42 protein-coding genes (1 of these 42 only partly in view) are annotated in these 57,671 nt (G+C 56.8%); 22 read left to right on the top strand and 20 right to left on the bottom strand.

The window, feature by feature from the left end:
* From NOR51B_RS06325 to NOR51B_RS06300, 5 genes are all read right to left on the bottom strand, one after another.
* Positions 1–190 carry the start of a hypothetical protein gene (locus tag NOR51B_RS06325; protein ID WP_040481869.1) on the bottom strand. Its footprint begins 200 nt before the window's first position, so the window shows 190 of its 390 coding nt (coding positions 1–190); the start codon lies at positions 188–190; the stop codon falls past the left edge of the window.
* Positions 191–200: 10 nt separating this feature from the next.
* The gene (locus NOR51B_RS06320) at positions 201–914 is read right to left on the bottom strand and encodes a hypothetical protein (protein WP_154647622.1); all 714 of its coding nucleotides are present in this window, start codon (positions 912–914) and stop codon (positions 201–203) included.
* A 709-nt stretch (positions 915–1,623) separates the two neighbouring features.
* Complete coding sequence (locus tag NOR51B_RS06310) at positions 1,624–2,205, bottom strand: beta-class carbonic anhydrase (protein WP_009019559.1); 582 nt, start codon at positions 2,203–2,205, stop codon at positions 1,624–1,626.
* 225 nt (positions 2,206–2,430) lie between these two features.
* On the bottom strand, positions 2,431–4,698 hold the full coding sequence (locus tag NOR51B_RS06305; RefSeq protein ID WP_154647621.1) for a fatty acid cis/trans isomerase: 2,268 nt from the start codon (positions 4,696–4,698) through the stop codon (positions 2,431–2,433).
* 130 nt (positions 4,699–4,828) lie between these two features.
* The gene (locus NOR51B_RS06300; protein ID WP_009020140.1) at positions 4,829–6,292 is read right to left on the bottom strand and encodes a helicase HerA-like domain-containing protein; all 1,464 of its coding nucleotides are present in this window, start codon (positions 6,290–6,292) and stop codon (positions 4,829–4,831) included.
* A 683-nt stretch (positions 6,293–6,975) separates the two neighbouring features.
* On the opposite strand from NOR51B_RS06300, the gene NOR51B_RS06295 reads away from it, so the two are divergent.
* The 3 genes from NOR51B_RS06295 to NOR51B_RS06285 all read left to right on the top strand — a co-directional run bounded on the left by NOR51B_RS06295 (position 6,976) and on the right by NOR51B_RS06285 (position 11,158).
* Complete coding sequence (locus tag NOR51B_RS06295) at positions 6,976–9,732, top strand: AAA family ATPase (protein WP_195891474.1); 2,757 nt, start codon at positions 6,976–6,978, stop codon at positions 9,730–9,732.
* Complete coding sequence (locus tag NOR51B_RS06290) at positions 9,725–10,540, top strand: mechanosensitive ion channel family protein (protein ID WP_009019257.1); 816 nt, start codon at positions 9,725–9,727, stop codon at positions 10,538–10,540. Before NOR51B_RS06295 ends, NOR51B_RS06290 begins: the two co-directional genes overlap by 8 nt.
* Positions 10,541–10,678: 138 nt before the next feature.
* Entirely contained in the window at positions 10,679–11,158 is a 480-nt protein-coding gene (locus NOR51B_RS06285) for a YybH family protein (protein ID WP_009021070.1), read from the top strand.
* Between the two features lie 77 nt (positions 11,159–11,235).
* On the opposite strand, the gene NOR51B_RS06280 is transcribed toward NOR51B_RS06285, so the two are convergent.
* Together NOR51B_RS06280 and NOR51B_RS06275 are read right to left on the bottom strand one after the other, a co-directional pair.
* Entirely contained in the window at positions 11,236–12,738 is a 1,503-nt protein-coding gene (locus NOR51B_RS06280) for a phospholipase D family protein (RefSeq protein WP_009020151.1), read from the bottom strand.
* A 156-nt stretch (positions 12,739–12,894) separates the two neighbouring features.
* Positions 12,895–13,719: a hypothetical protein gene (locus NOR51B_RS06275; protein WP_040481866.1), complete on the bottom strand. Its 825-nt coding sequence runs from the start codon at positions 13,717–13,719 to the stop codon at positions 12,895–12,897.
* A 360-nt stretch (positions 13,720–14,079) separates the two neighbouring features.
* Between NOR51B_RS06275 and NOR51B_RS14910 the strand changes: the two genes are divergently transcribed.
* From NOR51B_RS14910 to NOR51B_RS06255, 3 genes are all read left to right on the top strand, one after another.
* A complete protein-coding gene (locus NOR51B_RS14910; protein WP_009019430.1) occupies positions 14,080–14,622 on the top strand; it encodes a high-potential iron-sulfur protein in 543 nt (180 codons plus the stop codon).
* Positions 14,623–14,947: 325 nt separating this feature from the next.
* Positions 14,948–18,394: a pyruvate carboxylase gene (locus NOR51B_RS06260; RefSeq protein WP_009018908.1), complete on the top strand. Its 3,447-nt coding sequence runs from the start codon at positions 14,948–14,950 to the stop codon at positions 18,392–18,394.
* Complete coding sequence (locus NOR51B_RS06255) at positions 18,394–18,777, top strand: GFA family protein (RefSeq protein WP_009021658.1); 384 nt, start codon at positions 18,394–18,396, stop codon at positions 18,775–18,777. Before NOR51B_RS06260 ends, NOR51B_RS06255 begins: the two co-directional genes overlap by 1 nt.
* A 156-nt stretch (positions 18,778–18,933) precedes the next feature.
* Here NOR51B_RS06255 and NOR51B_RS15375 read toward each other — a convergent pair whose 3' ends face one another.
* Complete coding sequence (locus tag NOR51B_RS15375) at positions 18,934–19,278, bottom strand: hypothetical protein (protein ID WP_154647620.1); 345 nt, start codon at positions 19,276–19,278, stop codon at positions 18,934–18,936.
* Between the two features lie 55 nt (positions 19,279–19,333).
* Positions 19,334–21,208, bottom strand: a complete 1,875-nt coding sequence (locus NOR51B_RS06245; RefSeq protein WP_009019043.1) for a flavin monoamine oxidase family protein — start codon at positions 21,206–21,208, stop codon at positions 19,334–19,336.
* A 345-nt stretch (positions 21,209–21,553) separates the two neighbouring features.
* Between NOR51B_RS06245 and NOR51B_RS06240 the strand changes: the two genes are divergently transcribed.
* The gene (locus tag NOR51B_RS06240) at positions 21,554–22,504 is read left to right on the top strand and encodes an META domain-containing protein (RefSeq protein ID WP_009020924.1); all 951 of its coding nucleotides are present in this window, start codon (positions 21,554–21,556) and stop codon (positions 22,502–22,504) included.
* Between the two features lie 9 nt (positions 22,505–22,513).
* On the opposite strand, the gene NOR51B_RS06235 is transcribed toward NOR51B_RS06240, so the two are convergent.
* Positions 22,514–23,206 (bottom strand): hypothetical protein, encoded by a 693-nt coding sequence (locus tag NOR51B_RS06235; RefSeq protein ID WP_009021587.1) that lies wholly within the window; start codon positions 23,204–23,206, stop codon positions 22,514–22,516.
* A 71-nt stretch (positions 23,207–23,277) separates the two neighbouring features.
* Complete coding sequence (locus NOR51B_RS06230; protein ID WP_009021522.1) at positions 23,278–24,243, bottom strand: NADP-dependent oxidoreductase; 966 nt, start codon at positions 24,241–24,243, stop codon at positions 23,278–23,280.
* A gap of 645 nt (positions 24,244–24,888) precedes the next feature.
* On the opposite strand from NOR51B_RS06230, the gene NOR51B_RS06225 reads away from it, so the two are divergent.
* On the top strand, positions 24,889–25,590 hold the full coding sequence (locus tag NOR51B_RS06225; protein ID WP_040481865.1) for an SDR family NAD(P)-dependent oxidoreductase: 702 nt from the start codon (positions 24,889–24,891) through the stop codon (positions 25,588–25,590).
* Between the two features lie 27 nt (positions 25,591–25,617).
* On the opposite strand, the gene NOR51B_RS06220 is transcribed toward NOR51B_RS06225, so the two are convergent.
* Positions 25,618–25,896, bottom strand: a complete 279-nt coding sequence (locus NOR51B_RS06220) for a YciI family protein (RefSeq protein WP_040481864.1) — start codon at positions 25,894–25,896, stop codon at positions 25,618–25,620.
* Between the two features lie 278 nt (positions 25,897–26,174).
* On the opposite strand from NOR51B_RS06220, the gene NOR51B_RS06215 reads away from it, so the two are divergent.
* Both NOR51B_RS06215 and dinB read left to right on the top strand, forming a co-directional pair.
* On the top strand, positions 26,175–26,819 hold the full coding sequence (locus tag NOR51B_RS06215; protein WP_009019616.1) for a carbonic anhydrase: 645 nt from the start codon (positions 26,175–26,177) through the stop codon (positions 26,817–26,819).
* 137 nt (positions 26,820–26,956) lie between these two features.
* On the top strand, positions 26,957–28,072 hold the full coding sequence (gene dinB / locus NOR51B_RS06210) for a DNA polymerase IV (RefSeq protein ID WP_009021183.1): 1,116 nt from the start codon (positions 26,957–26,959) through the stop codon (positions 28,070–28,072).
* A 141-nt stretch (positions 28,073–28,213) separates the two neighbouring features.
* Here dinB and NOR51B_RS06205 read toward each other — a convergent pair whose 3' ends face one another.
* Together NOR51B_RS06205 and NOR51B_RS06200 are read right to left on the bottom strand one after the other, a co-directional pair.
* On the bottom strand, positions 28,214–29,410 hold the full coding sequence (locus NOR51B_RS06205) for an iron-containing alcohol dehydrogenase (RefSeq protein ID WP_009019344.1): 1,197 nt from the start codon (positions 29,408–29,410) through the stop codon (positions 28,214–28,216).
* A 125-nt stretch (positions 29,411–29,535) separates the two neighbouring features.
* Positions 29,536–30,090 (bottom strand): acyl-CoA thioesterase, encoded by a 555-nt coding sequence (locus NOR51B_RS06200; RefSeq protein ID WP_040481863.1) that lies wholly within the window; start codon positions 30,088–30,090, stop codon positions 29,536–29,538.
* Between the two features lie 114 nt (positions 30,091–30,204).
* Between NOR51B_RS06200 and NOR51B_RS06195 the strand changes: the two genes are divergently transcribed.
* A complete protein-coding gene (locus NOR51B_RS06195) occupies positions 30,205–30,735 on the top strand; it encodes a thermostable hemolysin (protein WP_009021542.1) in 531 nt (176 codons plus the stop codon).
* A 249-nt stretch (positions 30,736–30,984) separates the two neighbouring features.
* Here the strand turns inward: NOR51B_RS06195 and NOR51B_RS06190 are convergent, their stop codons facing one another.
* Together NOR51B_RS06190 and NOR51B_RS06185 are read right to left on the bottom strand one after the other, a co-directional pair.
* Complete coding sequence (locus tag NOR51B_RS06190; RefSeq protein WP_009019234.1) at positions 30,985–33,093, bottom strand: PQQ-dependent dehydrogenase, methanol/ethanol family; 2,109 nt, start codon at positions 33,091–33,093, stop codon at positions 30,985–30,987.
* A gap of 390 nt (positions 33,094–33,483) precedes the next feature.
* Positions 33,484–35,970: a TonB-dependent receptor gene (locus NOR51B_RS06185; RefSeq protein ID WP_009019958.1), complete on the bottom strand. Its 2,487-nt coding sequence runs from the start codon at positions 35,968–35,970 to the stop codon at positions 33,484–33,486.
* 133 nt (positions 35,971–36,103) lie between these two features.
* Here NOR51B_RS06185 and NOR51B_RS06180 point away from each other — a divergent pair, with 133 nt between their 5' ends.
* Entirely contained in the window at positions 36,104–37,669 is a 1,566-nt protein-coding gene (locus tag NOR51B_RS06180) for a tetratricopeptide repeat-containing sulfotransferase family protein (RefSeq protein WP_009020947.1), read from the top strand.
* A 9-nt stretch (positions 37,670–37,678) separates the two neighbouring features.
* Here the strand turns inward: NOR51B_RS06180 and NOR51B_RS06175 are convergent, their stop codons facing one another.
* Together NOR51B_RS06175 and NOR51B_RS06170 are read right to left on the bottom strand one after the other, a co-directional pair.
* Positions 37,679–38,158, bottom strand: coding sequence for a RidA family protein (locus NOR51B_RS06175; RefSeq protein ID WP_009021160.1), 480 nt, complete (start codon positions 38,156–38,158; stop codon positions 37,679–37,681).
* Positions 38,159–38,267: 109 nt separating this feature from the next.
* Entirely contained in the window at positions 38,268–39,278 is a 1,011-nt protein-coding gene (locus NOR51B_RS06170) for a zinc-dependent alcohol dehydrogenase family protein (RefSeq protein WP_230198417.1), read from the bottom strand.
* Positions 39,279–39,544: 266 nt separating this feature from the next.
* Here NOR51B_RS06170 and NOR51B_RS14905 point away from each other — a divergent pair, with 266 nt between their 5' ends.
* From NOR51B_RS14905 to NOR51B_RS06150, 4 genes are all read left to right on the top strand, one after another.
* The gene (locus NOR51B_RS14905; protein WP_009019513.1) at positions 39,545–40,333 is read left to right on the top strand and encodes an ATP-dependent zinc protease family protein; all 789 of its coding nucleotides are present in this window, start codon (positions 39,545–39,547) and stop codon (positions 40,331–40,333) included.
* Positions 40,326–41,846, top strand: coding sequence for an inactive transglutaminase family protein (locus tag NOR51B_RS06160; RefSeq protein WP_009021397.1), 1,521 nt, complete (start codon positions 40,326–40,328; stop codon positions 41,844–41,846). The genes NOR51B_RS14905 and NOR51B_RS06160 overlap by 8 nt, the downstream gene beginning before the upstream one ends.
* Positions 41,843–42,793 carry an alpha-L-glutamate ligase-like protein gene (locus tag NOR51B_RS06155; RefSeq protein WP_009018939.1) on the top strand — a complete coding sequence of 317 codons (951 nt, stop codon included), beginning with the start codon at positions 41,843–41,845 and terminating at the stop codon, positions 42,791–42,793. Before NOR51B_RS06160 ends, NOR51B_RS06155 begins: the two co-directional genes overlap by 4 nt.
* Before the next feature lie 174 nt (positions 42,794–42,967).
* Positions 42,968–43,756, top strand: coding sequence for a phytanoyl-CoA dioxygenase family protein (locus NOR51B_RS06150; RefSeq protein WP_009019613.1), 789 nt, complete (start codon positions 42,968–42,970; stop codon positions 43,754–43,756).
* A gap of 51 nt (positions 43,757–43,807) precedes the next feature.
* Here the strand turns inward: NOR51B_RS06150 and NOR51B_RS15195 are convergent, their stop codons facing one another.
* Positions 43,808–44,203 (bottom strand): GFA family protein, encoded by a 396-nt coding sequence (locus NOR51B_RS15195; protein WP_040481862.1) that lies wholly within the window; start codon positions 44,201–44,203, stop codon positions 43,808–43,810.
* Positions 44,204–44,378: 175 nt separating this feature from the next.
* Here NOR51B_RS15195 and NOR51B_RS06140 point away from each other — a divergent pair, with 175 nt between their 5' ends.
* Positions 44,379–45,872: an aldehyde dehydrogenase gene (locus NOR51B_RS06140; protein WP_009020719.1), complete on the top strand. Its 1,494-nt coding sequence runs from the start codon at positions 44,379–44,381 to the stop codon at positions 45,870–45,872.
* Positions 45,873–46,022: 150 nt separating this feature from the next.
* Here the strand turns inward: NOR51B_RS06140 and NOR51B_RS06135 are convergent, their stop codons facing one another.
* Complete coding sequence (locus NOR51B_RS06135) at positions 46,023–46,934, bottom strand: hypothetical protein (protein WP_230198416.1); 912 nt, start codon at positions 46,932–46,934, stop codon at positions 46,023–46,025.
* Between the two features lie 354 nt (positions 46,935–47,288).
* Between NOR51B_RS06135 and NOR51B_RS06130 the strand changes: the two genes are divergently transcribed.
* The 5 genes from NOR51B_RS06130 to NOR51B_RS06110 all read left to right on the top strand — a co-directional run bounded on the left by NOR51B_RS06130 (position 47,289) and on the right by NOR51B_RS06110 (position 57,298).
* Positions 47,289–48,830 (top strand): NADH-quinone oxidoreductase subunit L, encoded by a 1,542-nt coding sequence (locus tag NOR51B_RS06130; protein ID WP_009019878.1) that lies wholly within the window; start codon positions 47,289–47,291, stop codon positions 48,828–48,830.
* Positions 48,827–51,253 carry a YbcC family protein gene (locus NOR51B_RS06125; RefSeq protein ID WP_009019341.1) on the top strand — a complete coding sequence of 809 codons (2,427 nt, stop codon included), beginning with the start codon at positions 48,827–48,829 and terminating at the stop codon, positions 51,251–51,253. The genes NOR51B_RS06130 and NOR51B_RS06125 overlap by 4 nt, the downstream gene beginning before the upstream one ends.
* Positions 51,254–51,378: 125 nt before the next feature.
* Positions 51,379–53,229, top strand: a complete 1,851-nt coding sequence (locus tag NOR51B_RS06120) for an autotransporter assembly complex protein TamA (protein ID WP_009021176.1) — start codon at positions 51,379–51,381, stop codon at positions 53,227–53,229.
* On the top strand, positions 53,226–56,432 hold the full coding sequence (locus NOR51B_RS06115; protein ID WP_009020887.1) for a translocation/assembly module TamB domain-containing protein: 3,207 nt from the start codon (positions 53,226–53,228) through the stop codon (positions 56,430–56,432). Before NOR51B_RS06120 ends, NOR51B_RS06115 begins: the two co-directional genes overlap by 4 nt.
* Before the next feature lie 125 nt (positions 56,433–56,557).
* Positions 56,558–57,298 (top strand): glucosaminidase domain-containing protein, encoded by a 741-nt coding sequence (locus NOR51B_RS06110; protein ID WP_040481861.1) that lies wholly within the window; start codon positions 56,558–56,560, stop codon positions 57,296–57,298.
* Positions 57,299–57,671: the final 373 nt, after the last annotated feature.

Here is a 57,671-nt window from a genome sequence, read left to right as displayed (position 1 = left end):
CGAGTTCAGCGAGGTAGGCACTCAGCCCTCCTGACGCCTCCGCACGATCGAGCACGGCCAGGGCCTCTTCCTGTCGACAATCGATCGCAAGCGCGTTGGCATCCCGAATAGCGCCGGTGTCGCCCAAAGTGCCACACCCCGTCAGGACAAACGGCACAAGTAACAGGACAGATTTGCATCGCTTTATCATGGTTCGCTCCTCAGGGATAAAAGGCCAATCGACGGATAAACGCTGCTGCATGCCCGTCATTCTTTGAATCGGTGGTGTCCACCTCAATGCTGATACCACTGATTACCGGCACATACGGTATGTCGAAGCTGCGACTGAACTCTTCCTCGAGGTCAATGCGCGTGGTGACGGATTGTCCCTCTTCAGGATGCGCCATACAAATGTAACGCCCGGTTTTCTGATAATGGTGGCCTGCATAGGGCTCATCGACGTCGTCGGGCCCAGGGGGACACAGGTAAAACCCTATAAAGTACGGGCTGTCGGGCACGAACATCTCCCCGCTCGACTGGCGCTCGTGACCGAAGAAAACATAGACCATAATGGCCTCGTTATCGACGCCCTGCTCGTAGGAGGCGCCCTCCGGATAATCTGACACTCCCCAATCCAGGTCGAGATGTTTCGCGCCGGGTAAATCCAACTCATGGACCACCATACCGAAGGATGGTTTTTTCACGCGTACGTGGAGTGCCTCGTTGGCGTGATAGAGCTCTATTCTGTCTCGATTATCAGCATGTCGCTCGAGAGAGAACTCTCTCGCGGCCAGCCACTCGTAGGGTGCCTGGCCAGGCACTCCCGAAAAATCGAATTCATGGAGAAGACTCTCTTCAGCGCCCAGCGCGACGGTCGCGACCAAAGTGCTGGTTAGAAACTGTAAACCGATGACAAGTTGTCGAAAGTACATCATAACTTTTGCGCCCTTTGACTCTCCCACAAGCCCCAAAACATTGGGAAATGGCAGCTTACGCCAGTGACCGACTCCGGCCTCATTGAATGAACCAACCCCACCGTGCCATTTTAGGTGGCGGGAGAGGCTGACCGCTCATGATCGTCCACCAACCTATAGTCTGGCAAATAGAAGCCCCATAAACCAGTTGAATAAATATCACATCTCACAACGTCTTCTTTCCGTGCAGGAGTGAGCCGATGCGGAGTTTCGATCAATAGACACTCGACCCGGACGACTGGGCGGCAACACCCGCCATCGCCCATAGGGTAGTAAATGATGCAGTGGAACATCTCGAACGCGTGCGGGATCGTTCCATGTGGACGCCAATGCCAGACGACATTCGCGCCTCGTTCCAGGCATCACTGCCACTGAACACAACGATTATGTGGCGGCTGCAGTAGCGAGGGCTCGCCGTGCCTTCGGACACCAACGCACAGGGCGAAGACGGCCTGCGCTGCGCGTTCAATACTCACCGCACACGGCTCGCGGATACCGATGAATTTATTAAGCACGTCCTAAACATCGCCGGGGAGATCAATCAGGAATCGCAACAGCAAGACCTGTCTAAAAAGACAATGGCCTCAGCGACCGGTAGTGACGACAGGGGCTCCGCCCGCAAAGTGGCCCGCACCAATGGCACAAGCTACCCAAGGTGCGGACTACGGCCTTAAGCCGCCTTACCCGCTGTGGTCGCCTCGGGGACTTCGACCAGCGCGCCGGTCCTGCAGTCGTAAATATAGCCATAGACCGGAATGTCGTTCGGCACCAGCGGGTGCGCTTTGATTCGAGAGACATCCTCGACCACGCTCGCGGCGTTATCCTTGAAGGTCATCCAGTTGATGTAACGGCCCTCGGTGGAACCAGGACCCTCGCCGACATCCCGCCAGCCGTTTTCGTCGACGGTCGCGGTATCCAGCGACTGCGACAGCAGGTCACCCATGATTTCACTGGTAAACAGCTCCATCCCGCAATCGGTATGATGGATTACGAACCACTCGTTGGTGCCCAGTAATTTATGGGAGATCACCAGCGAGCGAATGGCATCGTCACTTGCGCGACCGCCAGCATTGCGAATCACGTGCGCATCACCCTCGGCAAGACCCGCAAATTTGGCGGGATCGAGACGGGCATCCATGCAGGTCAGGACGGCAAAGTGCCGGCTGGGAGGCAATGCCAGATCGCCTTTGTCGCCAAAATCGGCGACGTATTCCTGATTGGCGGCGAGAACATCGTTCAGTATCTGGCTCATAGTCGTTGCTCCATTAATCTTTTGGGGTTCCCGATTTTAATAAAATGCAAAGGAATTAAAATAGATTTTTTTATACCTTTTATAAATACATTCAGATCACCGACATCGGCGCAGAAGTGAAGTCAGCAAATCGGATTAAAGGCTGCACTCATCCTGAAAGCGTAGCGAACAAGCGAGGCCGCGCGTGCCAAGAACGCGAGTTGGTGAGCCAACGCTCACACGAACTCAACGATTTTCATACCGATTGAGATCAAAAAGACCCGCCTCAATCGGCTGGGCCCGACGATACTCCTCATAAAGATCGTCGCTCAGTTTCCAGAACCAGGGCACGGTGCGGCGCTCGCCGTAACGCTCCAAAAACCGCTGATAATCATCGTCACTATCGAGGTTTTGAATCGCCTGGGCGAATGCCTCCAATTGACCCTGCGTGATCTGGAAGAACATATTCGGGTAAGCGCCGATAAACCCACGGGCCACAGTCAGCGTATCCTCCTCAGGTAATCGTCGTTCCTCCTCGGCGAAGAGTTGCGCAATATTACTGTGGGCACTGTTTGTCAGCAGAGTATAGGTTTCGCGCGCGCCGTCTGGCTTTAGAACCTGAACAAAGGAGGTCTGCGGCAGATAGTGGAAGACTGAACTGGGACCCTCCATCAACGATAGCAACGACGATTCCGTGACGGCGTAGCGCGATGCATCAGCCGCCGGAATATGATTCTCGAATAACCCCATCAACTCCGCCTTGGTGTCATCGCTGCTAAAAGCGATATCGGACTCTCGCTCGAACTCGCCATGCCTGGGCGACAGGATATACGCCCGGGCTTCAGACTCCGCACCCCGATACCAGTAGTTCCGCAGGGCATCGCGATCGGCTTTGGGCAAAAGCATAAGAAAACCCTGCTCGCCCTCCATACGCAAAAAGTCCATGTAGAGGCGGCTTTCGAGTTGATGTCCGACCGCACCATAGACATCAAAATCCGCAACCAGAAGATAGTGTATGCGCTCGAGTAACGAATAATCGATCACCCACATGGTTTTCGGTTGCTGGCCAACAAACCCCTTTACCACCGACGCGCTGTCAAAGTGGCGAAACACTGTGAGTGCCGCGTTTTCGTTTTGCTCGGCGCCGCCGTTCCAGATCAGATCCATATCCAGCTTGATCTGATCAGCGTCGACCACCTTGGCAATCGCCTCTGCCCTCGCTTCCAAATAACGCCGCTGACTTTTGGCATAGCTTCGCCAGCGCAGCGCCGTCATAAGCAGGCTCTTCTTCGCCTGCGGCAGGCGCATACGATCAGCCTGGGATGCCAAAAACGACGCCTGTTGATCCGGATCACGTTGATCCGGCTGTACAAAGGCCACCCAGAAATGGTCATCAATCACGTTGAGCGCTACCTGCCCCCGACAAACCGGCCCTTTGATATAGGCCATGATGGTGAAGTGCGCCTCATCCAGCATGAAGCGATAACGGGTATCTACAGGCAGTTGCTGAAAGGTAATGAAAGGATTGGAGGTCGTTTTTTCCCCGTACCCCGGAAGGGTATCCACGCTGTAATCGGGCTCGAGGAATAGCGCGGTCCAGCGCGCCTGGCGCGCCGGATTCAGCGCATAGGGCATATGCCGCTTGGCCAGACGCGTCATATGCCGGAGCTGCAATCGATAATAAAAATGCTCCACGCCCGGATCATCATAGGGCCTTCGCGACGCGATCAGATCTACAGGCTCCCCGGGGGGGGTCCGCGAGCGCACCAGTTTGTACCAACCCGAGGGCTGCTCGAGCGTATCGAAATGCAAATCACCAATGAACAGATGCTCGTAAACATAGCGGCTCATGAGCCGGGTCTTATTGTCCGGCGCATTGAGAAATTGCTCCCAATTGCGAACAGTGGCGCGCTCTGAATCCGGCACCGCCGGCACGCTGACACCGGGTGCACCCGCCTTCAGCCAGCGAGTCAGTGTGTCGAGGCGCTCGTCATCCAGGCCAGGAAAACCAAATGGCATGCCCTGATAGGGCCGCTGCTCTCGATACCCGGAAAATTCATCGGGCTTTGGGCAGCTCTGATCACGGTCGAGACTGAAATCAAACGTATCGGGCAGTCGCCCTTTCCGGGGTAATGGAAAATCCTGCTTCAACTGCAGCATTTTGAACATCGTCCCCTGAGTCGGGTCATTGTCATCGAGCACGGGGTAGAACCCCTTGCTGCGCCATTCTTCAATGCTGTGGGCGTCTTCAAAAAGTCGTGTCAGTTCAGCAGGGCGCAGCCGGGTACCATCGTAGACTTTGCTCTTGCTGGCACCGCGCTCCAGACCCGGCCAGGCATCCAGCTTCAACTGGCAAGGGGCGTCATAACAACCGTGACACACCACACAACGCTGCTCGACGATGGGCTTTATCTCAGCCGGAAAACCCTGCACCGGGGAAAACTGTCCCCAGGCGTTAGCGGCAACAGTGAAAAGCCAACAGGTGGTCAGCATCGATGAGAGAATTATGCGCATCCGCTGCAAGCTCAATATTGAGAAGAAGGTGAAGTTATCCTAGCCCAGTTACCCGCCCAATCCATCGGTAGTTTTCAACACTGGGGGCCGCGGGCAAGCACTGATGATCCGGCAATCGATCGAGGGTTAGCTATTTGAGTAGGGACCCCATCAAACCGCGAAACAGTTTGCGCCCCAGACTGCTGCCGGCGGCGCGCGCGAGACTTTTGACGAATGCCTCACCCGCACTTTCGCGACCTCGACCCGGCGATTTCTTTTTACCCTGTGTTTTGGCAGCGCGCTCGGCAAGGGATGCCTCCTCCTGCGCCTTCAGCCTCGCCGCCATACGCTCAAGCAAGACCTCATGAGCCGACCGGGGGTCGATCGATTCACCGTAACGGCGCTGGTTGATATCACGATCCATCAGGGCCTTGCGCTCCTCCATGGTCGCCTTGCCCATACGTGAATGCGGCGGGCGAATCAGAACCCGCTCCACCACTGAAGGAATACCTTTATCTTGCAACATCGACACCAGGGCTTCGCCAACCGCCAGCTCAGTGATCGCGGTGACCGTATCGAGTTTGGGATTAGCCCGGAACGATTGCGCTGCGACCTTGACCGCCTTCTGTTCCTTTGGCGTGTAAGCACGAAGCGCATGCTGGACCCGGTTGCCCAACTGACCCAGAACAGCGTCGGGAATATCTGCCGGGCTCTGGGAGATGAAGTACACTCCCACGCCCTTTGACCGTATCAACCGGACTACCTGCTCAATTTTCTCGAGTAGGTGTTTTGGCGCATCCTTGAATAATAAATGGGCCTCATCAAAGAAAAACACGACAACGGGCTGCTCCGGATCTCCCAACTCGGGTAGATTTTCAAACAGCTCGGAAAGTAACCATAATAAAAATGTGGAATAAACGCGGGGGCTCATAATGAGCTGATCGGCCGCGAGTACATTGATGACACCGCGACCATCGCGGCTCACCTGCATGAAATCTTCAAGCTCCAGGGCAGGTTCACCGAAGAACTGTTTGCCCCCCTCGCGCTCGAGCATCAGCAGGCGCCGCAAAATCGCATTGATCGATGCCTTGGAAACGCCGTAACCAGAACCCAGCTCTTTGCTGTGTTCACCCAGATAGTCGAGTGTTGTGCGCAGGTCGGCGAGATCGACCAGCAGCATGCCCTCGTTGTCGGCGAACTCGAATACCAGATTAATCACACTTTCCTGGGTCTCGTTCAAATCGAGCAGCCGCGACAGTAACTGCGGCCCCATTTCCGAAATCGTCGAGCGCACAGGCGTGCCCTTCTTCCCAAAGACATCCCAAAAGGCAACCGGATAACCGCGCTGGCTATAACCTTCAATACCGATATTCTGCACCCGCTCATCAATCTTCTTGTGTGGCTTACCCGATTGACTGATTCCGGAAATATCGCCTTTCACGTCCGCCAGAAACACGGGGACGCCGAGATCGGAGAAGCCCTCCGCCAGACATTGCAGGGTCACCGTCTTTCCGGTGCCCGTGGCACCGGCGACCAGACCGTGCCGATTGGCATAACGCGGATTGAGAAAAACCTGCCCTGCATCCGAACCACCGATAAGAAGGCCTTTTTCCATTGGGGTACTCCAGTAATGATCTAACCGATGATGCGCGGACCCGCCGTTTGACCGCGACATGTTAATACTGCTCTCAATTACAATGCTCCCAGCTCTACCCATTATGCATGAGTCTTCCAAAGTTTCGCTGAGATAGCAGTCCTGCAATCCCAGAAATAAGATCCTGAATCGCTAACATTCGCCCCACCCAAGGCATTTCTGATTTATATCGGTGGCTACTGCGAGAACGTTATCGATAAAGCCGGTGGGCGCAAGGGTACATACGCGCACTTGGTAGTACACTGGAAACGTATCAACTTACTGGAAAAGACTCCGTAAACTCAATGAGATGACTAAAAATCTGCATCTGTCATTACTTGACCGTAACAGCCTCTACCGATGTTCGACGGTCGTCATCACCGCTGTTCTGCTGCCGAACGCGGTCTGAACCCAGCAACGTCCCGGGGACCTTGGAACTCTTATCGAAACAATCCATTGGGTTTATGCTTTGCGCTGATAAACTTTGTTGAAATCAGTAAATGATTCGGCTCGCGTGACTAGGTTTAGGGAGACTGGCATTTCTGCCTCTTATCATGGCATTACCTAACAGCAGCATCGCACACACAGGGGTGCTCCTTAACAATAGTCCGCACCCATTGAGACGATGGGGAGCGCTGCTCAGCTCGTTGGTTTTTGGAACCTGCTTGTTATTGACGATAAGCCAGAGCGCGTCTGCCCAGGAGTCCGCCGCCGCGGGAGGATTGTGTCAGGACGAGGCGGTTCTACTGTCAAAAGCGCAACGGCGCGCTGAAAAATTGGACACTACCCTCAACCAGATTAAGGCGGTTATGGCGGGTGAGCAGCATCGGGATTTCGCGTTGAGCGATGTCATCGATGTGCTGGATTCAGATCTTACGGCGGCTGAAGAGTCTATGCGCTCCTGGCCGGAAAGCCTTGCCTGCGGGGAACTAAGAGCCGACTACACCGCGGCCCGAGGGAATGTCGAAGCGAATCTGGTTGAACTCGAGGTGCTTCAGCAAAATTACTGGGTCGCGCTGCCCGAAGTGGCACGTCAGGGATTGCGCGATATCCTGGGAGCGTTCCAAACACTGCGCGAAAGCTTTTCGACCTCTTCGGCCATGAGCAGAGGAACACCGGCTGATGGCGCGTTGGAGAACTCATTAGCCGAGTTGGACAAGCTGCGCTCGGCCTATGCCACCTTGCTTCCAACATTGGATGCAGACATTTCCTCCGCCGAAATTCAAACCTGGCTCAACCGGTGGCGTGAGGCTGTTGCCCTGGTCGCTTCTTTGGAAGCAAGGGAAGATACCCTGGAGCAACTGAGCCCTCAGTCTCAATTCGATCTTCAGAATCACTTCAAGCTGCTTGCACTCACCGCAGGTAAAGTAGCGATCGTCTTCAATCGCATCCGAGCTCATTTGTGGACAGAGCATCGAAAAGATTTCTTGAAGGTCTTGCCGCGCCTTGAAGACCGAGCCCAAATGCTTGGCGATGAAGCACTGGCAATGAAAAATGGGGTTCACTGGCTTTACCTGAATACACTTGCCGGACAATTCAGCACACAGCATCGTGAAGACGCCCTGCTGTGGCGAATTCTTCTGGGTATCGAATACTTACTGGGCTTGGGTGCTTTCGCCGTTCTGGCGTTGGTTGCAAACCGCAGCCAGACTATGGGAGAGGCCTGGCAGCAACGATTTGCATTGCATTCCCGCGGCAATCGCAATCGAATCCAGATCGTACGCCTGACCAGCGGACTACCGCGGTGGCTGCCCTGGATCATCGGCTGGTTTGGGCTGGATCTGCTCGAACAAATACTGATAGACAACAAGCTGTTTCTGCTACTGCCCATTTTGCCGCTGGCAAAGCTCTTCGTGCTTTACGGTTTTTTGCGTCTCTGCGGCGTTTGGTTTTTGCAACGCATGACCGAACTGGCCGGGGTCTACTTACAGGACGAACAGCAAAAAGCCATATGGCGTGGCGCCTCCAATGCGACGCTCATCGTTTTGCTGCCCCTGTTTACAGAGGTCGTATACGATCTGATTATTGGCCCGTCCCTGACCCTGAGACTGCTCGACATCGTCAGCCTGGTAACGCTGTTGATCGCTTTTGGAGTGCTCCTGAAACCCTGGGAAACCGAGTTCGTGAAAGCATTGGAGTATTTCCTGCCAGAGAGGCTCAATGCCACTTGCGAACGTATATTCAGAGGTTTTCGCTTTCTGATACTGGCTCCGCTAAGCGCGCCATTACTGGTGCTGATGACGCTTCTTTCTTTCCTGCACAAGCTATTCGTTCACTTTGACTGGTACCGCCGCTTAATGGCTCGCAGCTTCCTGCTGCGTTCCACAGTACAGGAAGGCATCGCCGACAAGGTCTCTGATGAGAAGGCCTTTAACGACTATCAGCAATGGTTTCGCACCAGCGAAAACCGGGAAACTCCCTTTATTCGCAATGAACTGGCCGATCGACTTCAGAAGCATATCAGCGACTGGTTGGCCGAACGCTCCGAAGAAAATACCTTGTTGCTGTATGGCGAACGCGGTGCTGGCAAAACCAGCTCACTGCTGAGGGTTGCGAGCCAGGGCGCCGATGCGGATATTGCGCTGATACACGTTGATGTTCCAGCGAAGACCAATACAAAAGCACAGCTGGCAGCACTGCTCGAGCCTTTGCTTGGCGTATCGCTGGCAGATGGACCCTCCGAACTCGTTCGCTCAGATGAAGACAGACCGACAACGGTGGTGATGATCGACAACGCCCAGAATCTCTTTCTCCGTTCAGTGGGCGGACTTGCCGGGTGGGAATTCCTGCTCACGCTTACCCGATCGCGGCTGCGCAATGTCTTTTGGGTCGTATCGATCGATAGCCAAAGCTGGGCTTACCTGGCCAACGTATTCGGTCGCTACCATCAGTTCAATATTTTGCTGCAATGTCCTCGCTGGAGTCAGGGTGACATTCGCTCACTGATTCTCTCGCGCAACCAACTCAGTGGCTACAAAATCACCTATGATCAGATTTTACTGTCTACACGTGGACCCGAAGCTGGAAGTCTGCGTAACGCCGAACAACTCTACTTCAGCCTGCTCTGGGATGCCTGCAAGGGTTGTCCGGGGCTCGCACTTGAGCTCTGGCTGAGTTCGCTGGTAGTCCGGCCCGGGGCAGTCAACGTCGGGCTCCCGGAAGAGACCAATGCCGCCGCTCTTGAGCGACTGGGAGAGGATCGCTTCTTCGTCTACGCGGCACTCCTTATTCACGAAAACCTGAGTACTACTGAGTTGGTCGAGAGTACCGCCATTCCGGAAAGTCAGGTCCGCTCAGCACTGCGCAAAGGATTTGAGCTGGGATTCATTCGTCGCAGCGTAGACCGACGATATCGAATTGAGCCCATGTGGTATTACCCGATTACACGACTACTCGCACGGAAGAATCTGCTCCATGAATGAAGAGGCGTCAGCACTGATGGGCGAGCTTTCTATGGTTGCCGATATGCTGGAGGGCGGCAAGTTACTCGCGCTGTTCATCGGCATTCTTGGCATCTGGGCTGCAAACTGGATACTGCGGCAACTCGCTGAGGGCGTGATGAAGCGCTTGCCTTCTCGCCGTTTTATCATCCTTCAATTTGTCACTCTGACCTCTTTCATTCTTTACATCGGCGGTGTCATTGTGCTCATCGTCGCCGTACTACAGCCCCCGAGAGAATTTTTGCTTGCCATCGCCGGCTCCGCGGCGGTCGCGATTGGTTTTGCGTTAAAGGATATCGCGTCCTCTCTGGTCGCCGGTATTCTGTTGCTATTCGAACGGCCTTTTCAGGTGGGCGATCGGGTGACCTATGGTGAAACCTACGGCACCATTACCGCCATCACATTGCGATCGGTTCGTTTACAAACACTCGACGACAATACGGTCACAATTCCCAATTCCAGCTTTATTACCGATATCGTCTCGTCTGGAAACATGGGGGCGATGGACATGATGGTCACGGCGGACTTCCACCTCGCGCTCGATGCTGACGTCGATAAGGCTGAGGAGATCCTGCAGCAGGTGATCGTGACCAGTCGTTTCACCTACCTGAAGAAACCCATCAAATTTATTGTTGAAGAGGTAGAGATTGCCGAGCGAATCGCCATACGGCTGAGAGCAAGAGCCTACGTTCTCGATGTGGATTACGAGAAGCCGTTTCTCACGGACATTACACGTCGGGTTTCGAAGTTATTTATCGAAGCCGGGATTGAGCGACCCAGTCGATTATGATGGCCTTACCGTCAAGATTCACCAGCGCTCTTACGTCCTAAGCCCGATCACTGGCCCAAGCTGCCTCATTGATTTGCATTGCAATTTAGTACACACGCAGTTAGGTTTTAACACACACTCCATTTACAGGATTTCGTTATGAAGTTATTTGCATTCATCGGCAAAGCCGTGTCCTGTCTGTTCTTGGTCATGCTACCTTTTGCTGTCTGCGCCGAACACCACGGCGACGAGCACGCCGATCTGTATGCGGCCATTGCGGCCTTCGACGAGTCTTATTCTACCAATGACCCCGATACCTACTTCGGTCTCTACGCTGAAAACGCTACGGTTTATTTCTTCGGCGCGCGTCAGGATATGGCGGAGTATCAACAGTTCTGGAAAGAAATGATAGGCGCCGGCGGTGGCGTAGACAAAAATGAGGTATCCGATCTGGTGGTCCAGATCATGCCCAGCGGCGACGTCGCCGTTGCCACTTCGTTCATCGATAATCGCACACGCTACCCAGACGGCGAAATTTCGGAGGCCCGTGCGTTCGAAACCGATGTTTGGCAGAAAATTGACGGGGAATGGAAGATCATCAGCCTGCATTACAGTGAAATACCCGACGCTACCGACTGAAAAGCACTGCGGTATTCATTACGTCAAAGGCTAGCGTAGGAATTTCGCGTTTTAAACCGATGACAAATGCGCGTCCTCTAGAGCTCCGACTCCAGAGGCAGCGTAGAAAGAAACCAATCCTCGATCCGCTGCATAAAGGAATCCGCGGGAGGTTCGTTCAGTAAGGTTTCCCCAGAACGCCACATCAATTGGCCCTCCTCATTGCGCGCCACGTTCCAGGCATTACCGGCCGAGAAATCCACCGCCGTAGCCTGGCGCAATTGTGCGTTCAGCGGTGCACTCTCGATAAGCAGCCCCAGCTCGGTGTTGATCTTCAGCGAACGCGGATCCAGATTGGCACTGCCCAGAAAAACAAGGTCATGATCAATCAGTAACACTTTGGCATGGATCGCGAGCTCCTTTTGCGCAATTGGCTCTAGCATATACAAGTCACGCTCACTGGCATCAGCACGCACCTCGTAGAGCTCGACGCCCATATCGACGAGGGTCTCAATATGATTTCGGTACGCGCTGTGCGCTGAGAGATGGTTATTCGAGCGCAATGAATTGGTCAGCATGCGCACGCGGACATTGCGCTGGCGCGCGCGCGCAACAGCACTTTCAAGCTCTGCCGTGGGTATCAGGTAGGCGGACAGAATAATGACCTCTTCAGAGGCGCCGTCGAAAAGTTCGACGATAAAATCGGCGACCTGGACCGGCGCCTCCGATTCCAGCGCCGGGTTTTCCTGCGGAGGTCGGTCCGCAACAACAGTAGCGCCACCGCGACTGCTACGTTCGAACACTGAGCTCCAATACCGGGCAAGCCTGTCTGCCGGGTGCTCCTTATGCAGAGTCGGAGGATCAACCTGTTGCTCCCGAGTGTCGATCGATGGATCGGCAATCTCCTCAAGGGGAATCGACCATGGACCATTCCAATAATCATCAAAGGCGGCAGACAAGTCGCCGATCACGGGCCCCCGAAGCAGCACTTCAACATCACGGAAATTACCCTCAGGATGCAGCCCAAAGTATTCGTCAGCCAGATTGCGACCGCCGGCGACCGCAATTTGTCCGTCGACAATCATCGCCTTGTTGTGCATTCGATGATCGAGTCGCTGCAGTTCGAGCAGGTTCAACGCTTCCGCGCTGATGAAATCGATGCCCCGTTGCTTGTGCGGGTTATAGACTCGAAACGCGATGCGCTCGTGGTCAGCAAACTGCAAAAGAGTCCGGTCTCTCCCGGTCAGAAAGGTATCGTCAATCAGGATGCGCACCCTGACCCCGCGCTCAGCTGCCGCCAATAAATGACGGGTAACGGCCACCCCGGCAGTGTCAGAGCTCCAGAGAAAAGTCTGCAAATCGATCGAGGTTGCGGCGCTGTCAATCGCGCGCAACCGGACATCCAGTGCATTCATACCCCGATTCAGCAACACATGCTCGTCGTGATCGGGGCGAACACTCAGTGGCTCCCACACCCGATCGTTGCTAACGCCACTGGACAGCTCGGGCGCCTTGTTTTCTGGAGCCAGCGGTGAACAGCCTGCAATCCCCAACAGCACAATCCAACCGAAAAACAGCGTACGTGTTGAACACTGTGGCATAGCTAACTCCCGAGACTAACCCCAAGCTGGAATTCTATGGGGTACTTGTAACGTATGGCGTAAGCCCTTGTACAGGCCTGAACCGGGGAACACTCAGGAAGGGAAGACATCAGCGCCCATCCCGTCGGCACTGCATCGCGCCTAATGCAATGACGATTACAGGTCGAACTTCAGGTAGACAATGGCGCCAGAGTAGCCCCAGTCGAAATCGCCGTCGAAATTACCGCGCTCGATACCGATATTGAAATTAACGGCGTTGTAGCCCAGCCCTAGTGAAAAACGATCCGTTGCCCGGTAATCAATGCTCACGCGAGCATCCGAAAGCGAGCCTGTGTACTCCTCGTACTCGAGCGCAAAAATTTCCACGGCGCCGCGCAACGTCCAGCGATCGGATAGGTAATACGCGCCCCTCAGCCCACCCACCGGTAACGGAGCCGTCGCCCCTCCCCCGGCGGCGGCACCCTCCAATCCCCTGACGGCAACCCTGACACCAATATCGGCGATGTAAAGTCCTCCCGTTGCACCCAGAAAACCCCAGTCCCGTTTCATAAACAGCCAGGTGTAGGAGACTTTATAAATAGAGAGATCCACATCGGTGTCTAGCTGAGTATCGATCGTGTAGAGTTTGTCTTGCCACGTGAACTCTTTTTCTAACTCTTTGCTTCTTGAACGGGAAAGATCAAATACACTGACGTCTACCCGATGGTTCTCCGCAAATCGCCAATAGCCGTCGAAGCGAAACACGGTATCGGAGTTTTTAACACCGAGGTCCGCTTCCAGGTCGATTTCATCACCCGGATCCACATCACCGCTTATCCGCGTTTTACTATTCTGGTCGGTAAGAAATAAACCGACAGCGGCGCTGAACTCAGGCTCTATACGAGTATCGGCTGCAGAGGCGCCCAAGGGAAAAAGGATAATAACGAGGGCCGGGAGCAAAAGGGCACGAAGGGCCCTTACTGGTGTCAACGCGTCGTGCATATTCGGGCCCCATCTGAAGCGGAATGAAGGAAGGATTTCCAGAGCGATAAGTTTCCCACTATTTTCCGCTAATGTCAGTCGCTCCTCAGGACACAGGTGAGTCCGCACACAGACTTCATGTTCCTACGCAGTGTCCCCAACGAGTTGCGCCCACAGGGAAACAGCGGAGGGTAATGGCCGTCATTCACTGGGACACGGGGTCGTCCGGTCGATCACTTGATCAGGATCTGAAGCACCCATTCAATCTACGGGGTGCGCCGGGTCGCCAAGGCGGATAAGATCATACGCGTGATCGGCACTTCCACGTTGTGCGTAGGGCCTTTTATACGTCCGTTCAAAACACCAATCGGGAGAACACCCATGCAGTCTGACAAGACCAATTTCGAACAACGGCGCAAGTTGCTGGCGCTTTTGGGCACCGGAGCCGTGGCATTACCGGTACTGGGACTTACCGGCTGCGGTGGCGATGACAGTTCGCCCACCGCCGCTTCGCTGCAGGACTCAGCCAGCGACGCGGCTGCGGCAATGGAAGACACCGCGGAGAGCGCGATGGAAGAGGCGGCAACTGCCGCTGATACCGCCGGGGAAGCAATGACCGAAACCATGGAGGCCGCCGAAGACGTGGTTGAAGAAACCGCGGAAGGAGCCCAAACCATTGCCTCCGATGCCAGCAGCGCCATGGCGAAGGTCGACGAAAATGGTGCTCAGGCACAGGGCCTCGGATACCGTCATGATGCCACCACCATCGACACGTCGGCGCAGCCGCGCTACGCCGCCGGGCAACAGTGCAGTAACTGTGCATTGTGGCAGGGTGGCGACGCCGAATGGGGTGGCTGCCCACTGTTTGCCGGCCAACAGGTGAAAGCAACCGGCTGGTGCACGGCGTACAACAAAGCCGGCTAAGCCATAATAACGCACGAGCGCTGGTGTAAAAGGCCAGCACTCGTGCGTTGATGACTGGCCCCGTCCCTGCTGCTTTCGAGTCTGCGGGTATCAAGCAAGAGCCCATCTGGCTTTGAGAGACTATTCGATGAGGCGCGCCGAATAAGCGTCAGAGCGTCATTGCCTGCACCCCGGTCTTTCGCCCCAGCGTAGTGCCTGCTTGCACCCACGATACCGCCCTCACCCGGCGGAGCCGGCCTTTTTGAAGTCGATGAAAAAATTTCACCACACGCCTCGCTCACGGTAGGGTGTCGGTATCGACGGCAGAACCGTCTGGAGAGGTGTCATGAAGTCCTTTGAGAAAATCCTGGTCGCCAATCGATCGGAAATCGCGATCAGGGTGATGCGCGCCGCCAATGAGCTGGGCAAACGTACGGTTGGCGTTTACGCCGAGGAAGACAAGCTTAGCCTGCATCGATTCAAAGCCGATGAGGCCTATCAGATCGGGGAAGGCCTGGGCCCCGTGGGTGCGTATCTCTCGATTGATGAACTCATCCGCGTCGCCAGGGAGACCGGGGCCGATGCCCTGCATCCGGGCTATGGTTTGCTCAGCGAGAACCCCGATCTCGTCGATGCCTGTCGCGAGAACGGTATTGCCTTTATCGGCCCGACCGCGGAGACCATGCGCGCGCTCGGTGATAAAGCCTCGGCCCGCGCCATTGCCATTGAGGCCAATGTGCCGGTCATTCCGGCGACGGATCTTATCGAGGAATCCTTGAGCGGCATTGCCGAGCAGGCGGCTGAAATCGGTTACCCACTGATGCTGAAGGCGAGCTGGGGTGGTGGCGGTCGAGGCATGCGGCCCATTGCCGGACCCGATGAACTGGAGGAAAAAATTCGGGAAGGCCGCCGGGAAGCCGAGGCCGCGTTCGGCAACGGTGCGGGCTATCTTGAAAAAATGATCGAGCGCGCCCGCCACGTTGAGGTGCAGATCCTCGGTGACCAGCACGGCGCGATTTACCACCTCTGGGAGCGCGACTGCTCCATACAACGCCGCAACCAAAAGGTCGTGGAGCGCGCACCGGCACCGTACCTCAGCGACGAGCAGCGTACCGAAGTCTGCGAGCTGGGCCGACGTATCGCCGCCCACGTCGGTTATGAGTGTGCCGGCACCGTTGAGTTCCTCATGGATATGGATACCGAGAAGTTCTATTTCATTGAGGTGAATCCGCGGGTTCAGGTCGAGCATACGGTCACCGAAGAGGTCACCGGCATTGATATCGTCAGGGCGCAAATCCTGATTGCCGAGGGACACACGCTGGCTGAGGCCACGGGGGCTGCGGACCAGGACGCGGTCAAACTCGATGGCCACGCGATTCAGTGCCGTATCACCACCGAAGACCCCCTCAACGAGTTTATTCCCGATTACGGTCGGATCACCGCGTACCGCGGTGCCACCGGCATGGGGATTCGCCTCGATGGCGGCACCGCCTACTCCGGCGCCGTCATCACCCGTTATTACGATTCCCTATTGGAAAAAATTACCGCCTGGGCGAGGACCGAAGATCAGGCGATTGCGCGAATGGATCGCGCACTACGCGAGTTTCGTATTCGCGGCGTGAGTACCAATATCGCGTTCGTACAGAATCTGCTCAAACACCCGGTCTTTCTTGAGAAGAAATACACCACCCAGTTTATCGATACGACCGATGAACTCTTTGATTTCAGGATGCCCGCCGATCGCGGCTCCAAGCTGCTGAATTACATCGGTGAGATTATTGTCAACGGCCACCCGGAAACTGAGGGTCGGCCCAAGCCATCTGCCAAGGCGCGCACGCCGCGTCGACCGGCACTCACGGTTAAGTCCCCGCCCAATGGCTCTAAACAGATACTGGAGGAGCGCGGTGCACCAGGTTTAGTCGAGTGGCTGTGTGACCAAAAACAGGTTCTTATGACCGATACCAGCATGCGGGATGCCCACCAGTCGCTACTGGCGACGCGCATGCGCTCCATCGATATGGTCCGTGTAGCGCCCGCCTATGCCGCCAACCTGCCGCAACTGTTCTCACTGGAATGCTGGGGAGGCGCCACCTTTGACGTGGCCTACCGCTTCCTTCAGGAATGCCCTTGGCAGCGATTGCGTGATATTCGGGCGGCGGTACCCAATATCATGCTACAAATGCTGCTCCGCGGCGCCAACGGCGTGGGTTATACCAATTACCCCGACAACGTGGTGCGCCACTTTGTCGCTCAGGCGGCCGAGACCGGCGTCGATGTGTTTCGTGTCTTCGACAGCCTCAACTGGGTCGAGAATATGCGGGTTGCCATGGACGCCGTGATCGATGCCGGCAAAGTCTGTGAGGGTACCATTTGCTACACCGGCGATATTCTCGATCCCGATCGCGCCAAATACAGCCTGAACTATTACGTAGAAATGGGCAAAGCCCTGCGCGATGGCGGCGCACATATTCTTGGCGTCAAGGATATGGCTGGGCTGTTAAAGGCCTCCGCGGCGCGCCCGCTGTTCACCGCATTACGCGATGAAGTCGGCCTTCCCATCCATTTCCACACCCACGATACCAGCGGCGCGTCCGTTGCCACCTGTCTGGTCGCTGCAGAAGTCGGGGTCGACATTATTGACGGCGCCATGGATGCACTGTCAGGCAACACCTCACAACCGACACTCGGCTCCATCGTTGCGGCCCTCGAGGGAACCGATCGCGCGACAGGCCTCGACCCCGCCAAAATTAGGGAGATCTCCAATTACTGGGAGGCGGCGCGGGAACACTACGCAGCCTTTGAATCGGGTCTTCAGGCGCCCTCTTCCGAAGTGTATTTGCACGAGATGCCGGGCGGCCAGTTCACCAATCTCAAGTCCCAGGCACGGTCGCTGGGTTTAGAAGACCGTTGGCACGAAGTCGCGCAGGCCTACGCTGACGTGAATCAGCTCTTTGGCGATATTGTGAAAGTTACACCCAGTTCAAAGGTCGTCGGTGATACGGCCCTGATGATGATTTCCCAAGGGCTCAGTGCCAATGATCTGGCAAACCCCGAAGTGGACGTGTCCTTTCCGGACAGCGCTGTCGATATGATGCGCGGCGATCTGGGCCAACCGCCAGGTGGTTGGCCGGAGGCCATACAGCAACGGATTCTCGGCGACGAATCGCCGTACACCGAGCGACCCGGTTCACGATTGGAAGCCATCGACCTCGAAGCCACGCGTAAAGAACTCAGCGAGCAACTCGGTGGCATCGATATCGATGACGAAGATCTGAACGGGTACCTCATGTACCCCAAGGTCTTCACGGACTATATGCAACGGCATGCGATTTATGGCCCGGTACGGGTGCTGCCCACCAACGTGTATTTCTACGGCATGAACGACGGTGAAGAAATTTCGCTGGATATCGAACCGGGGAAGACACTGGAGATTCGCTGCCTGACCACCTCCGAGCCCAACGAGGAAGGGGTCGTCAAAGTATTCTTCGAGATTAATGGCCAACCTAGGGTGGTTCGCATCGAGGATCGTCGCATTGCGGCGACGCGAACCCGACAGCCTGTCGCCGAGGTGGGTAATCCACTGCATCTCGGTGCCCCCATGCCCGGCGCCGTGGTGTCCATTGCCGTGCAACCGGGGAACGAGGTCAAACAGGGTGACTTGCTGATGACCATTGAGGCGATGAAGATGGAATCATCAATCCGCTCCGATCGCGACGGCACCATCGGTCAGGTTCATGTCCAGCCCGGGGCGCAAATTGATGCCAAGGACCTGCTGGTGGAATTTGAGAACTGATGGCAATGAAAGCACCCGATGAGTGGCTGGAGGGTGGCTGCCACTGCGGCGCAGTGCGTTTTTCCATACGGGTACAGGAACAGCGTGCCATCGCCTGCAACTGCTCGATGTGCGCCAAAAAGGGCATGGTTAATGTGATAGTGGAGCCTCAGGATTTCAGATTGCTAACGGGAGACGAGGCCCTGACCGGCTACCGCTTCAATACACGCAAGGCCGAGCATTTGTTTTGCAGTCACTGCGGTATTCACCCCTTTAGCCGCCCGCGCTCACATCCGGGGGCCTATGATGTGAATGGTCGCTGTCTGGATGAGGGTGTGGACGACTGGGAGATTGCGGTATTCGACGGGCAAAACTGGGAAGCGAACGTGGGGAGTATCCAGTAGGGCGTGCCACATGGGTGTCACTACCCATCGTGCCGGTCGCTCCGATCGCGCCAAACGGTTTTAGCCCCGCTATGGTATTAGCCTGAGTGACCAGGGGAACCGGAAATTTGTGATTGCGCACCCCATCAATGTCAAATATTATTGACATTTATTACGTCAATAATTTAATACAAGGCTAACATCATGGACACAAACACGTTTTCCCGTAACGTACTGATAGTCGCGATGACCGGGGCCTTGTCGGCGGGTGGCCTGGCGCTCTCCATCACGGCGCAGGCCGCACACCACGAGTCCGATAAACATATGTCCGACCACGAGCATCATCACGGCGACGATGGGCATATGAGCGAACATGACCATCATCATGACTCGGATGGTCACGACAACGAGCATGATCACCATCACGACGACGATCACGGCGGTGATCATGAGCATCATCATGGGGACGATGGCCATAATGACGAACACGAGCACCATGATGTCGAGGGCGCTGGTGATCACGAGCATCATCACCAGAGCGAAAGCTAGCAGGTCCGGATAGGGGAAAGCGTAGGCACTACCGCTCGGTCATACCACTGACCGCCCGGTGCGCCTGTTCAATTGCCGCTTCGGTCATTGCATTTGACGCCGCATCGGTGCCCGCGATCGCGATATTGCCAATACTGCCTCTACCCTCCACCCAGGGTTTGCCCCCTTCCCAGTGCTCGGGGTACCAGGCCACCTCTCCGGTCTCAGGGTGGGTGGAATAGGCATAACCATGGGACCAGCGATTGACCGTAATACCCCCAATATCTCGATCGGGATCAAAGCCCGCAGGACCATACATGCGACCGCACTGCTCCCGAATATTGTCTTCAAAAGTTGAAAACGGCGTTTCCAGCAATCGCGCTCGACCGATTCGAAATTGATCGGCAGCCGGCTCGCCAGGTGCCAGCGGAATGTGCTGCATATGTAGAATCACCGGATCATCCGGCGTTTGTGCATAACGGTAATCACCGTAACTCACGGGATGCGTCAGCATCGCATACTGAAAAAAGCTGCCCGGGCAGTTCAACCGCCAGGCTTGCGACTCGGCGATGGCACGCCAGTTCTTGAGCAGCACGCTGACGTAGACCAACGGCGCTCGGACCGAGGTCGATAACAAAGCTGTTTGCTGCGGCGTCAAATCAGGGCAAACATAGGGGAGCATGGCGTGATAACCCGCCCAAATGACCTTGGTGGCAGCGACGGTTGTCGCTTTCCCGTTTTTGACGTACGTCACATCCACCGGTGCATTGAGATCACCTCCCCGGTGCGCCGTTCGCACCACCGTACTGTTCAATCGAATGCAGGTTGGATTGGCAGGTTGGTCCAGAACGCTGTAATCAAACACGGCCGTCACGACGTCGTCGACCGATCGCGCCGGTGTCGTTTCGGGAACGAGGCGAGTGACCAGCAGCCGTGCAATCGTCGCATTGCCATCGGGAAAGCGCACACGATCCGAATCGGAATGGCCGCCGGTACCGGCAATGGTTAACTCACCCAGATCAATGTCGCCGAATCCGGGGTAACCGGAATCCCAGGCGAGCCAGGCGGGGCAGGCATCTGCGCCGATGGCCCATACACCCTCGGGCCGCTTCTGAATGATGGCCAGCGCCTCCTCTCCCATACCCGCGTATTGCTTCAGATAGTCGCGGTAGCTCAAGGTCTCAAGAATCCACTTACGCTCCGCCGTCGTCTGGCTATCGAGGTAGGTTATTTTATCGGCAAACAAACGCCGGATGTCGGCCTTGGCACGGTCGGATAGCGGCATAGCCGCCAGTGCTTCAGGGACTGACAGATCATCAACAATAACCCGGTCAGCACCGAAGGTTTCCTTATCGAGAAAGTAACCCGACGTGAGGCCCATTTCACGAAACCGATCGAAGTGATTGAACGCCTCATCCGTGTCGTAAGTCACGCCGAGTTCCTGAATCAGATCCCGTGCCACCTGGGGGTAGCCCCGGGGGGATTCGACGAGCATGGTGCCCCCGAAACCGATCAGCGTCTCCCCGTCGAGGGAAAATTCGTTGCGCTTGGCGTGGCCGCCGAAATCGTCGTGATTATCAAGAATCAATATTCGAGCGTCGGGATCGACGTCGCGGCGGTAAAAATAGGCGGCGGATAAGCCGCTGATGCCCGCGCCCACAATGATGAGATCGAACTGCTCGTCGCTGCGCCCGCCCTCCCAGTGTTTACCCTTCACCACACCGTGTGCCACTTCGAAGGAGCCGGGGTGCGAGCCGCGCATACCGGTCAGAGCCGGCGGGTAATACGCACCAGCCCCGGCATAGGTCAAATCCGATCGACCCATTCCCAGCATCGATCCTCCGATCGCAATGCTGACGCCATTGAGAAAGTCTCTGCGTGAGATGCCGTTCCGTTTGTGCGATTTAGGCTGTTTTGGACTCACGCTTTCACCTCCGAAACTGTAAGTATTAGCTGATGCCAGACTCAATTCTTCATGCGCCGGGCCGCGTCTGTCCATCGCGCCTATAAGTCACTACTTTTGTCTGCGCGGATAGGCCTGGGGTGCCCGATCACTTTGCAGGGGAAACATACCCATCGCAGAAGATGCGCCTGGGAGCCTCTTTAATAATCCGAGCAAACACTCGATAGCACTCCCCGGATCACGAGGTACCCCGGTATCCTCGACAGTTATGGCGGACCCGAGCCTGAGCTAATGCGCTACCAGAGACGCCATCATCTGGCTTATCATTCGCTGCGACGACTAATGCGATCACATCGAGGGGAAAGCATGTTTTTACGGGCCGCAATAGGTTTGCTTGCACTGCTGTCTTCTTCCGCCGATTCGCAGACCACGCTCCCCGATCTTACAGGCACTGCCTGGGATCTGGTATCTATCCAATCGATGAATGACACCATCAGCCATCCCACCGCTGACGGTGATTATCGATTGATCTTCGGCGTGGATGGCTCGGTCTCGGTTACCGCGGGCTGCAATCGCGGCTCAGGGAGTCTCACCGACTGGCGCCCACCCCGATTGGAGTTTTCCCAGTTTGCATCCACCCGGGCACATTGCGGACCCTCCTCACTATCCGATCGTTTTCTGAGCGAACTGGGATGGGTGCGCAGTTTTGTCTACGACAATCATCGGCTGTATCTGGCAACTATGGCGGACGGCTCCATCCTCGAATTCAAACCAGTACCCGACGCCGTAGCGACTGCCACAGTTGAGGGCATCAGCATCATTACCACTGATCCCGACAGCCTGCGCAGCATTATCCTCACCCAATTACTGGATCGTTATGCGCTCGAAAACAATATCGTTGCCCGCGACGCCGACATTAATCGTTATATTGCCCAGAAAGATAAGCGCCTCAAAGAGATGTTGGGATCTGATTACGAGGATACTGCGAAACTGGACGAGGGCGAGCGCGAAGAAGTCGAGCGCATTCAGCGAAGCATGGCTGAATCAATGATTAAAAATTGGAAAACTAACAAAGCCCTCTACGAGCAGTACGGTGGGCGGGTGGTTTTTCAACAACTGGGGCCGGAACCGATGGATGCCTATCGTCTATTCCTGGCCGGGCAAGAGCAGCAAGGCCGGTTCAGCATCCATTCAACCGATCTGGCATCGGCATTCTGGGCATTTTTTGAGGACGACGAGCGGCATTCGTTTTACACGACGGAGAAACTGGATGAAGCCGGCGTCTTTGACAATCCGCCCTGGGTAACCAACGACTGAGTGGCGTAGTCAGCCCCCTTCAATGGCGGCCAGCGGGATTTCCCAACGATCACCATTATCGAATTCAAGCATCCAGATATCACCTTCGAGACGGGCAGATACCTCGCGGTTAGTGGCGTTCACGTAATCGGCCATAAAATTGATCGTGAATCGATCACCAGCAGGACTCAGTACGACAATCGACGCCTCACCACCGGCCATTCGAAGAATCCCCCCCGGACAGCTTCCATAATCGGCCTCTCCCGCCACCTTGCAGCGAAACAACGCGGTCGCATCATAGTCGTCGGTGGTAAATGGCTCGGTAGGGTTACCGGGGTCAGCGGCCTCCAACATCGATGTATTCCAGTAAACGTAGACGCTCTCCTCGGGGAATCGGAAAATCAGTCCCTGGTCACCCAAATCACTTTGGCGGTACACCGTGTCGCCACTCGCATCTGAATACGTTCCGTCCGTCTCGCCCACGGGCAGTAGATCGTGCTCGACACCGTCGGATCGGGTAATAACGACATGCCCCTGCGCCTGGTAAAAACGACAGGGGAGCGTTGCGGTGCTTTGATCAGAGTCCGCGGGATAAATCACGCAGGCGGCACCGGTAGAGTCGGCCAGAGAGAATGACGGAAGGACTAAAATCGCGATGAGTATTGTCAGTGTGGCGTTTCGCATAATATCGACCCGATGGTGGAAAAAGAGTGTTTCAATCATTGACGCTTCCTGGCAACTCGTCAACACCGGCTGCCGAGACCACACTTCGTACAGTGAGAGGGTCGTCGCTTTCAATCAAGGACTTTTACCTCCAGCACCAGCTTGCCCCGCGTCCGCCCACTCTCCGATCGTCGATGCGCCTCAGCAGCCTGATCGAGAGGCAGCACCTCAGTAACAGGAACCGGCAGCGTACCCGCCTCATAAAGAGCCGCCAGATAAGCGAGCATTTCACCATCGGGTCGATGGTGAATGAACTCGGCACGCACGCCTTTCTGCTTGATATCAGGCATCTCCGGCGGCTCGTTATTCATATAGGCCACAGCACCACCGGGTTTCGCCAGGCGAATCGCCGTTTTGGCAACGTCGTCATCGAGCAGCGTCTCCAGGACCAGGTCGAGTCCATCGGGCTCGGCCGCGTTGATCACCGCCTCGTAGGATTGCTCGCGGTAATCGATCACCACATCGGCACCCAGCGACTTCACATAATCCACATTCGCCGAACTGGTCGTGGTGTACACCTTGGCACCGAGAAATTTCGCCATGGGAATAGCGACACTGCCTACACCACCAGCACCCGCCTGTATCAAGACAGTCTTGCCTTCACTCAACTGTCCGAACTCATACAACGACTGCCACGCAGTAAGACTGACCAGAGGCAATCCCGCGGCCTCGGCAAAAGAAAACCGACTTGGTTTACGGGCAATGGCATCGGCGTTGATGGGCAGGAACTCGGCGTAACTGCCATGCTGGATCGACCAGGTAAAAGCCAGTCCGATCACATCATCACCCACCTCCCAGTCGCTGACCTCATCACCAACCGCAACGATGCGACCAGCCACATCCCAACCCGGGACCACGGGGAAGGTCCGGCTGATGTATTCCTGCAACTCACCGCCTCGAAGCCGGCGATCGATAGGGTTCACACCGGCAGCCGCCACCTCGACCAGCACCTGGTTCGGTGCGATTTCAGGCACGGGTAGGTCGCCGACTTCCAGTACGTCAGCCCCGCCATGTTCGTGGTAATACACTGCCCGCATCGTTACATCCTCTGATTGAATCCAGGATAAGCATGCCTGATCAGCCGCACGCCGCCATGACCACACACTTTAATCCAAGACTATACCGGTTGCCGGTGTCTTCGATAGTCATCGGAAGACTTCTCTTTGGCAGAATTCAGGCGGCGTTAAAGCGGTACATCGCGGGCTGGCAGCACAAAGGCCCACGCGATTCCTCAATCAGCGCGTTATACGATACTCGCTGACGACTACCCTTATGTCTTGAAGTCGCTGCGGCAGTCGGGAGTCCTTTGAACTCCTCCGATGCTCCAGCAAGGTCAGCACACTGCCAGAATCACTCGTCGACGCTCAAAGGACTGCCGCTCATCTCACTTCGCGCCAGTGCCACCTTCAGGAGTGTTTCGACCATACTTGCAGCGACTACTGGGGGTGGCTCGGTCCCGGCTTGCTCGAGCGTCGATGAGCTAGCCGTTTAGTAACAACTAGCCCATGGCGCAATGCGAAGAGACGATCTCTGAAATCCGCAATGAAACCGTAAAGAACCCTATGATACGTTCGACAGCCGCACCTTTGTGAGCGACGATAGTCGCCATCAATCGCCATTGTCAGTGATCCGCATTGATCACGCAGGTGTCAAAACCAATGACTGCCAAAGGATACGTATCCATGGGAAAAGTATGTGCCATCGTAGGCGTGGGACCGGGTAACGGTCGCGCATTTGCACAGCGTTTTGTTGCCGGGGGCTACCAGGTTGCCCTGTGCGCGCGACGTCAGGAAATAGTTGAGGCAGAGGCCAAAGCCCTGGGCGAGGCCGCAGCAGGCTATGTCGTCGATGCGACCGATGATCGGTCGATGGAGGATTGCTTCCGCGCGATCGAGCGTGAGCAGGGGCCCATAGATACGCTGATATACAACGCGGGCAACGCTAAATGGGGCACGATCGATGACATCGCCCCGGCCGAGCTGCTCCCCGGTTTTGATGTCAATGTTGCGGGCCTGGTACGCGCCACTCAGTCGGTGCTGCCCGGGATGCGGGCGCGAGGAACCGGCAATATCATCGTGGTCGGTGCCGGCGCTGCACTGCGCGGGCGTCCTGCAACATTAGGTTTTGCAGCCGCCAAGGCCGCCCAACGCTCAGCTGCACAATCACTCGCCCGCCAGTTGGGACCCGAAGGCATTCATGTCGCCTTGCTGATTCTCGATGGCGTTATCGATATCGAGACCACTATGGCGCGAATGTCCGATAAGCCGAAGGAATTTTTTCTCGCCGCAGCCGGCATCGCCGATGCGGCATTCACGCTCACTGAGCAGGACAAACAGGCCTGGACGTTTGAGCTTGATCTGCGGCCTTACGTCGAAAACTGGTAGCCGCAAACAGCTGAGCCCGTCTACCCATCAGGCGGGTAACGTTTTCTTCCAGCGGTTGATCGTTACCGACTCAAACAACCCTGCCCTTGCATATGGGTCGTTATCACAAAATGCCTCGGCGGCCACTCTGTCGTCGAAATCCAGAATCAGTAATGAGCCCGTCATATTGTCAGCATCATCGAGAAAGGGACCAGCCATCACCAATTGTTCGCCAAAGCCTTTGATGTATTCCAAATGGGCCTCGCGTGTCTCGAGACGCACCGACAGGTGGTCTGGTTTATCAGTGCATTGAATGACGAATAACAATTTTTATTACCTCGGTTGGGCGCAGGCTTCACAGCATCAAATTTATGGCTGCGCTTGTCGATCAGCGATTAGCGTAAACAACGAACATCATCTGAACCATAATTACTCGCGCTTTCTGCGACTGGCGAAATTGAAGCCAACCGAGGGTCTTTATCGGACGCCCTGGTCCTGTCAACTGGCGGGCGAGGCAGTTTATCAAGCGCCCGTGCCAACCGCAGCTTTCATGATATTAAATCGAAAATCCTTTATGCATCGGTCGTAATGCGTGGCAGGATACAGTGATCAAAAATGACACCGTTGCCGTTACCGCAACGCACAAGGAGCCCTCGTTGCCAGACGAATTGATCCGACGAAACAGAGAGTGGGCCGGACGCATCAATGAGCAGTCGCCGGAGTATTTCCGCGGACTTGCTGCGCTTCAGCGGCCTGACTACTTCTGGATAGGTTGTGCCGACGCTCGTGTGCCCGCAAACGTCATCGCAGGATTGGAGCCCGGCGAAGTCTTCGTTCACCGTAATGTGGCAAACATCGTTCATTCAGCCGATCTCAATGTACTGAGCGCCCTGCAGTTTGCGATTGAGGGTATTGGCATCCGCAAAATTATCGTTTGTGGTCACTACGGATGCGGGGGCGTCAATGCGGCCTGCGCAGACCACCTGGAAAGCGGATTGGTCGATCACTGGATTGAGCCGATACGATCGCTCCGTCGCCTGCACGCCGCCGAGCTTGAGCCCCTCGACGGGCCTTCCCGCGCAGACCGCCTCGCCGAGCTCAACGTGCTCGAGAGTGTCACTCGAGTGGCGGAAACCCCCATTTTGCGCAAGGCCTGGGCCAGGGGATTACCCATAGAAATTCACGGCATGATTTACTCGCTCGTTGACGGTCGACTCACACTACTGGAATCAGCCTCCCGCTCGCGATAAACGAGCCACGGGTCACAGCTACATCTTCCGAAAAGCAGCCGATATTCGTTGGCGATCCGCTGGTGCTCGCGTAAGACCCGCGATGGTCAAGCCACCTTGTATTGCGGGAGCGACACCGACCTCCTACTATTTCGCGGATGAATCCTTCTGCGCCTCGCCCACAGCGAAAAATCATCCACGTAGATATGGATGCCTTTTATGCGAGCGTCGAGCAACGGGATAACCCGGATCTACGGGGCAAACCCATCGCCGTAGGTGGCTCAGCGCAACGGGGGGTTGTGGCGGCAGCAAGTTATGAAGCCAGAACGTTTGGTGTCCGCTCAGCCATGCCCAGTATCACCGCCAAACGCAAATGCTCAGAACTTCTTTTTGTAAAGCCGCGATTCGATGTTTATCGCACAGTATCGCAGCAGATTCAGGCGATCTTCCGCCGCTATACCGCGCTGGTTGAGCCGCTGTCCCTCGATGAAGCCTACCTCGACGTGAGCGAAGACCGTGAAAGAGTCGGTAGCGCGACCGAGACCGCCGAGCGTATTCGTCGTGAGATCTTTGAAGAGGTTGGGCTGACCGCCAGCGCCGGGGTCAGCTATAACAAGTTTCTCGCCAAGGTCGCCTCGGACCAGAACAAGCCGAATGGTCTCTGTGTCATTCGTCCCCACGAAGGGGCCGCATTTGCCGCCGGGCTGCCCGCACGGCGTTTCTTTGGCGTGGGACCGAAGACGGCGCAACGAATGGCGGCGCTCGGCATTCATTCCGGCGCCGATCTGCGTGCACAATCGCTGGATTTTCTGCAACAGCATTTCGGTAAATCAGCCCTTTACCTGTACCGTGCTTCACGCGGTGAGGATTTTCGAGAGGTCAGACCCAACCGAGAGCGCAAATCGATAGGCGGCGAGCGCACCTACTCGACGGATCTGAAGCACTCGCAGGAACTGCGTGCCGCGCTAGTGGATATTATCGACCTGGTCTGGCGGCGCATCGAAGCGCGCACAGCACGCGGTCGCACGGTAACCCTGAAAATCAAATTCTCGGATTTTCGGCAGATCACTCGCGCGCGCAGTGTGCATTCCTGCATTGACTCCCTTGAAGGCTTTTCACAAATTGCCCATGCCCTGCTCGAAACCGTCTTGCCCGTTGAGCGTGGTGTTCGGTTGATCGGCTTGACCCTGTCGTCACTGGAGTCCAGTGATGCACCGACATCGTCAGCAGAGCCAGCGACTAAGGCCCTGACTCAGGAAAAATTCAGCTTCTAGCGAGCCCCCACGATGCCCTTAAAAACCGGCATACATAGCCGTTAGCGCGTACATCGCAGACTGCAGCCCGTTACACTCGGCCTATGCGTACCATCGGGACCCTGAATGATGTTAATCCGAGGCAAAGGCTCCTGACAGGATCTAAATCAGACGCCGTAGGATGTCCTTGCATTCCCTATAGTCGATAAACCGGGGCACCGGGTAACCACTGCCTTCCTTGAGGGCTCTAGCGATAATGGCGTCGAAATCAACTTCGCGAAGTGACTCCACTGTGTTGGGAATATCCACGGTATGGCTCAGTTCGACGATGCGATCGATGAGTTTTTGCGCGAGCACATCCGCAGACTCCTGCTCCTCACCCAGGTTGCAATACACAGCGAGCTCCGCAAGACGCATCGAGCAGGCGCCTTTCAGCAACTTTAAAACGTGGGGTAAAACCACGGCATTGGCGAGCCCGTGGGGTGTACCGTAGCGGGTACCCAGCTGATGGGAGAACGCATGAACATAACCCACCAGGCAGGTTGAGAATGCAAGACCCGCATAATAGGACGCAAGCGCCATTGCTTCTCTGGCCTCGAGGTCATCGCCGTGCAAACACGCCCGTTCAAGGTTTTGCAAAATAAGGCGCGTTGCCAACCGTCCATAGTGCAAACACTCGGGGGTATCCCAGGTATTGGTGTAGGACTCGATGGCATGGGTAAGCGCATCCATACCCGTTGCGGCAGTGATCGCGGGCGGCAGGGTTTTACTGATCACCGGATCCAATGCCGCCGCGGTGGGTATAATTCTGGGGTCCGCCACAATCAATTTTTCATGGGTGAGATCATCAGAAATCACCGCGGCAATGGTCACTTCTGAACCGGTTCCTGCCGTGGTAGCACCGCAAACACGGTAACGAAGCCGTTTTGACTTCTTGAGACCCACGCAGTCTTTCGCCTGAAACCCATTGGCCGCAGCCAGTGCGATGACCTTCGCAGCATCGATCACGCTGCCTCCCCCAATGGCCAGCACACCATCGCAGGACTCACGCCGGAGAAGGCTGAGCCCGTTGTCCACGACACCAATCGTAGGATCGGGCATGACCTCGTCGTAGACCACCGTCGTAATACCGTGGCTCTCAATCCGGGAAATTAGCGGTTGTGGAATGTGAGCAGCCACCAGTGGCATGTCAGTAACGACCAGAACTTTGCGAAGACCAAATTGAGCCAGGCTGTCACACAATCGATGGGACGACTCAGCGCCCACGTACACCACCGGCCGGGGTTGGGGCTGCATGACAATCTGCTTTTTAACGGTTAGTAGCGCGCGGTACCACGCCGTTTTGAACACCGAGGGCATCTACCCCACCTCCCCTGTCGCCACACTGCCAGGTAGCATCGTAGCCAGATAAAAACGATACCCACGGCCGACGAATAACTGATAAGGAAGTTCCCGATCTTCTCCAAAGAAAAGCGGCAGCACTACTAGTCAACCAGATTGATTTCGCAGCGCTGGTCGGCGATGAAATCACGAACTTCATCGTTCACTTCAAAGTCGGTCTTGAAGTCCTGCATACGTTTGGAGACATTACTGCGGAGTGTGCGACGTCTCAAAGCGCTGGCAAAGCGTCGAATATCATCGGGCTGCTCGAGTATTAACGGCGGAACCTGGGCCTTCACACCCTCAGAGTCTTTGGCGACCATCGTGAAGTAACAGGTATTGGTGTGCTTGACGGTCCCGTGCTGGACATTTTCCGCAATAACGCGGATACCGACCACCAGCGACGTACTGCCCACGTAGTTCACCGAGGCCTTGAGGGAAACAAGATCCCCTACCTCAACGGGCGCGATAAAATTCACGTTATCAACTGAAACCGTAACGCAGTAGTTGCCCGCGTGTTTACTCGCGCATACATAAGCGACTTTATCCATTAGCGACAGCAATATCCCACCGTGGATCTTGCCACCGAAATTGGTATATGCCGGGATCATCAACTCCGTGAGCGTTGTCTGGGAGTAACTGACGCTATGTCCTTGCATAATCTATCCACCTCTTGAGTTCGTTGATTTTTTTCTTCGTGAGTCGCCCAACCCGTGACCCACAGGTGTATTCTGATTCACATCATGACATCCGAGGTCGCCTAGAGCACGGTAATGCAGGATTATCACTTTCGATTGGTGCACACGGATGATAGCGAGTACGGGGAAGCCGTCCAGTTCGCATTGTCTATTTATGACAGTTCACTGTTGCATCCGGTTCGGCAAGCGTTTCCTCACTATTTGGTGATGTCCCGACACGGCGCTCTGGTGGCGGTTTGTGGCTATCGAAGCGCTGCAGGCGGGCTGATGCTGGAGCAATTCATGGAGGAGACCGCCTGCGACTATGTCAATCGCTACTGCGGGGTTAGCCCATCTCGTGAGGTGGTTGTTGAGCTCGGAGCTTTCCGTGTTAAATCGACGGCTCTCACGCCCCTGTTTTCGCGCCACCTGAAATCAGCCCTCAGGGATCAGGGCTTCGAATATGCCCTCGCCCTATCGCCATCGGGTGCGGCGGATATTTCCACATGGTCAAGGGAGCGTGCCGCTATCAGTAACGAATCCACTCCTGCTTTCGCGGCCGGCGGCAGCGGCGACCCGGCGCTGAAAGTGGGGGTTATCCCACTCCTTGATGTCAGCTCACACTGAATAATGACGAAACATCCGGCAAGCTGAAGCTATTGTTGTAACAACGGGTAACCCAACCAGCTATCACTCCGCGCGACCAGCACCTACCTCGGAACATCGCCCGTCATAAGAATAAAGCGTCACCTGCGTTACCAACCAGAAAACCCGGCCCCACTGATCGCGTTGTAACAAGAACCGTGCTACGCCTATCGTCGCCAACGGACGTCACCCCTTAAGCGCCTCATGCGCCCTTGAGATGTCGAGATCCCGTTATGGCGTTGGCTCGGTGGCAGCGCCCTGACTGGCAAATGCCTCACGGGCCAAACTGATCACGTAGGCCTGAATGGCGCTCGCCTGCTGCTCATTCAACTCCGCGGCAAAGCTGGACATGCCCAGCGGCTCCAGGGCACCGCCGAGCACGATGTCATTGAATAGGGTGTGCTTTTGCTTGCTGAGCCGTCGCAGATCGGGAAGCATTGGCGTACTGCCGTACATGCCGTGGCAACCACCACAGAACATGACGTAGAGCTGGCGTCCCTGCTCCACAACCTCAGCACTGGCATCGCTCTCGGGCGGCTCAGGGAAGGGGCCACGAGCCGCAATACGATCGGGCTTGGGCACCTCTATTCCATCGAGTTTGAATGCGATCAATCGGCCGGCGTTGTTGTATTGCAGCAGTGCTTCATCCCCACCGAGGGTATTGAATGCCGGGCCGCCCCACCCCGCCATTAGCGCGACGTACTGTTCGCCATCGACGTCATAGGTCATGGGGGGTGCAATCACACCGGTACCGAGAAACAGGTCCTTCAGTACCTCACCGCTGCGATCGTCAATCACCAGCAAATGGCCGGTAGCGGTACCGTGAAAGACCAACCCGCCGGCGGTAGCGAGCACACCGCCATTCCAGATATTGGGCATGGGAATCTCCCAGGCCAGCGATTGGGCGACGGGATCCCAGGCTTTGAGATAACCGCTAAGTGGGGGGATATCCTGTCCCTCGCTCAGTTCAGCTACATTTTTAACGCCGTAGGTAAACCATTTATCCCCCGCGATATTGTGCACCCAACCGGCATCCCGCGCGGGTATGTACACAAGACCGGTGTCGGGGCTGAACGCCATCGGCTGCCAATTGTGGCCACCTGCAGCGGACGGAAACACGTACCGCTCCTGATCGCTGAAATCCGCAAGCCCCGTCAATACCGGCCGACCGGTTTTGATATCGATCTCACTGGCCCAATTCGCAAAAACATAATTTTCCGCGGAGATCAGTTCACCGCTGGCGCGATCAATCACATAGAAAAATCCATTTTTGGGCGCCTGCAAGAGCACCTTGCGCAGCTCACCCTCAATCTCCAGATCGGCGAGGATAATGTGCTGCGTAGCCGTGAAGTCCCAGGCATCACCGGGCACGGTTTGGTAATGCCAGACCAGGCGACCGGTATCGGGGCGCAACGCCAGAATGGATGCCAGGTACAGATTATCGCCACCCTCGGGGCTTCTTACATACTGTGGCCAGGGCGATCCGTTGCCCGTGCCGATATAGAGCAGGTCCAAATCCGGGTCATAGGCCATGGAGTCCCAGGCCGTGCCGCCTACCCCGGTCCAATCGCTGTTTTTATCCCAGGTCGCTGCGGCCGCCTCGAGCTCCGGGTGCTCAAACGGACCCTCAGGACCGCCGGGCACGGTGTAAAAACGCCAATCGAGGTCGCCACTCTCGGCATCGAACGCAGAGATGTAACCGCGAACCTGAAACTCTGCGCCGCCGTTGCCAATGATGACCTTGCCCTTAACGATTCGCGGAGCGCCGGTAATCGAATACCAGGCGTCGCGATTAATCAGGGTATCGACACGCCAGACCAGATCGCCGGTCGCGGCATCCAGCGCAATCAGGTAACCATCCAGCGTGCCAAAATAGACCCGGCCCTTCCAGACCGCCACGCCTCTATTGACGACATCACAGCAAAGTTTCTTACCCCAGGCACGATCCACCTCGGGGTCAAATTGCCAGAGCACCTCCCCGGAGCGGGCATCGAGTGCGGTAACCCGTGACCAGGTACTGGTGGTGTACATGACCCCGTCGACCACGATTGGCGTTGCCTCCAGGCCGCGGGTCGACGCCATATCCTGCTGCCAGGCAAAACCCATTCGGGGCACGGTCTCGCGGTTGATCGAGTCCAGCGGCGAAAAGCGCTGTTCATCGTAGGTGCGGCCATGGGCTATCCAGTTGCCGGGCTCCCGATCGGCGTCGATGATACGCCGGGCATCGACGTTGGCGGTCCGCGTCGCGTGTTCCTGGGTTTCTGCAGCCTGGCCCGCATTGATAAAGAGCCCACCGGACAGCAGAAGAATGAGACCCACCAAAAGACGGAAGTTAATCATTGCGTACCCTGCAGTCATAAAGACAGTTTGTTGACGCGTGATTATAGGCACGGCTTAAGGCGGGCGTCTCCCCGGGGTGCGAGAAGTTACCCGGGGGCGAGAGCAGGCGGCCCGTGGGTCTGTAAGTGATGAATTGCCTTACCCACCGTATTGGTGCCCAAGCCCATCGTAAGGCGGACTTTATCGATCCGTGGCGGCACGGAAACCGGCTGCATCGTCCGCGGCGCACAATATTACCGGGCAGACTGCAATGCCGAAAAAATACAGGCAAGGCGATACCTTTAAGTGGCGGCAGTAAGCCGTTCTCGATAAGGGTGTCCGGAGTATGAGCGCTTCAGCCGCCGCTGAGCCGGAATTTTCGGCCCAGCGGCGGATGGTATTAACCGACCATCAGAAATCGATCGTCGCGCGCACACCCAGGGTGCGCGGCGGCAGGACGTTCGCGTTAAAGGTACGTACATTGGCACCCGCCACCGTCTGGTTGAAATCGGGGGTGCCGACAACACTGGCCTCGGAATAATCGTCAAAAGCATTATTGACATAGGCGGTTAAACGCCACGTTTCGGTCTGATAGGTCGCGTTGAACATCGCGCGACCAAAGGCATCGAGGGTGTAACTATTACCCCGGCCGGCAGTTCGCGAAAGCACTTCATCCTGCCAGGAATAGCCGGCATCAAAGATCAGTTCGTTGCCATCGCCAAGCATCATGACGTAGCTGGCAAATACCGAGAACTGATTTTCCGGCGTACCCGGCAATCGGTCTCCCGACTGACCGTCTTCGAAGCCAGTGCCGAAGCCCGGAGGTTGAATGCTACGCACCAGCGAGGCAACGTCCTCGGTCAGCTCAGCATTGTTATAGCTGTAACTACCGCGAACACTCAAAGCATCGGTCACCTGCCAGGAGCCCGCAACATCAAGACCCTTCGATTCAGCGGCACCTGCGTTGACGGTGATAGGCGTATTGGCATTAATCGACGCGCTGGAAACCTGGGGGTCCTGCCAGTCGATAAAGTAAATCGAGCCGTTCAGGGTCAGCTTGCCATCAAGCCAGACGGTCTTGGCACCGAGTTCAAAGCTGTCGACGGTATCGGGGAAGTAATCGCGTTCATTGATCTCCACGATATCACCGGGATTGGGGCCAAACTGCTGGCCAGGCGCATACAGACACAGCGACTGGTTGCCCGGCACAAAGACGTCATCACAAGGTTGGCCTTGATTCGACGCACCCACTCGATAGCCCTGGCTGAAGGTAAAATAGATATTGGCGTCATCAGTGAGCTGATAAGAGGTATTGACCTTGAAAAGGTCGCCATCAAATTCCTGGTTGGGCTCAAGATCAATATTCTGCCCAATCTCACTCAATGGATACGGCTGGAAGGTTTCAGGCGTAGTGAAATACGGGAAGTCGGTAGATGAACCTGTCTCAAATTCATAATCGTAATAGCGCGCGCCTATGGTGACATTCCAGTTTTCGGTGATGTCGTAACCCACCTCACCGTAAAAGGCCATTTCTTCCAGTCTTGTTCGATCGGCAGAGAAATATTCCAGATCGTTCAGGTCATCCCTGTAACCAAAGTCCAGCTCCGGTGAGTTGACGAAAGCCCCATAGCCCGGAGTGAACTCAGAAGACAGCGCTTCGTACTCGTTGCGGTTGTAAAAGGCACCCACGATCCAGCTTAACGGCCCTTCTGAGGTGGATACGAGACGAAATTCCTGCGTCAGGGTCTCGGTCTCCTCATCTTCGGCAGTGAAGCCGGTAAAAGTCGGGAAGTTTTCGTAGCTGTATTCGAGTGTGATCAGAAGGTCGGTCTGATCACGCTGGCCGGCTTCCTCTACGGATCCCAGACCCGTTGAGGAGGTCAGTTCTGCAAAACCGAGGTCGGCAATGATTTCCAGCGCTACGAGATCACTGTCGCGGTCGTTGAACTCCTGAACACGAGTCGATGATTCATATTTTCCAGCAGGGATCGGACTCAAAAAGCCTGTGCTGTTTCTACCGCCATGCTCGGTCTTCTGGAAGTAATAAGTCAGGGTTGAATCGAGGTAATCGTTGGGCTGCCAGCGCAGTGCTACTCGCCCGGAGAGAATCTCTTCCGTGTTCACGTCATCAATCGGGTCAAAGTTGGCGTCTCGCTCCGCCGGATCACTAAAATCCGGGTCGGGGTTCGAAACCCCGGGCTCGCTGACGATGAAAGGCGCATCAATAAAACCCTTGTCGTCAAAGCGATCGATCGAGCCGCGAATGGCGAAGGTGTCAGAGAGGGGCAGGTTGAAGGTTACGCCGATATCGGAGCTGATACCGTCGCCTTCGGAATAACTGTAGCCATCGGCTCGGAAGCTGATGGTGGTGTCTTCAAAATCCGGCTTGTTGGGGATGTATCGAATGGCACCACCCATGGTGCCCGCGCCGTAAAGCGTACCCTGAGGCCCGAGCAAAATCTCGACACGCTCGAGGTCGTTCAACCGCAGATCGACATAAAAGGGCACTTCGCCGATATAGGTGGCTACCGTACCGCCGCCGTTCTCCTGTCCAAAAGGATTCGAAACCGGCTCCGCATTAAGGCCTCGGGCGACGATCCGGTTGCCGTCACGCCCCCCCTGGTCAATCACGTTAATACCCGGAACATAGGCAATCAGCTCCGAAAGATCGTCAAAGCCCTGCTGAGCGATCTGGGTGCCACCAATGGCAGCGATATTAATGGGGATGTCCTGCACCGATTCCGAGCGACGGGTTGCGGTGACAACGACCTCTTCAAGTTGCGCCTGGGAAAGTGTACTGACGACGCTCATGGGGATAGCGAGCAAACCGGCCTGCAGTCGGTGCGAGCTGAGGAATCGGGACAGCGGCTTACGTTCAAAAGAAGGAGTTTTTGCCATGAGTGAGTGCTCGTAAATGGTTTGGGAAGCGGGAAGCCCGAAATATAACTAAAATGACAGCCTTCGTGTCCGAAAACACTGGCAAAATTCACCCATCAACGCCGGTTAGACCCGTGACTTGTGGAAAATTCACATGAACGCTACGTTAAAACAGGGCTTTACCCTCCTGGAGAGTAAGCGCTACGAGAAGGCCCATGATATCGCGATCAATGCCATCAAAACCGATGCCCGCGATCCGGCACCCTATCTCCTGCTCGCACGCATCGCTGCAGACCACGGCAACCACGAGAAGGCTGAAGAACTGTTCACTCGCGCCATCGAGCTCGATAACGCGCCCATCTTCAGGGTCGGCTTTGCGCAATACCTTGTTACTCGCGGCGATCACCAGCAGGCGGTAGCGCTCGTCGAGGGCATTGCTGCCGAGCGTGTCGACGATTCACACACCGCCGACAGCGCAGGCGTAATCCTCAGCCGCCTCGGTCTGCACGCCGCGGCGATCCACTTCTTTCGTCGAGCTATTGCCCTAAACCCCATCCCCGCAAATTATCATTACAACCTCGGCGCCTCGCTGCAATTCTCTGGCGAATTCGACCTGGCCGATGCCGCCTACCGGGCCTGCATTGAACGCGAACCGGGCGCCTTTCGCGCCTATACAGCCCTGGTATCACTGAGAAAACAAACGACCGACGATAACGGGCTGGCGGTGCTTGAACCCCTGTTTCATAAGGAGGCCAGCGCCGATGGGCAATTGCAAATAGGCCATGCCATCGCCAAAACCCACGAAGACCTGGGCAATTACGACGCGAGCCTCGATTGGCTAAACCGCGCCAAAGCGGCCAAGCGCGAATCCTTATCCGACCACAACAACGATCTCGATCTATTTGCGGCGGCCCGGGCTACCTATACTGCTGCGCCCGCAGCCCATTCCCCTGCATCCACCACTCCCCCAATTTTTATAGTGGGCTTACCGCGCACCGGCACCACGCTGGTCGATCGTATTCTGGGGAGTCATAGCCACGTCGTCTCCGCCGGTGAATTGAATACCTTCGCCGGGCTCATTAAGGAGGCGGCGGGCACCGGCTCCCATCGCGTACTCGACACGGAAACCCTGCAAGCGGCAACCGCCGTCGATCTCGAGTCGGTCGCTCCCGAGTATCTGAAGCGGGTGGCCCACCTCGTGGGTGATTCACCGCGATTCACCGACAAAATGCCACTGAATTTCTTTTACGCCGGTCTGATTTTAAAGGCCTTTCCCGATGCGCGAATAGTGGCGCTGCGGCGACACCCCATGGATAGCTGCCTCTCCAATTACCGACAGCTATTTTCTACCGGGTTCTCGTACTACAACTATTCGCTATCGCTGGAGGACACGGCCAACTACTACCGCGCCTTCGATCAATTGATGGCGCACTGGCGGGCGGTCCTGCCCCGGGAACGATTCAGTGAATTTGCCTATGAGTCTTTTGTGTTTGAGCAGGAAGCCACAACACATCGGCTTCTTGAGTTTTGTAATCTGCCCTGGGAAGACGCGTGTCTGGATTTTCAGAATAATGCCGCGCCCGTCAGCACCGCCAGTTCGGTACAGGTACGACAGCCGCTCTACCAAACCTCCGTCGGCCGTTGGACGCGTTACGGGAAGCCCCTTCAGCCACTGCAGGAAGAACTCAAGGACTTGATCGCGGCCTACAAGGCGCCGTGAGCGGTTACGCTACTGCGGATTCCAGGCCACACATTCCATTTCAACCCTGGCGCCGAGCGCCAACCCCGCCACCCCCATTGCAGATCGGGTGGGGTAACTACCCGCCTCAAAATATTCGGCATAAATAGCGTTAAACGCGGGCCATTCCGACATATCAGCCAGCATCACCGTGCATTTGAACAGGTCATCGAAATCCAAACCGTGCCGCTGTAGCGTGGCCCCGATACGATCAAACATGGTCCGTGTCTCGGCAACAATACCGCCAGGCACCAAAGCCCGACCGCTCGCGTCCACGCCGATATCGCCCGAGAGATAAAGAATATCGCCGACCTGAACAGCGCTCGAGAAGGGATAGGGCAATACAGAGGGAGTGAATACAGGTGCTCGCTTCGCGGTACTCGAAGCCATGCCATCATCCGGCGCCGCAACGGCAAGAGTAGCTAAGAAAAATAGCGCCGCAGGAAAACGGCGAAAGAGCTTTTTGGTCATGGCTGGAGTCTCTGACAGGTATGAGTGGAAGCGAGACGGCGATAGTCGACAGCGTTTGAATACGCGGCAAACAGAACAAACCAACGGCGTGATTACTGTGGCACGTGCATTAGAAGCTGACACAGATTTTGCCGAAATGCTGCTGCGAAGCCTGAAATTCAAAGGCCGCCTTCAACTCAGCTAGCGGAAAGTGTCGATCGATCACCGGCTGGATATCATGGGCTTCTACTGCCTTGATCAGTGCCGCCTGATCCGACTGGCTACCTACGGTGATCCCGCTAATACGCGCGTTTTTCTGCATTAACGCAGCGGTGGGAACATCCCCTGAGATACCCGTGAGAATGCCGATCAAACTGATACAGCCGTCGAAGGCTATGGCACGTACCGACTGGGGCAGGTTGCCCGGGCCACCGACTTCAACCACCAGCGACACACCCTCGCCACCTGTCGCCTCCAACGCCGCATTACCCCAATTTGGATCCTCGCGGTAATTGATCAGTACCTCGGCGCCGAGAACACCCAGTTTCGCCAATTTTTCATTGGACGATGATGTGGCGATCACGCGGCAACCCATTGCCCGAGCGAGCTGTAATGCAAACACCGATACACCGCCACTACCCTGCACCAATACCCAGTCCCCCGGCGCGAGTTTGGTCTCCACCATCAGCGCACGCCACGCGGTCAGGCCAGCGCAGGTCAAGGTAGATGCGGCGGCGAAATCGAGGTTGCTGGGCATTCGGCTGAACCAGGACGCGGGCATGGTCACTACCTGCGATGCAAAGCCGTCAACATGATCACCGGGAACGCCCAGAAGCCGCGAAGCGACGGGCCTGCCGCTCACCCATTTCGGAAAGAAGTAACTCAGGACGCCATCACCCACGGAAAATTCGGTAACCCCATCGCCGATGGCAAGCACCTCCCCGGCACCATCCGACATGGGGACGCGGCCATCTTCGACCGGGATCATACCGGCGACCACCGCGTAATCGTGGAAGTTCAATGAGCTCGCCTTGATCGCAACCTGAATCTCTCCCGGACCGGGCGCTCGGGGAGTGACCTCGTCAAGCCACAGATTGTCCAGACTCGCCGGGTTTTTCAATTTCATTACTTGCACGGTCACTACTCCTCCTCGATCCGCACGGTCAGACAATTCCGACCCCCCTTATGTCACAGCACGATAGCACCGCGGTAACAACGAGACATCCACCGGTGACTCGCATTTGGTCGTTAATCAATAACTGGCGCGAAGCGCCGGACGGGATTCGTCTGAAAACCACGTCGCGCTGGCGGGATGGGATGACCTTGCAACCACTTTCAAATTTGCAAGGTGACGCTAACCCCATTCTGGTCAATAATAGCCCACCTTAAGCCAGACCCACCTTTCCAATGGTCTATCACCACGCGATTAAAAAAAGTCGACAATTTATCCCGATAGCAGTCATCGCTGCTCTCAGTAGCTGTGCGGTCAGCCCGCAACTTGTCGACCCTGAGCTGGCGAAGATGCGCGAAGAGCTCAGTACCTGTCGCGTGCAGCATAGTGAGCTATTGGCGGGCGATAAGACCATTGTGGACGGCTTAGCAAAACTGGGCTCGCAGTTCACGAAAATTGAATCGGAGCTTGCGGCTATGCAGGCGAAAGCGGCCTGCCCCCCTGTTAAGGAGGCGCCTTCAGACCCGCCGATCAGCATTGCTGCGCTGCAGGAGCCACCCGAACCTCAAAAACTGGTTGTCGGTCGCAACGAACAGATATGGGTGGAGGACCTGCAACTGGCGCTACCGGCGCGTATCGATACCGGCGCCGAGACGGCCTCGCTGGATGCACGCAATATCACAGCTTTCGAACGCGACGGAGAATCCTGGGTCCGCTTTGATATTCCCGACCCAACACAGGGCAATCAGCTCACACTTGAGCGTCCCCTCGTACGAAACGCATTAATTATTCAGGCCAACTCCGAAGAACCCGAGCGCCGACACGTCATCGAGTTGGGAATACAGATCGGTAATATTCGCCAAATGGCTGAATTTACGCTGTCGGATCGAAGCCATCTCGATTACCAGATGTTGGTCGGACGCAATATTCTCCAGGACGTCATGCTGGTCGATGTCAGTGGCGTTAATCTGGTGGCACTACCTCGATCGATAGACAAAACCAGAAGTCCCACATCCGGTGAATAGAAACGCAACGCTCTGGTTTATCGTTGCAATACTCGTTGCAGCGGGAATTGGCACCGCACTGTTGCGTCACGACGCTACCCAGCTACCGTGGCTTCCCGGTGAAAATGAATCGATCTGGCTGGTAGAGGCACGAGTCGACTTTTACGCCACCGGCGGTCCGGTTACTGCAAGTCTGAGCATTCCCGAGACCGCCCCCGGGTTTTCCATTTTCAATGAGCAGGCGGCGTCGGCGGGGTACGGATTCGCGATAGTGACCGACGCTAACGACCGCCGCGGCGAGTGGACACGGCGCGAGGCCAGCGGAGCTCAGTCCCTGTACTTTAGCGCCAGCTTTTTGCCGGGCAACGCCAAGGAGGATTCAAAACGGGGTCAATTGCCGATCCCGGCGCCCGAGCCTGTGTTCTGGGATGCCGCTCAGGTGACCGCGGCGACCGAACTGATCGAAGCGGCACGCTCAACCTCCAGTAATGACTACAGCTTTGCTCGAGAGATTAATGAACGCGTCGCCACGCCCACGCAAAACGCGGCCTTGTTGCTTGCAAAGAGCGACAGTCCCGTTGATTTGATGCGCAAGCTGTTAACTGATGCGGCACTACCGACCCGCGATGTCATGGGCTTACCGCTCGAGGACGCACGCCGAAGACAATCACTGGTTCCATTGCTCGAATTTCACGACGGGGAGCAATGGCGGCTGGTAGATCCCGGCAAGGGTGTTATCGATACGCCCGAAAATCTCCTGCTTTGGCATCGCAGTGGTCGCTCGGTGCTCGACGTGATCGGCGGACAGAACTCGCGGCTGAGTTTCTCCATCATCCGCCAGTCGGTTGCACCGGTGGAGCTTCTCGAGGCGCGAACAAAAAACAGTCTCTTTGCCCAACTCGGTGTTCATCGACTGCCCATCGAAGAGCAGAGTATGTTCAAGCTATTACTGCTGCTACCGCTGGGCGCAACCGTGGTGGTGTTTTTCAGGGTGCTCATCGGCCTACAAACCACCGGGACGTTCATGCCCGTTCTGATCGCGCTGGTGTTCCTTCAGACCGAGCTGGTCCCGGGCCTGATCAGTTTCGTATCGGTGGTTTTACTCGGCTTGCTCATGCGCGGCTATCTCAGCCAACTCAATCTGCTGCTCGTGGCCAGGCTGGCCGCTTTGATTGTGCTGGTTATCTTTGTCATCTCGGCGCTGTCGGTCATCGGTTATCAACTGGGATTCAGCACCGGCATGGTCATCACGTTCTTCCCGATGATCATTATCGCCTGGACCATTGAGCGACTGTCGATTCTCTGGGAGGAAGAAGGACCTCGTGATGTGCTCATTCAGGGTAGTGGCACGCTGATGGTGGCCGTTGTGGCCTACCTTCTAATGGACTCCACGGTGATCCAGCACCTGAGTTTTAACTTCCCTGAACTGAACTTCGTTTTACTGGCCTGCATTCTGGCAATGGGACAGTACACCGGTTACAAATTATTCGAATTACACCGGTTCGCACCACTGCGTAATCTAGGCCACAAATGAAGCTGATATCGCCCGGGGCACTAAGCCGCTTTGGCATGTTGGGGATTAACGCGCGCAATCTGGACTTTATAGGCCGCTATAACCAGCGTGAGCAATACCCCTTGGTCGATAACAAATTAAAAACCAAAATGATCGCCCAGGAACACCAACTTGCCGTGCCTGCGTTGCGATTCTCGCTGACGCAGCAGCACGATGTCGAAGCAACCATCCAGCAACTCGATACCATGAGCGGCTTTGCCATGAAGCCTGCCAAAGGCAGCGGTGGAAGAGGTATCTGGGTAATCACGGATCGCCGGGATGGCAAGTTTGTCAAAAGTTCGGGCATAGTCGTCGATCATGATGATCTTCGGCGGCATATGAGCAATACACTGGCCGGTCTGTATTCGCTCGGGGGTGGCGCTGACTCGGTCATTATCGAAGATCTGATCCAGCTTGATCCACGATTTGATGGGCTATCGGTCGAAGGCATTCCCGATATCCGTGTGATCGTGTTCAAAGGCTATCCCGTGATGGCCATGCTACGACTGGCGACTCACCAGTCCGACGGCAAAGCGAACCTTCATCAAGGCGCCGTTGGCGTGGGGCTGACATTGGAAGAAGGCCACTATGCAAATGCCGTGCAAAATGGGCATCCCATTCAGGAGCATCCCGACACACAAAAGCCTCTCAATCAGATTGCCATCCCTGAATGGCCAACGATTCTGTATCTCGCCGCACAGTGTTTCGAGGTGACCGGGCTCGGTTATCTGGGAACCGATATTGTGATCGATCGAGACCGCGGCCCGGTGTTACTTGAGCTCAATGCCCGACCCGGCCTCGCCATACAGCTCGCCAATAACTGCGGTTTATTGCCGCGATTACGCCACATTGAAGGCTTGCGCGAGACACCGCGGCGCGACGCCGCTGATCGTGTTCACTATTCCATCGAGAAATTGAGTAAGCTTTGATATCGCTGCCACAAAGCAATAATCGACCCGGCATCAATAGCGCCGTGTCGGCACTGAGGTCAGTGGTATTCAAGGCTTGCGTTTTGTGGCGTTCGCCTAAGTCCGTATAATTCGGCGACTGCCCAGCAAGACACTATTCGACGGATCTGAATGAAAGTGGGGAGACACCATCGTATGATACCGACTTTTGACAATACCGCAGACCCTGCCGCTATCAGTAATCAGCTGCTGCAAGACGGCGCGGTGGTGGTCCGCAATGTCGCCGATGAGGCGACGCTCGATGCCATTTCCCGCGAGCTTCGCCCCCACTACGATAAACAGGGTGAGAGCTTCCAAACGGATTTCAACGGTTACAAGACCCTGCGCCTGAGCGGCATTCTGGCGCTGTCCCGTTCTTCGGCGGACCTGATCGCACACCCTCTGGTGCTCAAAGTTGCCGACGCCGTGTTGCTGCGACATTGCCTTAACTACCGCATTGGCAGCTGTACCGCGATCGAGATTCTTCCCGGTGAAAAGGATCAGGTACTACACCGGGATGACAGCTTTTACCCCCTGCGCATTCCCGATGTCGAATTCCAAATTTCGGCAATGTGGCCCCTCGATGACTTCACCCTGGAAAACGGTGCCACCCGGGTGGTGATGGGCAGCCACGATCTCCGCGACATCGATGACATCCCGGAATCGGACGCCGAGCAGGCGCCCATGCAGCGGGGCTCGGTGCTGTTTTATCTCGGTGCCACCGTACATGGAGGTGGCGCTAATTTAAGCGATAAGCCGCGCTCGGGTCTCATCAACACCTATGCACTCGGCTGGCTGCGGCAGGAGGAGAATCAATACCTGACTATTCCGCGGGAGATCGCCGACAGCTACCCGGACCACGTGCGACGCCTGATGGGGTATCAATCCCACAACGACCTGGGTGTCTATCCCGGCGATCCTGACGGAAACTTTTATCGATCCTGAAACGCGGGGCGCCGGTGGCTATATCGCAGCTTGGTGCCGAGAATGACCGTACTAATCAGGCTCTTCAAAAAACTGGGGTAAGCCATCAGTAATGGGATACCACTCCGCCTTGGATCCTACAAAAATATGGTAGCCCGCGGGTAGCTCAGGATTTCCCTCAATCGCACCCAGGGCTAGATAGAGGGCGGCGGGCTCGTTACTGATTGTCACAGCGAGACTCGAGCCACAATGACCACAAAACCAGCGCTCATGACCGGGAGACGACGTGTAAAGACGCGGTTCATCCTGCGCACATAGCCACGTCACATTATCCCGTTGAACACCGGCAAACGAGGCGAATGCCGCGCCATGCAGCCGCCGACACTGACTGCAATGACAATGGCTGTAGTCCTCAATGTCCCCGTCCACCCGAAACTGGATTTGTCCGCATTCACACCGTCCCTGCATGGGTTCGTCCTCTTATTATCCTGTCGCTACTATGGGTAGACCGAGCCCGAAGCACAATGACTTTGAAACAGAATATTGCCTCTGCACAGCGTCTCACCTACCCGCTGGAGGGAATGGTAACTGCCCCAGCCTGTGCTACTTTTTCGGCCTAATTCGAAATCAGGGAGCCCCAGAAATGACAGGAATGAGCAAAGCCGAATGGCATGCGGCAGCGCAAGCGCTACAAATCGATGGTCGGGCCGTCATCAATGGCGCGCGCACCGACGCACTCTCCGGCGAGACCCGAACCACCTTCAATCCGGCCACCGGCCAGCCCATTGTTGAAGTGGCTAGCTGTGGTACCGCAGATGCGGATCGGGCGATACAAATTGCCCGGGAGACCTTCGAGAGCGGCGTCTGGTCGGGCATGGCACCTGCTGATAGAAAAATGGTGCTGGTGCGCTGGGCGGAGCTGATCGAAAAGCACGCCCAGGAAATCGCCTTGCTGGAAACCATCGACGTCGGCAAGCCCATCTCCGACACGGTGAATGTCGATGTGCCATCGGCGGTGCGCACCATTCGCTGGAGCGGCGAGGCGATCGATAAGATTTACGAACAGATATCCCCCACCGGACACGATGCACTGGCACTGGTCACTCGCCTTCCACTGGGCGTTGTAGCGGCCATCGTGCCGTGGAATTTCCCGCTATCGACCACCGCCTGGAAACTGGCGCCGGCGCTGGCAACGGGCAACTCGGTGATCCTGAAACCGGCCTCGAATACGCCGCTTTCGGCGCTGCGCATCGCCGATCTGGCATTTGAAGCCGGGCTTCCCAAAGGGGCACTGCACGTTCTCCCCGGTCCGGGTGGCAGTCTGGGCCAGCATCTGGGTATGCACATGGACATTGATGGCATGACCTTTACGGGATCAACACCGGTGGGGCAGCAACTCATGACCTGCTCGGGGCAATCAAACCTCAAACGGACCTTCCTCGAGCTGGGCGGCAAGGGGCCCAATATTGTCTTCCCCGATGCCAATCTGGAGGCGGCCGCCAGCGCGGCGGCCCTCGCGGTATTCTTCAACAGCGGCCAGGTTTGCACGGCGGGCACCCGGCTTATTGTCCACGAATCGATCCACGACCAGTTTCTGGAATCGGTCATCGCCGCTGCCGCGAACTGGGCGCCGGGTGATCCCCTCGATCCCGATACCACCATGGGCCCCATGATCGATCGCAGTCAGTGCGACTCGGTCGCCGACTATGTGGGTATCGGAAAGACTGAAGGTGCCGAGCTGGTCTACGGCGGCAGTACCACGCTGGAGGAAACCGGAGGCGCCTTCCATGAACCGACGATTTTCTCTGGTGTACACAACCGTATGCAGATCGCGCAGGAAGAAATTTTCGGACCCGTCCTATCGGTAATTCCGTTTAAGGACGCCGATGACGCGGTGCAGATCGCCAATGATTCGATCTACGGTCTGGCGGGCGCTGTATGGAGCCGGGACTTCAGCACCGCGCACAAGGTCGCGGCGGCGGTTCGTGTCGGCACGATGGGTATCAACAACTACTTTGGCGGTGATATCACCGTGCCTTTCGGTGGCTTTAAACTCAGTGGCAACGGCCGCGACAAGTCGATCCATGCGTTTGACGACTACACCGAGCTGAAAACGACCTGGATCGAGTTCGACTGACCTCTGCCACCGTCGCCGTTCCGGCGGCGGTTGGGCATCGCGCCAGGAATCCATGTCAAAATCAACGTTAATAAGAGGGGGCGTTTCGCCCCCGTCTGCACCGTTCTTCGGCCTCCACGCGGGGGCGAGCGGGCAGTGCAGGACGCTGCGCTAGGCTGCGCTTGCGTCAGAGGCCGCACCCGCTGCGGTGTCTTCATCAATCTCTTCGCGCCACTCGCTCAGGTTGCCGTCGATGGCGATAAAGCCAAGAATCCACAAGGCCTCATCCCAGGCAAACAGCCAATGGCCACGATAGGCCCAGTAGGCGGCCGCAGACCACAACAGCAGGTAAAGCACGGCTTTTACCGACCGGGCAACACCCAGACGCCGGCCGTGGGTGATCCGCTTTTCCTGTAGGCGAACCATTATTTCAATCATAGCCATGATCAGAAGCCACACCACGACCTCAAAAAGATCGATCCAGGCCAGTTCCCACTCCACCTGCATGCCTGCGGCATCGGTGATCGCCTGCCCCTGGGAAAACTGATACAGCACATCGCCCTGGGCAAGGCTCAGGCAATTCGTGGGATCCAGCGTCCGGTAATCGAGGTTTCGCGCAAATGAAATACCCTGCTCGACGAAGTCGCACAACGCCGCGCCGGCATATTCGGTGGCACTGTTGAGGTCAAGGAGATACTCAGCGTAGGCAAACACCGTATGCCCAATAACGAGGTAGCACAGCAGTCTCAATCCGTGCATGACCATCACCCTTCCCCGGGTAAACGCCGCATCGTCCAGCAGATAGGTCTCCAGCTCGAGGAGAAACAGCAACAGGAACCAGGCCGCCTCATCCAGCGTGGTGGCGAAGGCAGTCGTCCAATCGACCAGTGTCCAGCCAGAGTGAGCCGTATGGGCGGCTATGGTGATGTCGTTGATGATGTAATGACCAAAGTTGATCAGCAGCAAGCCATAAACGACGATTTTGACCATCTGGCGCGCATCAATGCGTCGCCATCCGGTCTTCTCCGGGCTCGTCTGCATCGACTGCTGCTGTGGTCGCTGTTCTGGCCGTGCGTTTTCCATGGAAAAGTCACCCCGACGTTGAACCCAAAAGTTACCGCGACCCGGTAGCTGTCGTTTCACAGCCTATACGTCGGCATTCCTGCGGAGGGTGGCGAGCAGGGAATTGGGCCAACAACGGGCTTCGTGCCTACTGATGAGGCGAGGGGTATCCGCAGCAGGCCCCAAAAATCGCTTTCTCGCCGACAAACGCGCCTGCTGGCTCATCCATACTCGCGACACAACCCCCAGAAAACCACAGGCAACGGGGTGCGACGATCAATATTTAATTATTTTAAAATATAAATTAAAAATATTTATATTTTACAAAAGAGTTGATGATCCAGATACTGCGCGCACTCAACGCTGGAGGCTCCTGTGGACACCAATATTACCGATCTGGTTCTCATCACCATACCGCTGATCTATCTGATTTCGGCGATGCTCGCGCCGTCGCGACCGCCGCTGTCGGGCTGGCGTCTGCTGCAGGGGGCAAACGGTGTGGTGATCCTGCTCACACTGTTTGCCGCGCTGCTACCCGAATCGGGGTCACGGCTGTTTTCCACCAGTGCCGTCTCCTGCATCGTGCTGACGCTGGTCGCCTTCATAGGGGTGATCATTACCGGCTACTCCGCCCAATACCTGAGCGGCGAGTCCGGCGAGGCGCGCTTCCAACGCTGGCTGCAGCTCACATTGGGTGGTGTCAGTGTGGTGGTAACCAGCAACCATCTGGTGGTGTTAATCATTGCCTGGACCGGCATCAGTCTGAGCCTGCACCAGCTGCTGATGTTTTACCCCGAGCGCAAACGTGCCGCCCTCGCTGCCCACAAGAAGTTCCTGTTTGCCCGACTCGCCGAGCTTTGCCTGGTGTTTGCCGCGGTACTGCTTTATGTCGAACACCACACCTTCTTTATCAGCGAGATTCTCAGCGTTTACAGCGCCGGGGATGTTGAACTCTCAATCAGCGCGCAACTGGCGGCCCTGCTGATCGCCAGTGCGGCGATGGTGAAGTGCGCGCAATTCCCGATGCACGGCTGGCTCATCCAGGTGGTAGAGGCGCCAACACCCGTGTCAGCCCTTCTGCACGCCGGCATCATCAATATGGGAGGCTTTCTCATCATCTCCATGGCGCCCCTTATGCTCCAGGCTGAGCTCGCCAACTGGCTCCTACTGATCGTCGCCGGTTTCACTTTTGTCGGCGCCGCGCTGATTACCATGACTCGGGTCAGTGTGAAGGTGCTGCTCGCCTGGTCTACCGTCGCGCAAATGGGCTTGATGCTGGTCGAGTGCGCTATGGGCCAATATGGTCTCGCACTGCTGCATCTCGTAGCGCACTCCTGCTACAAAGCCTACGCCTTCTTAAGCTCCGGATCCGAAGTCGAAAATTTTCTGCGCGACCGGCTCGCTCCCTTCGAATCCCCTTCAGCGCATGTCCAGCCCCTGTTTTTCCTCATCGCGGTCGCTGTTTTGGCGGTACTGATCGGTAACGGCTTGATTGCCAACGATGCGAGTCTCTGGCTCCTGCTCTTCCTCTTCCCGCTGGTACTGATCAGCGAGCGCAGCAGTACCACCCATCGCGGCTCGATTCTCTTCATGCTGGGTGTATCCGCCGGGCTGTTGCTGGCCTACACCCTGCAGAAATTGGTATTTAACACACTGGCACCGACGGGTGCGCTGCCATCGCCGGCGCAGGCATTGTGGTGTCTGCTTCTGGTCAGCGTTCTTTTCGTCACCTACTGGCTTCTCCGGCAGGCCGGTGACTCGCGTCTCACCAAGGCCCTGTATCGCAACCTCTACGCCGGTTTTTATCTTGACGAGTGGGCAACCCGAGCCACCCTCGCGCTTTGGCCGGCACAACTGCCGCAACGCGCGGGAAAGCGAGGCGTTTATCGCGCCCTGGAAAAGGAGCAATTATCATGAATTCAACGGCACTCAAGAGCATGGATAATGACCCTGCGGTTGAAGGCGCCGTCAGCATTGCCGGCGATCGTATAGCGCCCACCTGGCCGCTCGATCAACTCATTGCGGTTAATCCCTGGTGGGAGATGCGCAATGAACCGATCGATGAAGTCAGTGCCCGCATCGCCCTCCTCGGCCATGCGGACGTGCATATGCAGCGGGACTGGTTCGGCGGACGCTTCCCCGGTGCCATCACTGAAAAGCACCTGGAAATTGCCTTGCAAGAGTCAGATGCCGATCAGACGCTCGCCTCCGTAAAGCAGTGGTTGCAGGGAAATGACGACACCAGCCACTGGATGAATTTCAGCGACGCGGTCGATTCGGGTCGGGATCTCGCGCGTCATGTGTCCTGGCACGATGAGATTATCCATCAGATCAGCCAGTTCTGTGCGAGCTTTTACAGCGAGTGGACGCCGCTTCCTGCGCAACCCGATCGCTGTCTTTACGAGGCCTGGCTCGAAAATGTGCGGGGCGATCGAGGCATCGAGATCATGATGGGAGAGCGCGGTCTTCATGCGGAATTCCTCGCGCTACCCGAGGATGAGTGGGCGCTGCGTGCAGAGGCTGTCGAGACACTCGACCTGCCGCAGGAATCACTGGCGGACTACTTCCATGCGCTGCTACTGGATATCAACGGCTGGGCATCGTGGATTGCTTACCGACGCTGGCAGGCACGGCTCGAAAACCGCAGCGACGATGCCCTGGGACAACTGGTGTCCATCCGTCTCGCCTGGGAATTGGCGCTGTGGCGACACCACAGCAAGCAACAACCGCAAGCAGCTACAGCGCTGCAGGGCGATTGGAAGGCGCAGTTCTCGCAACTCCCCGAGCTTTATCGGGCGCACCGCCAACAGCAGGCGCCGGCGTGGATATGGCAGCGTGCCGCCGAGATCGCCTATCAGGAATCGATTCAGCAGCAGCTGATGCAACCCGTTCCCGAGTCCGGCAGCCTCGCTGAGCGGCCGGCGCTTCAGGCAGCACTTTGTATTGATGTTCGCTCTGAGGTGTATCGCCGGGCACTGGAGGCGCAGAGCGACGATATCCAGACGATCGGCTTCGCTGGATTTTTTGGCTTACCCATCGCCTACTCACCCAACGGATCGAACTTTCAGCGGCCGCAGCTGCCCGGACTGTTGAGTCCGGCACTGACCGCCTCCGAGGAAATCGACGAAACCACGGAGAAGTCCTTTGCCAATACCTTTAACCGCAAGGCGCGCTGGGGTGCGGTAGGAAAAGCCGCGCCGGCGGCCTTCGGTTATGTGGAATCTGCCGGGCTTGGCTACGCCATCAAACTACTTCGTGAGGCTTTCCTGGGTGAAGCACCGGCGCATCCCATCAACGAGGCAGGATGTGAACACGCGCGCTTTGTGCTCAATAACGAGGAAGGCGCTTTAGATACCGACGCCCTCGCGGAGCTCGCCGCCGGCATTCTGGGCGCACTCACGCTGACCGACAACTTTGCCCCCGTCGTGATTCTGGCGGGTCACGGCAGCAGCACGCGCAACAACCCCCATGCCGCCGGGCTGGATTGCGGTGCCTGCGGCGGACAGACCGGCGAAATTAATGTTCGGGTGTTGGCCCAGGTACTCAACGACAGCGCCGTCCGTGCGCGGCTTGCCGAAAGCCACAGCATTGCGATTCCGGCCGACACCCATTTCGTCGCCGGACTTCACGACACCACTACCGATGAACTGCACTGTCTTACCGACCTCCCGACTGCTGCGGGCAATATCCAGAACTGGCTTGATGCCGCCGGACGGGCGGCCCGCAGTGAGCGTGCCGCCAAGCTGGGTGTCGCGTCCGATGAAAGCGATAGCGGTATCATCAAACGCAGTCGTGACTGGTCCCAGGTACGTCCCGAGTGGGGTCTGGCAGGCAACGCGTGCTTTATTGTCGCGCCACGATCGCGCACCCGGCACCTGAACTTCGAGGGTCGCAGCTTTCTTCACGACTATCAGTGGCAGGCCGATCGCGACAATGGCTACGCGGTACTCGAGCTGATTATGACCGCACCGATGCTCGTCACCCACTGGATCAACATGCAGTACAACACCTCGGTGGTCGATAACGGGCGCTACGGTTCGGGTAACAAGGTGCTACACAACATCGTCGGCGGCAATCTCGGTGTCTTCGAGGGCAATGGCGGTGACCTGCGAATTGGTCTCCCGTTGCAATCGCTGCATGATGGCATGCAATGGATGCACGACCCGCTGCGCCTTTCGGTCTACATCGATGCGCCAGCGGAGGCGATCGCTGATATCGCCAGCCGCCACGAGGTCGTACAGCAGTTACTGGATAACGATTGGCTCTACCTGTTCCGTATCGACGATGAGCACTCAGAAATCCAGCGGCTGTATCGCGGCCAGTGGAGTAACGCGGCCTAACGGTAACTCGCCAATGCCACACCTGACCCCTCTCGGCAGCCCCCGATAACACCTGCAAAGGCTGCCGGGATGGGTTAACGTCTGCCGGACTTATGTGCCGGAAAAACGTCCCCATAAATCCTCAATTGACACGCGAATCGCGCTCCGAAGTTTCCTGGCCTGACGACGGCCGGCGCTCATCGGCGGCGCAACCATGGGCTTCGATTGCACACTCCCTACGGTGGCTTTGTTTACGCTCCACACTGCTGCTCACGATCGTTTCTGCGCTTGGTCTATCGGGAGCCGCCGTCGCCGGGGGGCTTGAGTACCGTATTGAGGGTGTCAGCAAAGCGGTCCATGCGAATATCAGGGCGCACCTGGGTAATAACCCCGGCACAGAGCTGGCCGCCGAGCGATTTATCACCACACTGGAGGCACGCGCTGGCAAGGCGCTGGAAGCCCTGGGTATTTATCAGTACACGCTGTCGGTTGTGGTCGATCGTGAAGCGGAGCCCTGGGGTGTGACACTCGAAGTCACCCATGAAGCACCGCTCAGGTACCGGGAGGTGATTGCAACCATTGATGGCCCCGGTGCCGGTGACCCGGCCCTGCTCAGCGTCATCGATACCCATTCGCCCAAAACCGGCGACGACGCGCATCACGGTCACTATGAGCGCCTGAAGACCGAACTGACCCGCACGGCCCGTGAGCGCGGCTATTTTGACGCCCGCTTTACCCGTAGCGAACTGCGCGTCGATGTCGCCGGCGGCTTCGCCGAAGTCGAGTATCGCTTCACCAGCGGCGAGCGGGCGCGGTTCGGGGAGACCACCGCCGATTCGGAAATACTGTCTGAAGAACTGCTCGATGCGCTGCTGCCTTACCAGCCCGGCGCTCCCTACCTGCAGTCACACCTTCTCGAGCTACGTGCGCGACTTTTGCGACTGGGCTTTTTTACCAGCGTAGTGGTCGTACCGGACATTGTCGGGCGCGTAGAGGGAACGGTCCCCATCGCGGTCGAGCTTATCAGCGCGCCCCGGCACAGCTATGAACTCGGTCTGGGCTACTCGACGGATATCCGACAGCGGGTGTCCCTGCTCTGGCAGAGCCCACGGTTGAACCGCTTCGGTCACAGCCAACAGACCCGGCTCAGCTATTCGCCAATCAACCCCGAAGCGCGCTTTATTTACTCCATACCGCTTGATCATCCCGCAAATGACCTCTTGCAACTCGGTGCACGCATCGAGCAAAACGAGTTTGGCGATATTGAGAGTCAACAACGGGAACTATCGATTGGCAGAGAACGAAAGCGAGGCGTTCAGGTAAGCCGACTGTCCTTCAGAGCGCTCGATGAACGCTGGGATATCATTGATGAGGGCTTTGACGCTACGTATCTGCTGGCCGGCGCCAGTCTGTCGCGTCGGTCAAGAAAGGGCAATGTGGTCGACCCCGACAGCGGAGTCAGCCAGTTTTATGAACTCGAAGCGGGGGCCGCAGGCCTGGGATCCGATCAGGATCTGGTTCGATTCAATACCCAGCTTCTCGGCATTACACGGCTCGGCAGAAAGTCGAGGCTGGTCGGGCGATTGTCTGCCGGTATCTTGTGGAGCGGCGCCGAACGCTCGCTCGCTTTACCCCCCTCACTGTCGTTCTTTGCCGGTGGCGATAACAGTATTCGCGGTTATGCCTATCAATCGGTGGGGCCCGATATTACTGCATCGTCTCGCGACGGCGAGCCACGATCACTGGTGGTCGGCGGCACACGATTACTCAGCACGAGTCTTGAATATCAGCACTACGTGAAAGACAGCTGGCGGGCGGCGGTTTTTGTCGATGCCGGGGATGCGTTTAATGGCAGTGATATGGATCCGAAGGTCGGTGTCGGCGTTGGTTTGCATTACCTGAGCCCACTGGGTGCCCTGCGGGTGGAGATTGCAAATCCGGTCACGGAGAGCGGCGGCGACTGGCGCCTGCATATCAATATCGGGGCCGAGCTGTGAAAAAGTGGCTTGTCGTTCCGGCACTACTGGTATTACTGACAGCGCCGCCGCTGTTTCTCGCGGGAACCGAGCGGGGAGCCAGATTGCTGCTCACTCCTCTAGCTGCAGTGTCCGGTCTCGCGTTTTCCTTCAGGGGCGGTACGGTATTCACGGGGCTGGACTTTGATCGGATCGCCTACCACCAGGAAGAGACTCAGATCGAAGCCCGCGATGTCCGCATCGCGCTCAACTGGAACCTGCAGTGTCTGCTCGAGACCGAGATATGCCTGCAAACGCTGGAGCTGGCGACTCTTACTGTGGCAGTGGGCGATACCGAGACACCTACGGGGCCTGGCGAACCCCTAGTGTTGCCCCCAGCACCCGCAATTCCGCTGACAACCCGCATCGAACGGTTGCGTATCGGCACATTGCTGCTCGATCGCGGCGCTGAAAGTCAACAACTCAACCGTGTGGAAGCCAGCGCCAGTATCGAAGCCGAACACATTAGTCTGCAGGAACTGCATATTGAACACACCAATGCGACCTTAAGGGGCGGCCTCACAATAGGCCTTGGCCAATCGTGGCCCATCAGTGCCAGTCTCCTGATGGAATTTACCGATGGCTCACTACCCGGCACGCTGCCCGGGAACTGGCGTATTCGTGTCGACGGAGCCCTGTTAACCCCCGAGCTTACGTGGAGCAGTGTCGACCTGACCGGGCTGTCCGGCAAAGCCGCGCTGGCCGTTGCAAGCTCCAACCGCGACCTTACCGGTGATTTCGAACTCCGCGGGCTCGGTTTGCTACGGGAGGTGGCCGCACTGGCACCCTGGGTGGTATTGGAGGCACCGGTATCGGGCCGTTTCGAACTCAGTGCCGCCGCCACCGTTCTATCGCTGGACAGTCAGCTGTCCGGCTGGTCCGAAGGTCCGCTCAAAAGCACACTGGAAGTGCGCCAGCGCGAGGGCATATGGCACCTGGTTGGACTTTCCATGATCGACGATACAGGGCGCCTGCGGGCGGACGTTAGCGGCACACTGGGCAGACCTGAGGCCTGGCTTCCCGCGCTGGAGTTTCGGCTGGCGGACTTATCCCTACCGGGTAACCCTGATTTACGCCATCTATCGGGCGCGGGCAACGGTGGCCTGAATCGAGCGGGTTGGTACCTCGCCGATGCCGAGTTGACCCTCGAACGGGATGAAACACCGATAGTCCTGCGCGGAGAAGCCCGCGAGGCGTCGGATCATGCTCTTTTTCCGCTGGGTCGATTTGACGCCACCGTCGGTACCACCGCCATTGGGTACATGCGGGGTGGCATCAATAATCCCGCCGAGATCAGCCTTCCCGGCGGAGTCGTAACCGAGCAGCTAACCCTGGATTCACTGGTGGGCAGAATCCACCCCGACGATGACATGCGCCTCGATCTCGACGTCACCGGTGATGTCACAGGTCATCTCCAGCTTCGTGCGGAGGAAAATACCGATGGTGCCGCCATCACCCTGGCACCTTTTCGACTGCAGGTATTTGACCAGGTCGTCTTGAGCGAGGAGACCATCGAAGGTCAGTGGTTAAAGCGGTCTGCAGAAATCATTGTCGAGTCCACTTGCCTTGGAATCAGAACCCTCTCACTGTGTACAGAGGCTGCCACACTCGGTCGAAGCGGCCAGCTTGTGGTCAAGCTCGACGGCGAAGAGGCGTTCGAATCGGCTATCGACGGCCGCCCCTACAGTTTGACGGTATCGGGTAACGGAAACGTCGATATTCACTGGTCCGATGGCGTATTAAGCGAGGCTGTTGTGGACCTACAACTGCCACTGGTCATCTTCGACCCGTTTTCCAAAGAGGGCACTGCCGAACCGGTAGAGTGGGAGGATGCCAAGGTCGCCGGAACCATCACCCCCACGGCTCAACAACTCAGCATCACTGCTGTCTCACGACGTTACGGCACATTCGATGCAAGGCTTGGGCGCAGTAATGACGCGATCACCGGTGATCTGAAGCTCGGCGATATTCGCCTTGCCGCGTTCGATGACCTGCTGCCCGAGATCGATCTGGAAAGCGGTACTGTCTCCGGCGACCTTCAGATTGGGGGGTCGGTCAAGGCACCTGAGCTCGACGGTACACTGACTTTGCAGCAAGGCTTCATTCGACTGCGTGAAGAGAATATCGAGCTCGAAGATCTATCGCTTGAGGTCGCGGCGGATCAGGACCAGCTAACCCTCAACGGAAAGGCAGTGCTTGGCGAGGGCCCGGTTACTGTCACCGGCTCGTGCTGCGAGGATTCTCAACTTCAACTGTCAATCGTTGGTGATAAGAATCGTCTGCAACTGCCGGTGGGACTTGATGCCATCGTGACACCCAACCTGGGATTGGCGGTCACGTCCCAACATGCCGCCCTCTCGGGCACTTTGCGCGTTCACGGTGGAACCTACCAGCACAGCGAACTGGTCTCCAACGGGGTAGCCGTTTCGAAGGATGTTGTCCGGCTCGATGCGCCAGAAGCACCACCGCGACGACTCGGCTTCTCAGCGGATATCAAAACTCGCGTCGACCCGGGCTTTACCCTGCGATCACCCCAGGTCGAAGCCACACTCGAAGGCGAAGTTCGCTTCCGGTCCACTGACGAAGAGCCGGCGCAGTTATTCGGTGAAATGCGCGTGCTGGGCGGGGTTATGCGAGCCTATGGACAAGCACTACGCCTCGAAAAGGGCAGCGTCGCCTTCGTCGGGAACCCGGAAAACCCCGATCTGTCACTCAGTGCGGTGCGAGATATCCCGAGCGAGCAGCTGCGTGTGGGGGTTCGTGTAACGGGAACGCTGGACACCCCCAGCCTGTCGCTCTTCTCAGACCCGGCACGACCTGACCGCGATACGCTATCGTATCTTTTGCGTGGGCGCGGTCCCGACGCCGGCGCGGGCGCGGACGATACGGCCATGGCTATGGCGCTGGGTACCTCGGCGATAAACCGATCGGGCGTCCTCGATCGTCTGAACGCGGTACCGGGGTTGTCGCAGGTCAGCGTTGGCACGGAAGGTAGCGACGAACAAACCGCGGCGACGATCAATGCCTATGTCGGCGAGCGGCTGTTTATCAGCTACGGTATGGGTATTTATGAACCCGTTAATGTACTCACTGCCCGGCTTTATCTGCGTTCACGACTGTGGGTCGAAGTGGTGAGCCGTTTGGAGAATTCATTCGATATTTACTACCGATTCGATCGCGACTGAGCGCGGTAAGTACGGATTCAAATGGCGGCGCCTGTCATCGCGCGTCATCGACTAATCCCTATACTGTAAAACAGTGTCGTCAATCGGCATTGTTGGTAAACCACTGATAAAAAAACAGGAGACACATGAACACTCGTAAAACCATTGGCGCACTTGTTTCTCTGGGAATAGCCGTTGTCATCGCGGCGCTCATGTGGCCGTCGGCACCCGCCTTTTCTGACTTCGAGGCCGGCCCTGAGCGCAAGCACGCGTTTATCAGTTATATCCAGCCCCTGGTTGATCAGACCAACGCAGAGATTCTGGAAGATCGGCGCCGACTGGTTGATATCTATGAGCATAAGGACGATCTGGGCCTCATGGAACGGCATTTCCTGTCCGGGTTGGTGGACTATTACGACCTGGCTGATTTTGATGAGACCAATGACACCCACTGGCAAACCCTGCTGCAGCGCGTCGACCAGATCCCGCCGTCGCTTGCCATCGCCCAGGCAGCAAAAGAGAGCGGCTGGGGAACGTCACGCTTTGCGCGCGAGGGCAATAACTACTTTGGTCAATGGTGCTTTGAACCCGGCTGCGGACTGGTTCCGCGAGATCGAAAAAGCGGGAAAGCCCACGAAGTCGCCGATTTTTCATCGCCGGCTGAATCCGTGGAAGCCTATATCGCCAACCTGAACCGACACCCCGCCTACGAAACGCTGCGAACTATTCGGGCGAGCGCTTCAACCCGTGGCACCCCCGCGACCGGCAGCGCCCTCGCCGCCGGACTCGAGCGGTACTCCTCCCGGGGCGAACAATACGTCCGCGAGATTCAGGCGATGATTCGGAACAACGATCTCGAACGGTTTGATCAGGACGATAACCGCTGAAAACCCGCCTCACGGGGTACATCTTCTGTTTTGAGGCCGGTAATGCAGTCGGCAGCCCTTTGAACCACTCGCGTAGCGCCAGCAAGGTCAGCGCACTGCCAGAGTCGCTCGACGACGCTCAAAGAGCTCCCCGCCCACCACACCTAGCCATTGCCCCATTCAGCAGTATTTAGAGCGTACTTGCGGCGACCGCTGCGGGAGGCTCGGCGCAGGTTGGCCCGAGCATCGACGGGCGAGTCGTTTAGGACACCGGTGCCGATGGAGCAAAGCGGACAGCTCGGGTAATCCGCGGCTGAGCCGCCCGGACCAGCTATGACGTCGTAGGCGAAGCCTATGCGGGGAGATGAACGGCCCCTGAACTCCTCGATGAACC

The organism is Luminiphilus syltensis NOR5-1B (assembly GCF_000158175.1).
Lineage (GTDB): Bacteria > Pseudomonadota > Gammaproteobacteria > Pseudomonadales > Halieaceae > Luminiphilus > Luminiphilus syltensis.
Note: the sequence above shows the minus strand (reverse complement) of the source record. Positions and strands in the feature narration are given on the sequence as shown.

Coding starts and splice junctions, on each gene's coding strand:
- NOR51B_RS06175 (WP_009021160.1), bottom strand. CDS start 38,158: ATGACCAAAAAGCTCTTTCGCCGTTTTCCTGCGGCGCTATTTTTCTTA.
- NOR51B_RS06180 (WP_009020947.1), top strand. CDS start 36,104: ATGAACGCTACGTTAAAACAGGGCTTTACCCTCCTGGAGAGTAAGCGC.
- NOR51B_RS14905 (WP_009019513.1), top strand. CDS start 39,545: ATGGTCTATCACCACGCGATTAAAAAAAGTCGACAATTTATCCCGATA.
- NOR51B_RS06310 (WP_009019559.1), bottom strand. CDS start 2,205: ATGAGCCAGATACTGAACGATGTTCTCGCCGCCAATCAGGAATACGTC.
- NOR51B_RS06110 (WP_040481861.1), top strand. CDS start 56,558: ATGAACACTCGTAAAACCATTGGCGCACTTGTTTCTCTGGGAATAGCC.
- NOR51B_RS06190 (WP_009019234.1), bottom strand. CDS start 33,093: ATGATTAACTTCCGTCTTTTGGTGGGTCTCATTCTTCTGCTGTCCGGT.
- NOR51B_RS06200 (WP_040481863.1), bottom strand. CDS start 30,090: ATGCAAGGACATAGCGTCAGTTACTCCCAGACAACGCTCACGGAGTTG.
- NOR51B_RS06285 (WP_009021070.1), top strand. CDS start 10,679: ATGAAGTTATTTGCATTCATCGGCAAAGCCGTGTCCTGTCTGTTCTTG.
- NOR51B_RS06235 (WP_009021587.1), bottom strand. CDS start 23,206: ATGATTGAAACACTCTTTTTCCACCATCGGGTCGATATTATGCGAAAC.
- NOR51B_RS06260 (WP_009018908.1), top strand. CDS start 14,948: ATGAAGTCCTTTGAGAAAATCCTGGTCGCCAATCGATCGGAAATCGCG.
- dinB (WP_009021183.1), top strand. CDS start 26,957: ATGAATCCTTCTGCGCCTCGCCCACAGCGAAAAATCATCCACGTAGAT.
- NOR51B_RS06305 (WP_154647621.1), bottom strand. CDS start 4,698: ATGCGCATAATTCTCTCATCGATGCTGACCACCTGTTGGCTTTTCACT.
- NOR51B_RS06195 (WP_009021542.1), top strand. CDS start 30,205: ATGCAGGATTATCACTTTCGATTGGTGCACACGGATGATAGCGAGTAC.
- NOR51B_RS06185 (WP_009019958.1), bottom strand. CDS start 35,970: ATGGCAAAAACTCCTTCTTTTGAACGTAAGCCGCTGTCCCGATTCCTC.
- NOR51B_RS06280 (WP_009020151.1), bottom strand. CDS start 12,738: ATGCCACAGTGTTCAACACGTACGCTGTTTTTCGGTTGGATTGTGCTG.
- NOR51B_RS14910 (WP_009019430.1), top strand. CDS start 14,080: ATGCAGTCTGACAAGACCAATTTCGAACAACGGCGCAAGTTGCTGGCG.
- NOR51B_RS06225 (WP_040481865.1), top strand. CDS start 24,889: ATGGGAAAAGTATGTGCCATCGTAGGCGTGGGACCGGGTAACGGTCGC.
- NOR51B_RS06320 (WP_154647622.1), bottom strand. CDS start 914: ATGATGTACTTTCGACAACTTGTCATCGGTTTACAGTTTCTAACCAGC.
- NOR51B_RS06255 (WP_009021658.1), top strand. CDS start 18,394: ATGGCAATGAAAGCACCCGATGAGTGGCTGGAGGGTGGCTGCCACTGC.
- NOR51B_RS06135 (WP_230198416.1), bottom strand. CDS start 46,934: ATGGAAAACGCACGGCCAGAACAGCGACCACAGCAGCAGTCGATGCAG.
- NOR51B_RS06300 (WP_009020140.1), bottom strand. CDS start 6,292: ATGGAAAAAGGCCTTCTTATCGGTGGTTCGGATGCAGGGCAGGTTTTT.
- NOR51B_RS06240 (WP_009020924.1), top strand. CDS start 21,554: ATGTTTTTACGGGCCGCAATAGGTTTGCTTGCACTGCTGTCTTCTTCC.
- NOR51B_RS06230 (WP_009021522.1), bottom strand. CDS start 24,243: ATGCGGGCAGTGTATTACCACGAACATGGCGGGGCTGACGTACTGGAA.
- NOR51B_RS06140 (WP_009020719.1), top strand. CDS start 44,379: ATGACAGGAATGAGCAAAGCCGAATGGCATGCGGCAGCGCAAGCGCTA.
- NOR51B_RS06290 (WP_009019257.1), top strand. CDS start 9,725: ATGAATGAAGAGGCGTCAGCACTGATGGGCGAGCTTTCTATGGTTGCC.
- NOR51B_RS06125 (WP_009019341.1), top strand. CDS start 48,827: ATGAATTCAACGGCACTCAAGAGCATGGATAATGACCCTGCGGTTGAA.
- NOR51B_RS06150 (WP_009019613.1), top strand. CDS start 42,968: ATGATACCGACTTTTGACAATACCGCAGACCCTGCCGCTATCAGTAAT.
- NOR51B_RS06275 (WP_040481866.1), bottom strand. CDS start 13,719: ATGCACGACGCGTTGACACCAGTAAGGGCCCTTCGTGCCCTTTTGCTC.
- NOR51B_RS06155 (WP_009018939.1), top strand. CDS start 41,843: ATGAAGCTGATATCGCCCGGGGCACTAAGCCGCTTTGGCATGTTGGGG.
- NOR51B_RS06205 (WP_009019344.1), bottom strand. CDS start 29,410: ATGCCCTCGGTGTTCAAAACGGCGTGGTACCGCGCGCTACTAACCGTT.
- NOR51B_RS15195 (WP_040481862.1), bottom strand. CDS start 44,203: ATGCAGGGACGGTGTGAATGCGGACAAATCCAGTTTCGGGTGGACGGG.